Genomic DNA, 57,671 nt, shown 5'->3' with positions numbered 1-57,671 from the left:
ATCGAGATCGACGCGCACTGGACCCAGCTCTTCCTCGCCGACCTCAGCGGCGAGGTCGTGGCCCGCCACCGGGTCGACCTGGACGTGGGATGGGAGCCCGCCGAGCGGCTGGCCGCGGTCCGGGCGGCGGTCCGGATCTGCCTGGCCGAGGCCGAGGTGGAACGCTCATCGCTGTGGGCCGTCGGCGCGGGCACCCCGGGCGTGATCGACCCGGACGGCACGGTGGCGCTGTGCACGGTCGTGCCGGGCTGGCACGGCCTGAACCTGGCCCGCGAGCTGGGCCGTTCGTTCCCCTGCAAGGTCCACGTGGAGAACGACGCGAACCTGGCCGCCATGGCCGAGCGGTGGCGCGGCGCGGCCCAGGCCGTCGACGACGTGGTGGCCGTCCAGGCGGGTCTGCACACCGGCGCCGGCGTGATCGTCGGCGGGCGGCTGCACCGCGGCCGGTGGGGCGCCGCGGGCGAGGTCGGCATGCTGCCCGAACTCGGCTGGATCGACACCACGGCGCGGCTGATCGGCGGCGGCCGGCCCGCGCTGGGCTCCGGCCGCGCCGCCGAACGCGTGCTCGTCGCGGCGGGCCAAGGCGACCCGGACGCCGTCGAGATGGTCGACCGGCTGGCCGAGGGCATGTCCAAGGGCGTGGCCGCCATGGTGCTCGCGCTGGACCCGGAGATGGTGGTGGTCGGCGGGGCGCTGGCCGGTGAACGGCTGGTCGCCGAGCTGAGCCGGCACGTCCGGCCGCTCTGCTTCAGCCCGACCCGCATCGAGATGTCCTCGCTCGGGGACGCGGCGGTCGGCCTCGGCGCCGTACGGCTCGCCCTTGACCGAATCGACGAGCGCCTCTTCCACGTCGAGTGAGACATCCGCGAGTGAACATCGGCGGGCGAACATCGACGGGTTGAACGCCCCTCGGGTGAGACATCCGACGTTCGATATTGACGGGGTGGCGGAGCGCGTTTAGCGTCCCAGGCGTAACCCGCGTGCTGATCGGGGGCAGCTCGCCTGTTGAGGAGGCGCCACCCCCCAATGCCCTCTCGCTCCCGTTCTCTTATCGCCTTTCTCGTCTCCATCCTGGTCGTCATGGCATTCCTGCCGGGAAAGGCGACGGCCACCTCTCCCAAAAGCCCCAAGGCTCCCCGGCGAGCCGTTGTGGCGCCGAGCGATCCGTACACCTATCTCGACGATCCGCAGATGGTGTCGGAGGGCCAGGAACCGCCGCACGCGATGCTGCGCCCCCGCGAGCAGGCGTGGTCGCGGCCGCTGGACGGGGACTGGCGGCTCAAGGTCGTCGAACGGCCGGACCAGGTGCCCGCGGGCTTCTACCAGCAGGGCTACGACGTCTCGAAGTGGCCGAGCGCCAAGGTCCCGCACACCTGGCAGAGCGACCGGCTCGACCATCCGGTGTTCCGCAACATTCCGACCGAGGTGTGGCCGGACGACCCGCCCAAGACGCCGCGCGACATCAATCCGACGGGCGCCTATGTCAAGCGGCTCGATGTGCCGAAGGACTGGGGCGGGCGTCGTACGTTCCTGCGGTTTGAAGGCGTGACGAGCGCCTACTTCGTATGGGTGAACGGGAAGTACGCCGGATATGACCAGGGCGGTTACAGTCCGGCCGAGTTCGACATCTCCGATGACGTTCACACCGGCGCCAATACGGTCGCGGTCCAGGTGCACCGGTGGAGCTCGGGTTCGTATCTCGAGGACTATGACCAGTGGCGTTACAGCGGCATCTTCCGTTCGGTATGGGCCTACTCCACGCCCAAGGCCTACGTGCGCGACGCCTACTTCACCACTGATCTGGACGGCTCGTACCGCGACGCCACCCTGAACGCCACGCTGACCGTGGGCAATAAGGGCGGAGCCCAGGGCACCTACACGGCCAAGGCGACGCTGATCGATCCGCGCGGCAGGCCGGTCCAGACGTTCGAGAACAAGGCCGAGGTGAACGGCGAGAGCACACCGGTCACGCTGTCGGCCGCCGTCAGCGACCCCCTGAAATGGTCGGACGAGACGCCGAACCTCTACACGGTGGCGCTGGACCTGGTCGATCCGGGCGGGCACGTCGTGCACCGGACGTCGGAGACCATCGGCTTCCGCAAGATCGAGATCAGGGACAAGCAGCTCCTCGTCAACGGCAAGCGCATCCTGATCAAGGGGGTGAACCGGCCCGAGACCGACCCCGACACCGGCCGCCACCAGACCCGTGAGCGGCAGGAGTCCGACGTCGCGCTGATGAAGAAGCTCAACATCAACGCACTGCGTACCGCGCATTACCCGTCCGACCCCTACCTGTACGACCTGGCGGACCGGAAGGGGCTGTGGATCGACGACGAGGTCGACATCGAGACCCACAACCACCAGGACTGCACCCAGCCGCCCGGCCCGACCGACTGCCCGGCCGACCGTCCCGAATACCAGAAGGCGTTCGCGGACCGCTTCGCCGCGATGATCGCGCGCGACAAGAACCACCCGAGCGTGCTGATGTGGGACACCGGCAACGAGGCGGGCCTGGGCGCGGCGCACTACAAGATGGCCGACTACGCCAAGGCCAACGAGCCCACGCGGCCGCTCTACCACCAGTCCAACACCCCGAACGGCGACGCCCCGTACGCCAACGTCTACGGGCCGCGCTACCCGACACCGCAGCAGCTGGACGCGATGGCGGCCACCACGACGCGGCCGCTCATCATGGGCGAGTACGCGCACGCCATGGGCAACAGCCTCGGCAACTTCCGGGAGTTCTGGGAGGCCGTCCGCAAGCATCCGCAACTGCAGGGAGGCTTCATCTGGGACTGGGCCGAGGCCAACCTTCGCCAGCCGCTCACGACCACGCCCGACGGCTCGTCCAACCACATCAAGAGCTGGTTGCAGGGCCTTCCCAAGAGGGCCGACGGTCATCGAGGGAAGGGCCTCTACTTTTCAGGGCTCGACGACTTCGTTGAGGTCTATCGGGATCGCAAGCTGGACCTCACCGGCAACCAGGTGAGCCTGGACGCGTGGGTGAAGCCCGCGCAGCCCTGGACCGGCGATTTCACCATCGTCACCAAGGGCAACCACCAGTACGGCCTGAAGATGCACGATCAGAACACCCTGGAGTTCTTCATCTACAGCGCCGGCAAGTGGCGGACCGCATGGGCGCCCGTTCCGGCCGACTGGTACGACACCTGGCACCGCGTGACCGGTGCCTACGACGGCTCGGCCCTGGTGGTCTACGTGGACGGCAAGGAGGCCGGGCGGGTCGCCTACTCGGGCAACATCGACTGGTCGTCGTGGGACGTCAACGTGGGCCGCAACTCCGAATCCATGCAGGACGCCCTCAAGGGCCGCATGGCGCACGGGTCCGTCGACGACGTACGGATCTACGGGCGGGCGCTGACGCCGACCGAGATGGCCGCGGGCGCAGACCCGAAGAAGGACGCCCTGCTGGCCCTGAACTTCGACAAGTTCACGACCAAGGGCACGTTCCTGTCCAACGGCGAGAGCTGGTCCGGCGACGACGGGCTCGTGGGCTCGGACCGCTACGAGCAGCCCGAACTGGCGCAGCTGGCGTGGGTGCACTCGCCGATCCGCGTCGACCGCGACGGCGGGCAGGTCACCGTCTCCAGCGAGCGTGCGTTCGCCGGAACCGGCGACCTGGAGCTGCGCTGGCGCTACACCGAGGGCGGCCGGACGCTGCGGTCGGGCACCCTGCCGCTGAACGTGGCGCCGGGCGGCAGCGTGAACCCGGCGGTCCCGGCGCCGCCCGCCAACCCGCACGGCGCCGAACGCTGGCTGAGCGTGGACGCGGTCCAGAAGTCCTCCGGGCACGTCGTCGGCTTCGGCCAGTTCTCCGTCGGCGGGACCGACGTGCCGGGCGTCCGATGGCCGGCCACCGGAACGGTGAGGACCGAGCAGGGCGACAAGGACGTGGTCGTGTCCGGCCAGGACTTCCGCTACGTCTTCGACAAGGCCAAGGGCACGCTGACCTCGATGCGCTACAAGGGCACCGAGCTGGTGAAGACCGGACCCGAGCTGGACGTGTGGCGCCCGCCGACCAGCAACGAGACCTACACGTGGGGGAGGGCCGAGGGTGAGGACTGGCGTAAGGCCGGGCTCGACCGGCTGGTCACCACCCCCGGCGCGATCACGGTGACGCCGGGCGGCGACGGCAAGGTGTCGATCTCGATTCCGAGCAAGGTCTCCGCGCCCGGCTACGCGTCCGCGTGGTTCGACCAGACGGCGACGTACGTGGTGGACGGCTCGGGACAGATCGAGCTCAGCCACAAGGTCAGCCCGCAGGGCGGCGTCCGCACCCTGCCCTACCTCGCGCGTGTCGGCTTCACGATCAAGATGCCCGACGCGTTCACGAAGCTCGCCTGGTACGGGCGCGGACCGGTCGGCAACTACGTCGATCGCAAGGACGGCGTGAAGATGGGCGTCTGGTCGTCGGCGGTCGACGATCTCTACGAGTCGTACTACCGGCCGCAGGATCACGCCAACCACGACGACGTCCGATGGGCGACGCTCACCGACGGAAAGGTCGGACTTCTGGTGAGCGGCGACCTGGAGGTCTCGGCCACCCCGTACGACGATCTGGACCGGGCGCTGTACCCGTTCGCACGCGTCCGCAACCCGGGCTGGAACACCCTGCACGTCGACCACGCGGTCACCGGCATGGGCGACACACCCAACCCTGTGCAGCCGCAATACCAAGTCCACCCGGATCAGGACTACGCGTACTCGGTGCTGATCAGGCCCGTCACCGGCTCAGGAACGATTCCGTGATTCGGAGATGACATAGGTCTTCCTCTCGCGCTCCTGGTACTGGCGAGTCACCTGACGTTCTATGAGGTCAGAGCCGGTATCGGGGGCACGAGAGGAGTCACTGTGCCCGACCCGCTTTCCCGACGGACCCTGCTGCTCGGCGCCGCCGCCGCAGGCATGACCGGAACGGTCTCGGCCTCCGCGGCCTCGATGGACGCCCTGGCCGTCCCGCTCGGCGCGCTCGCCGATCCCGCCGGGCCGCCGCTGCCGCACCCCATGGCCGAGCCGATGCGGGAGCTGGTCGGAACGAGCTTCCCGCCGGGCTTCGTCTTCGGGACGGCCACCGCCGCGTACCAGATCGAGGGCGCGGTGCACGCCGACGGCCGGGGCAAGACCATCTGGGACACCTTCAGCCACCAGCGCGGACGGATCCTGCACGGCGACACCGGCGACGTCGCCGACGACCACTACCACCGGATGAAGGCCGACCTGGACCTGATGAAGTGGCTCGGGCTGCGCGGCTACCGGTTCTCGATCGCCTGGTCGCGGATCCAGCCCACCGGGAAGGGCGCCGTCAACCACAAGGGGATGGACTTCTACAAGCGGCTCGTCGACGGGCTGCGCGCCCGCGGCATCAAGCCCATGGCCACGCTCTTCCACTGGGACCTGCCGCAGGCGCTGCAGAACCACGGCGGCTGGGAGTCGCGCGACACGGCCAAGCGGTTCGCCGACTACGCGCAACTGATGTTCGAGGCGCTCGGCGACCAGGTCGACACCTGGATGACGCTGAACGAGCCGAAGACCTTCGTGCAGAACGGCTACCGCTGGAACGTCCACGCGCCCGGCGTCAAGAGCGACGCCCGCGCCTTCGTCGTCCTGCATCACCTCATGCTCGGGCACGGCATGGCCGTCCAGGCGCACCGTGCCAGCGGCGCGGGCGGGAAGATCGGGATCGCGCTCAACATGTCGCCGGTCTACCCGTCCGACCGTTCATCCGGGGCGAAGAAGGCCGCCAACTGGTTCGACGACTTCTCCAACCGGCTCTATCTGGAGCCGGTCCTGCACGGCCACTACCCCTCCGGGCCCTACAACTGGATCGCCAAGCACAGCCCGATGCCCAAGAAGATCCGTTCGGGCGACATGGCCATCATCGGGTCGCCCATCGACGTCCTGGGCGTGCAGTACTACTCGCCCGCCTACCGGGACCGGCACAACAACGCCGTCGTCAAACATCCGCGTTCGGCCGCCAGCTGGCAGCAGATCTACCCGCAGGGGCTGGAAGACCTGCTCGTGCGCCTGCACCGCGACTACCCGAGGACGCCTCTGGTGGTGACCGAGAACGGGATCGCCACCAAGGAGTACCTGGGCAAGCACAAGCGCATCGAGGACAAGCAGCGCGTGAAGTTCATGCACGACCACCTTGCGGCCGCGCACCGCGCGATGGCCAAGGGCGTGCCGCTCCAGGGTTACTTCGCCTGGTCGCTCATGGACAACTTCGAGTGGAACCAGGGCTACTCGATGCGCTTCGGCATCGTCTACGTCGACTACAAGACGCAGCGCCGCGTGCCCAAGCGCAGCGCGCTCTGGTACCGCGACGTCATCCGGCGAGGCGGCTTCTGACCGCCCCGCCGGAGCGCTCTGCGGCCTAGTTGCCGTCGATCAGGTGAACGGCCAGGTCGGGGCTGAACTGCCCGGCCGGGACGTTCGGGCCGATGCCGCAGGGACCGTCGGAGTCGCCGGGGACCTTGACCCACAGCTCCAGCTCGGCACCACCGGTGCCGGGCTGGGGCGCGGCGCCGAGCTTGCGGCCCGCCGGGTTGCACCACTCGCCGTTGGAACCGTTGCCGTTGCGGCTGGTGTCGATCACGTACTTCTTGGCGGTGCCGAGGGCGTTGTTCACGTCGTTGGCGTAGGCGTCGGACTCGGCGGTCGTGTAGTAGTTCGACACGTTCACCGAGAAGCCGCGGGCGTTGGTGATGCCCGCGTCCTTGAGGCGCTGGGCCATCGTCGCGGCGGCGATCCACTTGGCGTTGCCGCCGTCCAGGTAGGTCCAGGCGTTCGACGCCTTGGCCTTGAGCTGGTCGACCGCGTACTTCATCAGGTCCAGGCGCAGCTGCCGCTCGCCCTCGGGGATGCAGTCGAGCTGGGCGACGGCGTCGGGCTCGACGACCACGATCGCGGGCCGGTCGCCGATGCCGCCGGCGAACTTGTCGATCCACGTACGGTAGGCCGCGGCGTCACCGGCACCGCCGTCGGAGTGGCCGTTGCAGTCGCGGCCGGGCACGTTGTAGGCGACGAGGACGGGGGTCTTCCCGGCTGTCTGGGCCGCGCCCACGTAGCCGGAGACGGCGCCCGCGATGTCGTTGTCCCAGTCGCCGAACCAGCGGGCGATCGGCTTGTCGGCGATGGCCGCCTTGATGCGCGCGGCGCGGCCGTCACCGGCGTTGTCGCGCGCCCAGCGCGCCGGGTTGGAGTCCGGGTCCACGTAGAGGTCGGTCGCCGCCTGGCTGTTGGCGGCGCCCTTCTCGGCGCCCTTCTCGGCGCTCGTGGCGGCGACGCGTCCGGCCGAGTGGTCGGTGGACGAGCAGGCGCCGGTCAGAGCGACGGCGGCGGTGAGAGTCAGGAGAGGGATGAACCGGCGGGAAATCGGCACGGGGGAGCTCCTTCGCCGATGCGGGAAAGATCGACTGGTGGCCCGGGAGCCTAGCAGCCATGATCATCTCGGTAGAGCACAATGCGCCCGCCGTCCGGGACGGCGGGCGCATCGGCGCTGGGTCAGGAGACGATCAGGAGCGGCTTCTCCAGGAGCTCGGCCAGCCGGGCCAGGAACTTGGCGCCGGTCGCGCCGTCAATGGCGCGGTGGTCGAACGAGGCCGTCACCGACATGCGCTTGCCGGGCACGATCTCGCCGTCCTTGACGACCGGCTCGTCCCGCACCGCGCCGACGGCCAGGATCGCCGACTCCGGCGGGTTGATGACCGCCGAGAAGGTGTCGATGCCGAACATGCCCAGGTTGCTGACGCTGAACGTGCCGCCGCTCATCTCGTTCGGGCCGAGCTTGCCGTCGCGGGCCTTGGCGGCCAGCGCGCGGGTCTCGGCGCCGATCTCGGCGACGCCCTTGCGGTCGGCGTCGCGGATGACCGGCACCAGCAGGCCGTCCTCGACCGCGACCGCCACACCCACGTTGATCTTCTTGTGGACGAGCAGGTTGTCCTCGGTGAACGAGACGTTGATCTCGGGGTGCTCGCGCAGCGCGGTCGCGCAGGCCTTGACGATCAGGTCGTTCACGCTGATCTTGGCGGGGGCGAGCGCCTCGTTCATGGTCGCCCGGAAGGCCACCAGGGCCTCGGCGTCCACGTCCCGGGTGAGGTAGAAGTGCGGCGCGTTCCGCTTGCTCTCGGTGAGGCGGCGCGCGGCCACCTTCCGGAACCGGTTGAGCGGCACGACCTCCACGTCGTCCCCGACCGGCTGCTGCGGAGCGGGCGCAGAGACCGGAGGGGCCGTCGCCGGAGCCGGTGCGGCCGTGGGTTCGGAACGGATCGCGGCCTCGATGTCGGCGCGGACGATCCGTCCGCCCGGACCGGTGCCGGTGATCGTCGCCAGGTCCAGACCGTGGTCGCGGGCCAGGCGGCGCGCCAGCGGAGACGACGGCGGGCGCGACGCGGGACGGCCCGACCCGTTCGACGCCGGAACGGCTGCCACCGGAGCAGGCGCGGGAGCGGGCTTCTCGGCGACCGTGACCGGCTCGGGCGCCGGGGCAGGAGCAGGGGCCGGAGCGGGCTCGGGCTCAGGCTTGGGCTGCGCGGGCGCGGGCGCGGCCGCCGGGGCGGCGGCCGCGGCACCCTTGGGGGCGATGACGGCGATGGGGGCGCCGATGGCGGCCGTCTCGCCGTCGCCGACCAGGATCTTCTCCAGCACGCCGGCCTCGTAGGCCTCGTACTCCATGACGGCCTTGTCGGTCTCGATGTCGACCAGGACGTCGCCGACGGCGATCTCGTCGCCCGGCTGCTTCTGCCACGCGCTGACGACGCCCTCCTCCATCGTGTCGGAGAGGCGGGGCATGAGGATCTCGGTCATGGGGTCTCCTGGCCTGGACTGAGGAGCGGAGGGAGCGCAGCGACTGGAGCGACGAGGGAAGGCCAGGAGTTGATGCCCCATGACCCGCCGTGCCGGAGGCGCGGCATTGAACACGTCATCGGACGGTCTCCAGGCGGCGGCCGCGCGCGGCCAGGGTCTCGCGCACGGCGGTGATCAGTGAGTCGGCGGAGGGCAGCGCGGCCAGCTCCAGCGGCTTGGCGTAGGGCAGCGGCACCTCCGCCATCGCCACCCGGCGCACCGGCGCGTCCAGCCAGTCGAACGCGCCCTCCTGGATGCTGGCGGCGATCTCGGCGCCGATGCCGTACGTCAGCCAGTCGTCCTCGGCGACGACCGCGCAGCCGGTCTTGCGGACCGAGTCGACGACGGTCTGCCGGTCCAGCGGGCGCAGGCTGCGCAGGTCCACGACCTCGGCGGAGATGCCGCCCGCGGTCAGGGTCTCGGCGACCTCGGCGGCGACGTGCGCCATCCGCGAGTAGGCGACGATCGTGATGTCGGTGCCGGGACGGGTCACGGCGGCCTTGCCGATCTCGGTCGGCTGGACGTCGGCGGGCTCGACCGGCATCTCACCCTTGGTGTTGTAGAGGGCGAGGTTCTCCAGGAACAGGACCGGGTCGTCGTCGCGGATCGCGGCCTTCAGCATCGCCGACGCCTCGGCCGGCGTGCTCGGCGCGAGCACCTTCAGGCCGGGGATGAACGAGTAGAACAGCTCCACGTTCTGCGAGTGGGTGGCGCCGAGCTGCTGGCCGCCGCCGCCCGGCGTGCGGATGACCATCGGCACGCTGGCCTGGCCGCCGAACATGCCGTAGATCTTGGCGGCGTGGTTGACGATCTGGTCGAGAGCCAGCAGCGAGAAGTTGATCGTCATGATCTCGACGACCGGGCGGAGGCCGAGCATGGCGGCGCCGATCGCGGCGCCGACGAAGCCCTCCTCGGCGATCGGGGTGTCGCGCACGCGGCGCGGGCCGAACTCCTTCAGCAGCCCTTCGGTGATCTTGTACGAGCCCTCGAAGACGCCGATCTCCTCGCCCATGAGGAAGACGTTCTCGTCGCGGAGCATCTCGGCGCGCAGGGTGTCCCGGAGGGCCTGGCGGTAGGTCATGAGTGCCATGGGTCTCCTCCTCAGACCTGCGGGAACACGGCGTCGGCGGGCAGCCGGCGCTGCTCGGTCGCGACCGGGGTCGCGTAGGTGTAGTCGAACAGCGTCGACACGTCGGGGTGCGGGCTCTCGTCGGCGAACGCGGCGGCGGCCTCGACCTCGGCGGTGATCTCGGCGTCGATCCTGTCGCGGTCGTCGTGCGACAGGATGCCGGTCTCCTCCAGCTCCAGCGCGAAGCGGGCGAGCGGGTCGGCGGCCTTCAGCGCGTCCTTCTCCTCCTTGGAGCGGTAGCGCGCGGGGTCGACGACCGAGTGGCCCTTCAGCCGGGGGCTGGTGGTCTCCAGCAGGTACGGCTTGCTCTCGGCGCGGGCGCGGTCCACGGCGATCTTCGCGGCCTTCTGGACCGCGACGACGTCCGTGCCGTCCACGCGGGCGCTCTCCATCCGGTACGCGGCGCCGCGGCGCCACAGCTCGGGCTCGGCGGCGGAGTTCTCGATCGTGGTGCCCATGCCCAGGCCGTTGTTGACCACGACGAACACGACCGGCAGGTCCCAGAGGGCGGCCATGTTGAGCGACTCGTGGAAGGCGCCGATGGCGGTCGTTCCGTCGCCCATGTGGCACATCACGACCTCGTCGCCGCCCTTGTAGTTCACGGCGAGCGCGGCGCCGGTGGCGAGCGGGAGCTGCCCGCCGACGATGCCGTAGCCGCCGAGCAGGCGCGCCTTGGCGTCGAACATGTGCATCGACCCGCCCCACCCCTTGGAGACGCCGGTCGAACGGCCGTACAGCTCGGCCATCACACGCGGGGCCTCGATGCCCTTGGCCAGCGCGTAACCGTGCTCGCGGTAGTTGGTGAAGAGGTAGTCGCTGGGACGCAGCGCGGCCATCAGGCCGACGACGGTCGCCTCCTCGCCCAGGTTCAGGTGGCAGTAACCACCGATCTTGGCCTCGGTGTAGGCCCGTCCCGCGCGTTCCTCGAAGCGGCGGACCAGCAGCATCTGCCGGTAGTAGGCGACGAGGGTCTCCGCGTCGGCGCCCGGCTGCGCGGGCGCGGCCGCGGGTGCCTTCGTGGTCGCCTTGGCGGCGGCCGACGTGCGGGGGGCCCGCTTGGCGGTGCTCTTCGTCCCGGTCGCGGAGGTCGTGCGAGCCGTACGGGAGCTGGCCGGCCTGGCCTTGGTGGTCTCAGCCATCGGTTCTTCTTCCGTGCGTGGGGCGCGTGTCCACGGGATCCGCCGCAGATCACTCATCGATCATCATTGATCAATGATCGATCATATGCCGAAACCCCAGCGTGTCAAGGGTCACTTACGGTGCCTACCTCTACGATGTCCATCGTGAACGCGACCGACGACGCTCCGCTGCTGCGCACCGGGCTGGCCCATCAGATCCGCGAGTTCATCGTGGAGGGGATCACCACGGGCCGCTTCGGGCCGGGGGAGCGGATCGTCGAGCGCCGGATCGCCACCGAGCTCGGGGTGAGCCAGGGCCCCGTACGGGAGGCGCTGCGTCAGCTGGAGGCGCTCCGCCTGATCGAGTCGCTGCCGAACCGCGGCGCCCGCGTCCGCGCGTTCACCGAGCAGGACATGGTCGAGATCTTCCCGGTCCGGGCGGGCCTGGAGCGCACCGCGGTGGAGCTGGCGCTGCCGCGCCTGGGTGACCGGCTGGACGCCCTGGAGGCCCAGAACCGGCGGCTCGCCGACGCCGCCGAGACCGGCGACCTGGCCGCCCAGATGCGGCTGTCGATCGACTTCCACCGCGAGATCGTCGAGGCGGCCGGCAACCGGCTGCTGATCTCGGTCTGGGAGTCGCTCGGCATCGAGCTGTGGACCACGCTGTCGCTGCGGCTCCACAAGACCGAGATCTACTCCAAGTCCGCCGAGCACGCCCAGCTGATCGAGGCGTTCCGCCGCGCCGACCCGGCCGCGCCGCGCATGCTGCACGACCACGTCATGAACTACGCTCCGTGAGCGCGGCGGCTCACCCGGAGGCGGCAGTGAGCTGGGCCTCGGCGTTGTCCAGATAGTCGCGCAGCTCGCGTTCGGCGGCCTCGATGTCGCCGGCCTGGATGAGATCGGCCAGGCGGCGGTTGCGGGTCAGGTAGGGCCCGTGGAATGCGCCCGGCGACCCCATGTGGTGGAACGCCAGCCGCAGCTCGGCCAGCAGCAGGCCCATCATCTCGTTCAGGCGCGGGCTGCCGCACAGGCCGACCACGGCCTGGTGGAAGTGCAGGTCGGCGGTGCCGACGTCGGGGAAGCGCTCCTCGGCCGTGGCCTGTTCGCCCTCCCTGACCGCGGCCTCCACGTGGGCGAGGTCGGCGGCGGTGGCGGCGGACGCGTTCCGTACGCCCTCGATCTCCAGGATCCGCCGGGCCCGGTAGATGTCGCCGATGTCGGCGGCCGAGAGCGTGCGGACGAAGACGCCCCGGTTGAACTCGTGCACCAGCAGCCGTTCCTGCACCAGCAGCCGGAACGCCTCGCGCAGCGTGTTGCGGGACACGTCGGCGGCCTCGGCGAGCTCCTTCTCGGGGAGCTGCGTGCCGGGGACCAGGCGGCCGGTGATGATCTGCTGCCGGAGCAGCACGGCGACCTTGGCCGCGGTGCTGGAGCGGTCGAGTTCGTGGCGCGACGCCTTGATGTCACCGAGCCACGACGGTGACTCGGGTGCGGCGGTCATTCCGCCAGCGTAGACCCGGCGCCACCGACTTCGCATCAAAGAGGGTATTGCTGGATTGTTGAACAATCCTTACTCTGCTGGAAAGGTCCGCACCTCTCTTCATGAGGGAGCCCCCCATGACGGACGGCATCACGCAGGAGAAGGTCAAGCCCGCACCGGCCCGATCGCATCGCGCCGCGCTCCTCGGAGCCATGTTCCTGATGGCGACCAGCGCCATCGGCCCTGGGTTCATCACCCAGACCACCGTCTTCACCGCCAAGCTCGGCGCCGCGATGGCGTTCGCGATCCTGGTGTCGGTCCTGATCGACATCGCGATCCAGATGAACGTCTGGAGGGTGGTCGGCGTCTCGGGACGCCGCGCCCAAGATCTCGGCAACCGGGTCGTGCCGGGCGCCGGCTACCTGCTGGCCGCGCTGGACCTGTTCGGCGGGCTGATCTTCAACATCGGCAACGTGGCGGGCTGCGCGCTCGGCATGAACGCCATGTTCGACCTGGATGTCAAGATCGGCGGCATCGTCTCCGCCGCCATCGCGATCGGCATCTTCCTGATCCGCAAGGCCGGCGTGGCGATGGACCGGATCGTCATCGTGCTCGGCCTGGTCATGATCCTTATGACCCTCTACGTGGTCGTGGTCTCCGGGCCGCCGGTCGGGGACGCGCTCAAGCAGTCGGTGTTCCCCGACGACGTCGACTTCCTGGTCATCACCACCCTCATCGGCGGCACGGTCGGCGGCTACATCGTCTACGCGGGCGCGCACCGCATGATCGAGTCCGGGGTCACCGGCGCCGAGAACGCCGGGCAGATCACCCGCAGCTCGATCAGCGGCATCCTCATCACCGCCGTCATGCGGATCCTGCTGTTCCTGGCGGTGCTGGGCGTGGTCGCGGGCGGTGTCACGCTGAACGCCAAGAACCCCGCGCCGTCGGCGTTCCAGCACGCCGCGGGCGAGGCCGGGCTGCGCGTCTTCGGCCTCATCATGTGGTCGGCCGCGATCACCTCGGTGATCGGCGCCTCCTACACCTCGATCTCGTTCCTGGTCTCGTTCTCGGGCTGGATCGAGCGGCAACGCAACTGGCTGGTGGTCGCGTTCATCGCCGTGTCCACGGTCATCTACCTGTGGATCGGCAAGGCCCCGGTCAACCTGCTGATCTTGGCGGGCGCGCTGAACGGGCTGATCCTGCCGGTCGGGCTCGGGCTGCTGCTGTGGGTCGCCGGGCGCCGCCGCGACCTGCTCGGCGGCTATCGCTATCCGGCCTGGCTCCTCGCGCTCGGCGTCATAGCCTGGGCGGTATCGCTGTACGTCAGCTACCGCGCGCTGACCGACATCCCCAAGCTCTGGCACTGACGAGAACCGGACCCGAAAGGAGAATCGTGCGCATCGATCTGAACAGCGACCTCGGGGAAGGCTTCGGTCGCTGGGAACTCGGCGACGACGACGCCCTGCTGTCCGTGGTCACCAGCGCCAACGTCGCGTGCGGCTTCCACGCGGGCGACCCGACCGTGCTCCGCCGCACCTGCGCCGAGGCGGCGCGGCGGGGCGTGGCCATCGGCGCGCACACCGGCTACCGCGACCTGGCGGGGTTCGGCCGCCGCTTCGTCGACGTGCCGCGCGCCGAGCTGACCAACGACGTGCTCTACCAGCTCGGCGCGATCCGCCAGTTCGCCGAGCTGGCCGGGTCGCGGGTGGCCTACATCAAGCCGCACGGCGCGCTCTACAACGCCATCGTTCACCACGAGGAGCAGGCGCGGGCCGTGGTCGACGCCGTCACGGCGTTCGACCCCGGCCTGCCGGTGCTGGGCCTGCCGGGGTCGGCCTGGCTGAGGCTGGCCGAGGAGGCGGGCCTGCCGGTGGTCCACGAGGTGTTCGCCGACCGCGCCTACACGCCCGAGGGCACCCTCGTGCCGCGCCGCGACCCCGGCGCCGTGCTGCACGACCCGCGCGAGGTCGCCGAACGCTGCGTGCGGATGGCGACCAAGGGCGAGATCGTCGCCATCGACGGCAGCGTCATCACGGTGAAGGCGGCGTCGATCTGCGTGCACGGCGACACCCCCGGGGCGGTGAAGATCGCCCGGACCGTCCGCGACGCGCTCGAAGAGGCGGGCGTCGCGCTCGCCCCCTTCACCGCGACGACGGTGTGACGATGCGCGTCCTGCCGAACGGTGACGCGGCCGTTCTCGTCGAACTGTCAGACCTCGATGAGATGCTCGCGCTCTACGCGACGCTGGAGGCCGATCCGCCCCCCGGCGTCGCGGACATGATCCCGGCGGCCCGCACGGTGACCCTCGTGCTGGAGCCGGGATCGGATCCCGCCGTGGTGACGATCGCCGTTCACGGCGCGGCCGAACAGGCCCGAGGACGTCCCCCGGGGGCGGCGTCCTCGGGGCCCGAGGCCGTGGAGATCCCCGTCGTCTACGACGGGGCCGACCTCGACGAGGTGGCCAAGCTGACCGGTCTCACTGCGGGCGAGGTGGTGGCGGCCCACACCGGCACGCCCTGGCGAGTGGCCTTCGTCGGGTTCGCGCCCGGTTTCGGCTACCTGGTCGGCGGCGACCCGCGGCTGCGCGTGCCGCGCCGGCAGGTGCCGCGCGTACGGGTGCCCGCGGGCTCGGTGGCGCTGGCCGACGAGTTCAGCGGCCTCTATCCGGTGAGCTCGCCCGGCGGCTGGCAGCTCATCGGCCGCACCGACATGCCCCTGTGGGATCTCGAACGCGACCCGCCCGCCGTGCTGCGCCCCGGCGTGCACGTGCTCTTCCGCGCTACCTCCGGACTCTGGTGAGGTCGATCGCCGAGTGAGGAGGTGGCTTGAGGTGGTGGAGACCGGGTTCTTCGCCACCGTTCAGGATCTCGGGCGGCCCGGCCGGGCCTCGCTCGGCGTCGGAACGTCGGGCGCGGCCGACCGCGACGCGCTGCGGCTGGGCAACCGCGTGCTCGGGAACGCCGAGGGCATGGCCGGAATCGAGGCGACCCTGGGCGGGCTCGTGCTGCGCTTTCACGGCGGCGCGTTCGCGGCGGTGACCGGCGCGCCCGCGCCCATCAGCGTCGATGACCGGGCCGAGGCGCCCTACTCGGTCTTCCATGTGCCGGACGGTGCGGTGGTGCGGCTCGGCGCTCCGCCCACGGGGCTCCGCAGCTACCTGACCGTACGCGGCGGGATCGACGTGGAGCCCGTGCTCGGCTCGCGTTCCACCGACACGCTCGCGGGGCTCGGCCCCGGCACGCTCAAGCCCGGTGCCGTCCTGCCGATCGGCAGGTCCGAGGGGCGGATCATGGTGGACGCATTGCCGGTCGCGCCGCCGCCCGGAGGAGAGGTGGAGTTGAGGGTCCTGCCGGGCCCGCGCGACGACTGGTTCAGCGAGGCCGCGATGCGGACGCTGCTGTCCGAGCCGTACGAGGTGACCAGCGAGATCGACCGGGTCGGCATGCGCCTGACGGGCCCCGTGCTGGAGCGGGTCCGCACGGGCGAGCTGGCCAGCGAGGGCATGGTCACCGGCGCGCTGCAGGTCCCGCCGTCGGGCATGCCCGTGCTGTTCCTCGCCGACCACCCGCTGACCGGCGGCTACCCGGTGATCGCGGTGGTGCGGTCGGCGGACGTCGGGCGGGCCGCGCAGGCCCGCCCGGGTCAGTTGCTCCGGTTCCGCTTGAGGTAGTTCTGGCGGTGCAGGTCGTGGATCTGCTCCTCCAGCTCCGGTGCCGGTCCCTCGACCGTGATGCCGGGGGCGACCTCCTGGACGGGGATCGGCCGTACGGGCGAGGGCCCGGCGCCGAGCTCGTCCAGCCACGCGGTGAGCTGGGCGGAGGAGGCCACGTAGACCACGCGCCCCACCCCGCACCAGCCCTGGGCCGCCGAGCACATCGGGCAGTGCTCGCCCGAGGTGTAGAGGGTCGCCCCCGCGCGCTCGGCGGCCGGCAGGTTGAGCGCGGCCCAGCGGGCCAGCTCGAACTCCGGGTGCGCGGTCGGGTCGCCCGAGGTGGTCTCCCGGTTGCGGCCCTCGGCCAGCGAGGCGCCGTCCGCCGAGGCCAGCACCGACCCGAACGGGTCGTCGCCGTCGGCGAGGGCCTCGCCGGCCAGTTCCACGCAGCGCCGGAGGTGGTTCAGGTCGGTCTCGGAGATCATGATCCCCAGATTACGGCTACTTCGGCTTGGCGCCGCCGTCCGGGGGCACCGGCTTCACCCCGGCCTTGTCCGGGTACTGGTGCGGCGGCGGAGCCTGGGTGTCGCAGTCGAGCTTGCCGCTCGCCGGGACGATCCGTTCGACCGAGCCCGGGTTGCCGCCCGTCACCGCGAGCTGCTCCTTGTTGAGGTAGCCGATGAACAGCTGCTTTCCGGGCGGCAGGGCCGAGCGCTTGAAGACCAGGACGACGTCCTTGCCGCCGCCCGCCTGCTCACCGTCCATGACCGCCTTCACCCCGGGGCCCTGACCGGCCGGGCTGAGGGTCGCGTCGTCCCCGGGTCCCTTGCAGAACGTGCCGACCTTGACGAGGACCGGGAAGCCCGCCTTGCGCAGCGCCGCCTCCAGACCGGCGGGGTCCTTGAAGTAGGCCTGCTTGGTCCACTTCACCTGCACGTTGCCGTTGGCCAGGCTGTCCAGCGTGAAGCCCGCCGTACGGATGTGGATCGAGCCCGTTGTGGTGTTGAGGGTGGAGTCGTCGCCGGGTGGGGCGGTGGCCGGGTTGATGAGGGTGAGGGCGGGCACGCCGAGCGCCAGCCCGGCCGTGGCCACCCCGGCCGTCGCGACGATGCGGCGGCGGGCGCGGCGCCTGCGCGCCGTGGCGACGATCTCCTCGACCGGGGTCGCCATGGTGACGCCGTCCATCGAGCTCTTCAGGGCGTCCAGTACGTCTGATTCGTTCACGATCCCTGCTCCAATACGAGGTGGTCGCGCAGTGTGCTCACCGCGCGGGACAGATGGGCGGTGACGGTCCCCGGCGCGATGCCGAGGACCTCGGCCGTGGTCTTGGTGTCGAGATCCAGGAAGACCCGGAACGCGATCACCTCCCGCTGCCGCTCCGGCAGCCGCCGCAGCAGCGCGAGCAGCGCGGGGTCCAGGCCGGTGCCGGACACGGACTCGGCGGCCGGGGCGTCCGGCGTCTGGTCGCCGTCCTCCAGCGCCACCTCGCGGCGGCGCCGGCGCCACCACGAGACCCGGGTGTTGAGCGCCGTCCGCACGATCCACGCGGGCGGTGCCGGATGGCGGCGCACGGTGGGCCACGACGTCCAGGCCCGGGTGAACGCCTCGGCGACCAGATCCTCGGCCAGCTGCCGGTCGCCCACGGCGGCGAGGACCGCGCGCAGGCAGGCGTCCCGGCTGGCCGCGTAGAACTCCTGGAACTCCAGCTGATTCACACCTCGTACACGCTCCGGGCGAGGGTTTCGCTTACCCGTATAACGAGCGCGTTGTGCCGCAGGTCATACCGGTCTAGAGTCGAAGCGCTTCGACGGTCCAGAATGATCGCGAGCCGTCATGCGAGAGGGGCCGGGATGCTCGTCGCCGGGGTCGATTCCTCCACCCAGTCCACCAAGGTCGTGCTGTGCCAGGCTGAGGACGGCGCCGTGGTCGCGCGGGCCTCCGCCGCCCATCCGGACGGGACCGAGATCGACCCGCGGCACTGGTGGTCGGCACTCGGCCCGGCCCGCGAACTGCTCGGACGCGCCGACGCCGTCGCGGTCGCCGCGCAGCAGCACGGCATGGTCGCGCTGGACGAGGCGGGCGAGGTCGTGCGCCGCGCGCTGCTGTGGAACGACGTCCGTTCGGCACCGCAGGCGCGAGCGCTGGTCAAGGAGCTCGGCGGCCCGCAGGAGTGGGCCGCGCGGACCGGGAGCGTGCCCCTCGCCTCGTTCACCGTCACCAAGCTGCGCTGGATGGCCGAGCACGAGCCGGAGAACGCGCGCCGCACCGCCGCCGTGCTGCTCCCGCACGACTGGCTGACCTGGAAACTCGGCGCCGACGCGATGGTCACCGACCGCGGTGACGCCTCGGGCACGGGCTACTGGTCGCCGCGCGAGGGACGCTACCTGCCCGAGATCGCGGCAATGGCGCTCGGTCACGAGCTCGACTTCCCGCGCGTCGCCGCGCCCGCCGAGGCCGTGGGGGAGACCGGCTGGGGCGCGCGGCTCGCGCCCGGGACCGGCGACAACATGGGCGCCGCGCTCGGCCTCGGGCTGCGCGAGGGCGACGTCGTGGTGTCGATCGGGACCTCCGGGACGGCGTTCGCGGTGGCGGGCGAGCCCGCCGCCGACGCGTCCGGGCTGGTGGCCGGGTTCGCCGACGCGACCGGCCGCTTCCTGCCGCTGGTCTGCACGCTGAACGCCGCGCGGGTGCTGGAGTCGGCCGCGCGCATGACCGGCGCGAGCCTGGACGAGCTGTCGGAGCTGGCGCTCGCCGCCGAACCTGGCGCGGGCGGGATCACGCTGCTGCCCTATCTGGACGGCGAGCGCACCCCGGACCGGCCGGACGCCACCGGCGTGCTGACCGGGATCACGACCGCCAACTCGACCCGCGAGAACCTCGCGCGCGCGGCGGTCGAGGGACTGCTGTGCTCGCTCGCCGACGCCGTCGACCACCTCGCGGCCCAGGGCGTGCGGCCGCGGCGGACGCTGCTGGTCGGCGGCGGCGCGCGTTCGGCGGCCGTACGGGCGCTGGCACCGGCGATCCTCGGCACGCCGGTGACCGTCCCCGAACCCGAGGAGTACGTCGCGCTCGGCGCCGCGCGCCAGGCCGCCTGGGTCCTGGCGGGGACGCCGGAGCCGCCCGCGTGGCCCGCCCCGCCCGCGACCGAGCACACCGTGGCCGGCGACGACGCCGCCCCCCGATCCGGTGTCCGGGCCCGCTACGCGGAGCTGCGCGACGCCACCGCAGGCTGGACCGCCAAGGAGGAGACATGAGCGACCTCACCCCGAGGCCCGAGGACCGGTTCTCGTTCGGGATCTGGACCGTGGGCTGGCAGGGCGTGGACGTCTTCGGGCCCGCGACCCGGGCCCCGATGCCCGCCGAACGGGCCGTGCACAAGCTGGCCGAACTCGGCGCGTACGGGGTCAACTTCCACGACAACGACGTGTTCGCGTTCGAGGCGACGGCCGCCGAACGCGACGAACGGATCGGCGCGTTCCGCAAGGCGCTGGAGGAGACCGGGCTGGCGGTCACCACGGCCACCACCAACCTGTTCTCGCACCCGATCTTCAAGGACGGCGCGTTCACCTCCAACGACCGCGACGTGCGGCGCTTCGCGCTGCGCAAGGTGATGGACAACATCGACCTCGCCGCCGAGCTGGGCGCCAAGGTCTACGTCTGCTGGGGCGGGCGGGAGGGCGCCGAGTCGGGCGGGTCCAAGGACATCCGGGTCGCTTTGGATCGTTACAAGGAGGGGTTCGACGTCCTCGGGCAGTACGTCGCCGACCAGGGCTACGACCTGCGGTTCGCGATCGAGCCCAAGCCGAACGAGCCGCGCGGCGACATCCTGCTGCCGACGGTCGGGCACGCGCTGGCGTTCATCGAGACGCTGGAACGGCCCGAGACGGTCGGCGTCAACCCCGAGGTCGGGCACGAGGAGATGGCGGGCCTCAACTACGCGCACGGGCTGGCGCAGGCGCTATGGCAGGGCAAGCTCTTCCACATCGACCTGAACGGGCAGCACGGCCCCCGCTACGACCAGGACCTGCGGTTCGGCGCGGGCAACGCGCGCGGCGCGTTCTGGGTGGTCGACCTGATCGACGGCAGCGACTACGACGGCCCGGTGCACTTCGACTTCAAGCCGCCGCGCACCGAGGACGACGAGGGCGTGTGGGAGTCGGCGGCCGCCTGCATGCGCAACTGGCTGATCCTGCGGGCCAAGGTCCGTGCGTTCCGCGCCGACCCGGAGGTGGCCGAGGCGCTACGCGCAGCGCGCGTGGACGAGCTGGCCGTCCCGACGCTCGGCGAGGGCGAGGACTGGCGAGCCGTCCGCGACTTCACGCCGGACGTCGAGGCGCTGGCGACGCGCGGCGCGGCGTTCGAGCGGCTCGACCAGCTCGCCCTCGAGCACCTCTACGGGGTGCGCTGACCGAAGGCGGCCGACGCGATCCCGAGGCCGGCGTCCTGGAGGACGAACAGGGCGCCGGCCAGCGGGTCGTCGGGCGGCGCTCCCGTCCTGGCGGTCGTGACGTAAAGGTCGCGCAGACCCGGGCCGCCGAACGCGCAGGCGGTGGTCTGCGGCGTCGGAACCTCGATGATCCGGTCGAGGTCACCGGCGGGGGAGTAGCGCAGCACCCGGCCGCCGCTCCACACCGCGACCCAGACGAAGCCGCCCGCGTCCACGGTCAGCCCGTCCGGCAGGCCGGGGACCGCGGTGAACGCGCGGCGCCCGGTCGCGCCGTGCTCGGCGTCGAAGTCGAAGACGTCGATGCGCCGCGTCGGGGTGTCCACGTAGTACATGAGGCGCCCCGGCGGGTCCCAGCCGATGCCGTTGCTGACCGTCACGTCGTCGAGAAGGACCGAGACCGTGCCGTCCGGCCCGACGCGCCGCAGCTCGCCGCCACCGGGCGCCTCGTCGTAGCGCATCGTTCCCGCCCACAGCGCGCCGTCGGGCCCGACCGCCGCGTCGTTGCCGCGCACGCCCTCCAGCGGCGTCCGCGCGAGCCAGCCGAACGAGCCGTCCGCCTCGTACAGTCCGACGCCGTCGCGGAGGTTGACCACCAGCCCGCCGCCCGCGCACGGCTTGGCGGCGCCGACGTGCTGCCCGGTCGGCAGAACGGTGTCGGCGCCGGTCGCCGGGTCGTACCGGTGCACCTCGGAGCCGAGGATGTCGACCCAGATCAGCTCGCCGGTCGCGGTGTCCCAGGTCGGTCCCTCCCCGAGCGCGGCGCGCGCGGGGAGGGCGACCTCGATGCCGGTCATCGCAGCAGCGGGGTGCCGGCGCGCCGCTTGGTCCAGACGTCGAACGCGACGGCGGCGAGCAGGACCAGGCCCTTGACGAGCATCACCCGTTCGCTGGGCGCGCCCATCAGGGACATGCCGTTGTTGATCACACCCATGATGAGGCCGCCGGTGATCGCGCCGACGACCTTGCCGACGCCGCCCTGCACCGCCGCCCCGCCGATGAACGCGGCGGCGATCGCGTCCAGCTCGAAGGTGTTGCCCGCGGTCGGCCCCGCCTGGTTGAGCCGGCCCGCGAAGATGACCCCCGCCAGCGCCGACAGCACGCCCATGTTGACGAACAGCCAGAACACCACCGACTTGGCCTTGACGCCCGACAGCACCGCGGCCTGCAGGTTGCCGCCGACCGCGTAGATGTGCCGGCCGAACACCGCCCGCCGGGTCAGCAGCGAGTAGCCGAGCGCCAGCGCGGCCAGCAGCACCAGCACCCACGGCAGGTTGTGGAACCGCGCGAGCTGCACGGTCACCGCCATGATCAGCGCGCCGGTGAGGACGAACTTGGCGACGAACACCGGCATCGGGTCGACGGTCTGCTGGTAGCCGATCCGCGCCGCCCGCGAACGCCACTGCGCGACGCCCAGCGCGACCACCGACGCGACGCCGGCCAGCAGGCTGAACAGGTCCGCGCCGCCCAGCATGCCGAGCCCGATGTTGCCGAGGTAGCCCTCGGTGAACCCGTTCGACAGCGTGCGGACCTGGTCGGGGAACGGACCGAGCCCCTGGTTGCCCAGGACCGTCATCGTGAGCGCGCGGAACAGCAGCATCCCGGCGAGCGTGACGATGAACGACGGGATGCCGAAGTAGGCGATCCAGTAGCCCTGCCACGCCCCGATCACCCCGCCGGCGATCAGCGTGAGGACCAGCGCCAGCGGCCAGAAGACGTTGTGCTCGACCATCAGCCAGGCCGCGATCGCGCCGCTGACCCCGACCAGCGAGCCGACCGACAGGTCGATGTGCCCGGAGATGATGATCAGGATCATCCCGATCGCCAGGATCAGGATGTAGGAGTTCTGCACGATGATGTTGGAGATGTTCTGCGGCTGCAGCAGGTCGCCGCCCGTCAGCAGCGTGAACAGCACCACGATCAGCGCGAACGCGACGTAGATGCCGCTCTGCCTGATGTTGAACGTCAGCCGGGTGCGCGACCGGCCGTCCCGGGGCGGTGGACCGGCCTCGGCCGTGGCGTCGCCGGCCTTCGCGGGCGCGGTGTGACTCATGCGACCTGCCCCCTTTCCTGTGTCATGAAGTACATGAGGCGCTCCTGGGTGGCCTCGGCGCGGGGCACCTCACCGGTGATCCGCCCGGCGGCCATCGTGTAGATCCGGTCGCACATGCCGAGCAGCTCGGGCAGCTCGGAGGAGATGAGCAGGATCGCCTTGCCCTCGGCCGCGAGCCGCCCGACGATCGAATAGATCTCGTACTTGGCGCCCACGTCGATGCCGCGGGTCGGCTCGTCGAGGATCAGCACGTCCGGATCGGTGAAGATCCATTTGGACAGCACGACCTTCTGCTGGTTGCCGCCGCTCAGCTGCCCGGTGAGGCTCAGCACGCTGGGCGCCTTGATGTTCATGCTCTTCCGGTATTCCTCGGCGACCCGGTACTCCTCGTTGTCGTTCACCCAGCCGCGGCGCGCCAGCTTGCCCAGCCGGGCGGCCGACACGTTGCGCTTGATGTCCTGGATGAGGTTCAGCCCGTAGCGCTTGCGGTCCTCGGTGGCGTACGCGAGGCCGTGCTTGATGGCCTCGCCCACCGAACGCGCCTGGATCGGCTCGCCGTCCTTGAAGAGGCGCCCGGAGATGCCGGTCCCGTACGAGCGGCCGAAGACGCTCATGGCGAGCTCGGTCCGGCCCGCGCCCATGAGGCCCGCGAGGCCGACGATCTCGCCCCGGCGCAGGTTCAGGTTCGCGCCCGACACGACGGCCCGGTCCGGCTGGGCCGTACTGTGCACCGTCCAGTCCTCGATGCGCAGCACCTCCTCGCCGATGTCAGGCTCGCGCGGCGGGAAGCGATGCTCCAGGTCGCGGCCGACCATCCCGGAGATGATCCGGTCCTCGGTCACCTCCCCGGCGGCGGGGTCCAGCGTCTCGATCATCCGGCCGTCGCGCAGGATGCTGACCCGGTCGGCGATCGACAGCACCTCGTTCAGCTTGTGCGAGATGATCACGCAGGTGATGCCGTCGTCGCGCAGCCCGCGCACCAGGTCCAGCAGGTGCGCGGAGTCCTCGTCGTTCAGCGCGGCGGTCGGCTCGTCCAGGATCAGCAGCCGCACCCGCTTGGACAGCGCCTTGGCGATCTCGACGAGCTGCTGCTTGCCGACGCCGAGCTCGGCGATCGGGGTCACCGGGTTCTCCGGCAGCCCGACCCGTTCCAGCAGCCGGCCCGCCTCGTGGTTGGTGCGGTTCCAGTCCACCAGCCCGCGCGGCGCCTGCTCGTTGCCGAGGAAGATGTTCTCGGCGATGGACAGCTGCGGGCAGAGCGCCAGCTCCTGGTGGATGATGACGATCCCGCAGGACTCGCTGTCGCGGATGCCGCCGAACCGGCACGGCTCGCCGGCGAAGAGGATCTCCCCGTCGTACGAGCCGTGCGGGTAGACGCCCGACAGCACCTTCATCAGCGTCGACTTCCCGGCGCCGTTCTCGCCGCAGACCGCGTGGATCTCGCCGCCCGCGACGGTGAGGTCGACGTCCTGCAGCGCCTTCACGCCGGGGAACGACTTGGTGATGTTCTGCATGCGCAGAATCGCGTCGTCGGCCATGGTCAGCCCAGCTGCGCCTGCGTGTAGTAGCCGCTGGCGACCAGTGACGTCTGGATGTTGGACTTCTCGACGATGACCGGCTGCAGCATCTGCGTCGGCACGACCTTGTCGCCGTTGTCGTAGTCCTTGGTGTTGTTCACCTGCGGCTTGCCGCCCTTGAGGACGGTGTCGGCCATCTTGGCGGCCTCGGTGGCCAGCAGCCGGGTGTCCTTGAAGATGGTGGAGTACTGCTCACCGGCCATGATCGACTTGACCGAGGCGACCTCGGCGTCCTGCCCGGTGACGACCGGGTAGGGCTGGCTGCCGGTGCCGTAGCCGTTGCTCTTCAGCGCCGACAGGATGCCGATGGACAGCCCGTCGTAGGGCGACAGCACGCCGTCCACCTTCGCGCCGCTGCGGTAGGTCTTGGTCAGCAGGTCCTCCATCCGCTTCTGCGCGACCTCGGGCTTCCAGCGCAGGATGGCGACGGTCTTGAAGTCGGTCTGGCCGCTCTTGACCTTGATGGTCCCCTTGTCGATGTAGGGCTTCAGGACGGACATGGCGCCGTTGAAGAAGAAGGGCGCGTTGTTGTCGTCCGGCGAGCCCGCGAACAGCTCGACGTTGAACGGGCCCTTGGCGCTGCCGTCCGAGCCGTCGGCGTTCTTCAGCTTCAGGCCGATGAGCAGCGACGTCGCCTGCTGCACGCCGACCTTGAAGTTGTCGAACGTGGCGTAGTAGTCGACGTTCGGGCTGCGCAGGATCAGCCGGTCGTAGGAGATGACCGGGATGTGGGCGTCCCCGGCCTGCTGCAGCTGGCTGGTCAGCGCCTTGCCGTCGATCGAGGCGATGATGAGCGCCTTGGCGCCCTTGGTGATCTGGTTCTCGACCTGGCTGACCTGCGTCGGGATGTCGTCCTCGGCGTACTGCAGGTCCACCTTGTAGCCGAGCTTCTCCAGGGTGGACCGCAGGGCGTTGCCGTCGCGGATCCAGCGTTCGGACGACTTGGTCGGCATGGTCACGCCGATCAGCGCGCCCTTGGCGGCGCCGGGCTTCGGCGCCTTGTCGATGTTCTTCTCCGACGAGCCGCACGCCGACATGGTGAGGGTCAGGGCGAGGGCGGACGCGGCGGACACGACGGTGGTGAAACGCCCGAGTCTCATGACGTTCTCCTTCAGGGGTGGGTGGTGATCGGAGACATCCCGCCGTCCGCCCCGAGCCGGGCGAGGGTGTCCAGAACGAGCCGGCCGCGCCGTACCCGCTCCCGGCCGCTGTCGACGGCGGCGGAGGCGAGGTGGCGGCCGACGGGGTAGATGCCGGGCGCGTTGCGGAGCCCGAACTTGAGATAGATGGGCGCGCCGCAGCGGATCAGCTCCGCGGCGTCGTACATCCGGACGAAGCCGCCGAGGTCGTCGGGGGCCTCGACGTAGAAGTCCATCGGCGTCTCGCTCACCGCGCGGATCTCGGCGAGCTGGGCGATGGTGAGGTCACTGGGCACGTTGATGGAGTCGGCGCCGAGCCGTTCCCAGACGCCGTACGAGGCGGGGTTGACCGGGCCGACCAGCGCGGACACCTTGAACGCGGTCTCGGCGGGCAGGCGGCCCGCCTCGCGCAGGCTGTCCAGGGTCCACAGCACGCCCTCGTCGGCGACCAGCAGGCAGCGCACGCCGAGCTCGACGGCGCGTTCGGCGTCCTCGACGCACTGGGCGAGCTGGTCGCGGCCGCGGGCGCGCGGACCGGACGAGGGGTAGTCGCGGCCGCCCGCTCCGGGTTCCCAGCTGCCGCGCGGGCCGAGGAACAGGCACAGCTCGATGCCGTGCTCGGCGCAGCCCTTGACCATCTCGGAGATCTCGGCGTCGGTGAGCATCCAGACGCCGCTGCCCTGGCTGATGCGGTGGAGCGGGACCTCCAGGCGCTCGCTCTCGGCCAGCACGGCCTCAAGAACCGCCGGTCCCTCGCAGGAGGGCAGCTCGGTGCGCCACAGGCCTCCGTCGGGGAACGCCGCGGACGAGGTCGGCGCCGGGGCCGGACGCTCGGGGAAGCCCAGTTCGCGCAGGGCGTGCTCGCCGGGCCGGCGGGGGGTGCCGTTCATCGTTCTCCTAGTCCAGGTCGGGGCGGAGCAGGACCTTGCCCGCACCGGGCGAGGCGCTGAGGGCCAGGGCCTTCTCGAATTCGGTCAGCGGGAGCTCGTGGGTGATCAGGGCGGCGGGGCGCAGCACGCCGCTGTCGAACGCGCGGACCGCGTACGCCCAGTCGGCGGGGCCCGCGCCGAAGACGGTGTGCAGGGTGAGGGCGCGGGTGACCAGGAGCGAGGTCGGCACGGTGTCGGAGGCGTCGCCGGGGATGCCGGTGAGGACCACACGGCCGCCGCGCCGCGCCAGCGCGACAGCCGTGTGCGCGGTGCGCAGGGCGCCCGCCGTCTCGACCACCACGTCGAAGGCCGCCTCGGTGACCTCGTCGGGGTGCAGGAACGTGGTGGCTCCGGCCGCGATCGCCGTCTCCGCGCGTTCCGGGCGCAGGTCGATCGCGGCGAGTGCGGCGGGGGAGGCGGCGGCGAGCAGTTGCAGGGCCAGGACGCCGAGCGTGCCCGCGCCGACCACCGCCGCCGTGTCCCCGGGGCGCAGCCCCGCGTGGCGGACCGCCGAGGCGACCACCGCGGCCGGTTCCAGGAGCGCGGCGGCCCTCAGGTCGGCGCCGGGGTGCAGCACGTGCAGCAGCCGGGTGGGCAGGACGAGCTGGTCGGCGAACGCGCCGGGCCGGGTGAACCCCGTCTCGTCGTAGCCGTTCAGGCACAGGTTGGGGGAGCCGTTGCGGCACGGCGCGCACGCCATGCAGCCGCGGAAGCCCTCGCCCACCACCTGCGCGCCGAGCAGCGCGGGGTCGGCCTGCTCGCCGAGTGCGGTGACCGTTCCGGACCACTCGTGGCCCGGCGTGATCGGGTAGGCGACGAAGCCCGCCGGGCGGGTGCCGTCGAACAGCTCCCGGTCGCTGCCGCACAGGCCCGCCGCGGTGACCCGGACCAGCGCCTCGCCCGGTCCGGGCGCGGGCGGCTCGGCCTCGTCCAGGTGCGAGCGGCCGGGCCGGTCGACCACCACCGATCGGCTCACCGGCTCTTCCCCCTGCGCAGGTGCCAGTCCTCTTCGAACAGGTCGAAGTCGGCGTCCTGGCGCGGAAACTCGGCCACCGCGTCCAGGTCGAGCTCCACGCCGAGCCCGGCCGCCGTGGGCATGGCGAAGTGGCCGTCGACGACCTCGGGGAGGCCGCGCGCGACGCTCTTGACGGGGGCGTCGGCGAAGTCGTTGAAGTGCTCCAGGATCTTGAAGTTGGGCACACAGACGCCCAGCTGGAGTGTCGCGGCGGTGAGCACGGGGCCGCCGACGTTGTGCGGGGCGACCAGCACGTAGTGCGCCTCGGCGGCGGCCGCGAGCTTGCGGACCTCGCCGATGCCGCCCAGGTGCCCAACGTCGGGCTGGATGATGTCGGCGGCCTGCAGTTCCAGCAGCTCGCGGAACTCGAACCGGTCGTGGATGCGCTCGCCGGTCGCGATGGGCAGGCCGGTGTGCGCGGAGACCTTGGCCAGGGCCTTCAGGTTCTCGGGCGGGCAGGGCTCCTCGAGCCAGCTCGGCGCGTACGGCTCCAGCAGCCCGGCCAGCCGGATCGCGGTGGCGGGGGAGAAGCGGCCGTGCATCTCCACCAGCAGCTCGCGGTCGGGGCCGATGGCGTCGCGTACCGCCTCCACCAGGCCGATCGAGCGCATCGTCTCGTCGTGGTCCAGCTCCAGCCGTCCCGCGCCGAACGGGTCGAGCTTCAGCGCGTGGTAGCCGCGGTCGACGACGCGCTTGGCGGCCTCGTGGAACTCCTCGGGCGTCCGGTCGACGGTGTACCAGCCGTTGGCGTAGGCCTTCACGCGGTCGCGGACCCGGCCGCCCATGAGGCGCCAGACCGGCTGGCCGAGCGCCTTGCCGACGATGTCCCAGCAGGCCATCTCGACGCAGGCGATGCCGGACATGACGATCTCGCCGGCGCGGCCGTAGTCGCCGTACTTCATCCGCTGGACGAGGTCCTCGATGTCGAACGGGTCGGTGCCGCGCACGTGCCGCCGCTCGGCCTCGGCGAGGTAGCCGAGCAGGGCGTCGGTGTGCCCGAGCATCCGGGCCTCGCCGACGCCGGTGAGGCCCTCGTCGGTGTGGACGGTCACGAGCGTGAGGTTCCGCCAGGGGGTCCCCACGACATGGGTGCCGATCTTGGTGATGCGCACGGCGGGCCTCCTCCGATGGGGTCCGGTGGGTGAGTGATAGCTAGCGATTGCTTGTGTTAGCGCTAACATCGAGGCGCGTTCACGGGGCTCCTGGTGGGGTGGGCGGGTCAGCGGGCTCGGGCCGCGGTGCTCTCGCGGACGACCAGTTCGGGCTCGACGGTGCGGCGCGGCCGGTTGGCGGCGGCCAGGGACTCGGGGTCGGCGATGCGGTCCAGCAGCAGGCCGAACGCGTGCCGCCCGACCTCGCCGAACGGCTGCCGGACGCTGGTCAGCGGGGGTGCGAAGTAGGGGGCCTCGGGGACGTCGTCGAAGCCCACCACGCTCACCTCCCCGGGGACGCTCCGGCCGGCCTCGCGCAGCGCGCGCATCAGGCCGAGCGCCATCGGGTCGTTGGCGGCGAACACCGCGGTCACCTCGGGGTCGGCGGCCAGCAGCTTGCCCTGCTCGTAGCCCGAACGGGCGCTCCAGTCGCCGGTCAGCGGCGGCGGCACGGGCCGCCCCGCCGCCTCCAGCGCCGCGCGCCAGCCCTCGACGCGTTCGCTCGCGTCGATCCAGTCCGACGGCCCGGCGATGTGGTGCACGGTCTCGTGGCCGAGGCTGAGCAGGTGGCGGGTGACCCGTTCGCCGCCGGCGCGGTTGTCCACGGCGGCCACCGGGACGGGCAGGTCGTCGCCGACGCCGACCACCGCGACCGGGAAGGCGGGCGGCAGCCCGCGCAGCCCGTCGGCGGCCGACCGGTGCGGCGCGATGATGATGACGCCGTCCACGGCCTGGGCGCGCAGCCGTTCCACGCCGTCCTCGATCGCGGACCTGGTCAGACCGCCCAGGCTCACGATGCTGACGGTGTAGCCCTCGTCGCGCGCCGCCTGCTCGATGCCGTAGAGCGTGGAGGCGGGGCCGTACAGCGTGGTGTCGAAGCTGACCACGCCGAGCACCCCGGACCGGCCGGTGACCAGCATCCGCGCCGCCGAGTTGGGGCGGTAGTCCAGTTCGCGCACCGCCGCCAGCACCCGGGTGCGCGTCGCGGCCGCCACCTTCTCCGGGGTGTTCAGCACGCGCGACACGGTCATCGCCGAGACGCCCGCGAGCGTCGCGACGTCGTCCATGGTCGCCGCGCGGGACGGAGGTGTGGCCGCGGTCACGTGACCCCCTTCACATCTGGATGCTGATCCGAATGTTTGCGCTAACTCTTCACGGTGTCAATGCCTCAGATCGGACATGTGGTAGCGCGAACATTTCGAGAGGACGATCAGAAGTGACCTCCCGCGGACAGGTCGCCGTCCGAGCGGACCGAGTAGGCGTCCTGGCGCGGATCGTGGCCCGCACCCCGGTTGTACTGGGCGGCCAGGGTGTACGAGCCCGGCCGGATCGTCCTCCCGGGCAGCAGCGTCCAGCGGTAGATGACCTCGCTCGCGGTCGTGTCGGTGGAGATGCGGAAATCGCTCGCGGGCAACGACAGCCACGAGGCGGTGGCGGCCACGTTCGCGGTGCGAGCGACGCGGATCGTCACGGCGAGGCCGGTGAGCTTGTGCTTCACCTTCAGGACCAGGGTGTTCTGTGCCCAGTAGGCGTTGCTGTTCGGGTCGACGGACGCCGTGACCGCCCAGGAGCGATTCACCGGAGCGCGTGGCGGTGCGCTTGCCGGCGAGGACGGGGTCGACGTCGAGGTCGATGCCGGAGCGGCCGGTGGCGCCTCGTTCCGTCCGGTCAGCTGCCAGGCCACCCCGCTCGCCAGGACCATCACCGCCACCGTTGCGAGCGCGGCCATCGCCATGCGCGGCCAGGCTCGCGTCCGGCTCTGCGGCGCGGGGACGGTCTCCGCCATGCCCGCCTCGATGCGGGCCCAGATGCGGTCCCGGTCGGGACGACCTTCGCCTGCCACAGAACGCAGCTGTTCGCGGATCTCATGACGTTCCATCAGTTCCGCACCTCCGGCATCAGGACGGACCCGCCGAGTAGCTGTTCGAGCTGCGCCATGCCCTTGGAGGTCTGGCTCTTCACCGTGCCGACCGACACCCCGAGCACCTCGGCCGTCTCCTGCTCGGACAGGTCGAAGGCGAAGCGGAGCACGACGCAGGCGCGCTTGCGCGTCGGCAGGCATCGCAGGGCGGCCCGTACGTCGACCACGGCGGGCACGTCGGGACCGTCGGTGTGGGGCTCGAACGTCGTCGCCAGGATCGCGAGCTTGCCGCGTTCGCGCACCAGCGTGCGGATCCGGCTGCTGCACAGGTTCATCAGCACGCGCCGCACGTAGGCCAGCGGCTGGTCGGCGGCACGGACGCGGTCCCACTGGCGCCAGGCGGCGACGAGGGCGTCGGCGGTCAGGTCGTCGGCGGCGTCGGGATCCCCGAGCATCAGGTACGCCAGCCGCGCCAGCTCGCGGTGATGCCGTTCGAAGAACCGGCGGAACTCGGCCCGGTCAGACGGGGTGGACGGGTCGGCGTTGGCGTCGGCGTCGGCCGCGTCGGAGTGTGGCCCGGTCGGCATTGGGAGCGCTCCCAAGAAGTACGCCCAGGTAAGCGGGCTGATCGCGTTTTGGGGTGGACGACCCTATTGTGTCCCATCTCACCCGGGGCTTACGATCCCGGCAATCGAAGCGCTTCGACTGCCCGCTTCGACCCCACCCCGGGAGGAAACCATGATGAGAGCGCGCAGAAGCGGGGTCGGGCTCGCCGTGCTCGCCGCGGCGTCTCTGGCGCTCGCCGCCTGCGGCGGTGGCGACGACGGCGGCTCGTCGGGAGCCAAGGAGCTGCGGCTCTGGCACTACGAAGGCCCTGACAGCGCCATGGCCGTCGCCTGGAACCAGGCGATCAAGGAGTTCGAGTCCACCCATCCCGGCGTGAAGGTGAAGTTCGAGGAGAAGGGCTTCGAGCAGATCCAGAAGACCGCGCCGATGGTCCTCAACTCCAAGGACGCGCCCGACGTCATGGAGTACAACAAGGGCAACGCCACCACCGGCCTGCTGTCCAAGCAGGGCCTGCTCACCGACCTGTCCTCCGAGGTGACCAAGCGCGGCTGGGACAAGCTCATCAGCCCCAACGTGCAGGTCACCGCCAAGTACGACGCCAAGGGCATCATGGGCGGCGACAAATGGTTCGGCGTCCCCAACTACGCCGAATACCTGCAGGTCTACTACAACAAGGACCTGTTCAAAAAGAACGGTGTCAAGGTCCCCACGAACTTCGCCGAACTGACCGCCGCGATGGACGCGTTCGTGAAGAAGGGCGTCACGCCGCTGACCAACGCGGGCGCCGAATACATGGCGCACCAGTTCCTCTACCAGCTCGCCCTCGACAAGGCCGACGCCACCTGGGTGAACGCCTTCCAGCGCTACACCGCCAAGGCCAACTTCAACGACCCGGCCTGGATGTACGGCGCGAGCACCTTCTCCGACTGGGTGAAGAAGGGCTACATCGCCAAGAACTCGGTGAGTCTCAAGGCCGAGGACGCGGGCGTGGCGTTCATCAGCGGCAAATTCCCGATGATGTTCTCGGGCAGCTGGTGGTTCGGCCGCGTCGCCAAGAACGCCAAGTTCGACTGGGAGACCTCGGTGTGGCCCGGCGCAAAGCTGACCCCCGGTTCGGGCGGCAACCACTGGGTGGTCCCCAAGGGCTCCAAGCACAAGGACCTCGCCTACGACTTCATCGACATCACCATGAAGAAGGGCGTGCAGAACACCCTCGGCAACGCCGGCGGCATTCCGGTCGCGGCGGATCCGGCGGCCATCACCGACGCCAAGGCCAAGAAGCTCATCGCCGACTTCAACGGCCTCACGCAGGGCAACGCCCTGGCCTACTACCCCGACTGGCCGGTGCCGGGCTTCTATGACACGTGGGTGTCGGAGACCCAGAAGCTCATGAACGGCAACGGCTCCCCGGACAAGGTCATGGGCGACGTCCAGAAGGCCTACGACGGTGGTCTGCCCAAGTGAAGCGGCTTCCCTACCTGCCCTATCTGCTCCCGGGGCTGGTGCTGTTCATCGGGGTCATCGGCGTCCCGTTCGTGATGAACATCGGCACCAGCCTCACGGAGTGGTCGGGTACGGGCAGCCCCACCTGGGTCGGCCTGGACAACTACCGGGAGCTGGCCAAGGACGGCGAGTTCTGGGCCTCGTTCCGGCACAACGGCCTGGTGATCGTCGGGATGGCGATCGTGCCGACCGTGATCGGGCTGGTGCTGGCGGCGCTGCTCACCGACCTGATCGACCGGCACTTCGGCTCGCGCACCGCCAGCACGTTGCGCGCCTGCATCTACATGCCCCAAGTACTGCCGATCGTCATCGCCGGAGTCGTCTGGAGCTGGCTGCTCGCCCCTGAGAACGGCGCGGTCAACAAACTGCTCACCGCACTCGGACTCGGCTCACTCGCCCACGACTGGCTGGGCGACCCGAGCACGGCGCTCTGGAGCGTCCTCGGCGTCATGGTCTGGATCCAGATCGGCTTCCCTCTCGTGGTCTTCATGTCGGGCCTGCAACGCGTGGACCCGTCCCTCTACGAGGCGGCCGAGATCGACGGCGCCTCGTGGGCGCGGCGCTTCTGGCACGTCACCGTGCCGCAGATCCGGCCGGAGATCTTCGTCGTCCTGCTGTGGACCACGATCGCCGCGCTCAAGGCGTTCGCCCCCATCTACGTGCTCACCAAGGGCGGCCCAGGCGGCGCGACCAACGTCCCGTCGTACTACTCGTACCAGAACTTCTTCGAGAAGACCGACGTCGGCTACGGCTCGGCGATCGCGACCGTGCTGACGCTCATCATCGTCGCGCTGACCGTCGTGTTCCTCCGCGTTCAGGGCAGCGACCTGGGTGAGGAACGATGACCGTGACCCTCACCAAGTCCACGTCCGCAGCCAAGCCGGCCTCCCGAACGGGCAAGGCGCCCAAACGACACCGCCGCCGCGGCCCCTCCGCCTACGTCGTCCTCGTAGCGCTGATCGCACTCGCCGGCGTCATGCTGATCCCGTTCGGCGTCGTGCTGCTCAACGCGTTCAAGACCCCGCAGGAGTACACCGACCACGGCCCGCTGTCGGCGCCCGGAGGCCTTCACCTGGAGGGCATCCAGGACTTCTGGGACCGGGTGAACTTCGGCCGGGTCCTGTTCAACAGCGCCCTCATCAGCGGCTCGGTCGCGGTGCTGGCCGTGCTGCTGTCGATCCTGAACGCCTACGCCCTGGGCATCGGCCGCATCAAGGGCCGCATGTGGGTGCTGGCGGTGCTGCTTTTGGCCAACACGCTGCCGCAGGAGTCCCTGGTCTACCCGCTGTACTTCATGGCCAAGAAGGTCGGCCTGTACGACACCAGGCTCAGCGTGATCATCGTCTACACCGTCATCCAGAGCGCGTTCGGCACCTACCTGCTGTCGTCGGTGCTCAGCACGTTCCCCCGCCCCCTCCTCGAAGCGGCACGGATCGACGGCGCGAACCGCTGGCAGGTCCTGTGGCGGGTCGTCGTCCCGGTGGTGCGGCCGACGCTGTCGATCCTGCTGGTCTTCTTCTTCATCTGGACCTGGAACGAGTTCCTCATCCCGCTGGTCTTCCTGATCTCCCAGGACAACCAGACGGTCTCGGTGGCACTCGGCGTCCTGCAGGGCCAGCGCATGATGGACGCCACCATGTCCAGCGCCGCCGCGCTGCTCGGGCTCGTGCCAACCGTCCTGTTCTTCCTCGTCTTCCAGCGCACGCTGTCCCGCGGCCTCACGGCAGGAGCAATCAAGTAAGCCATCTACCCGGCTTCAAAAACCGGGCTTGCAGCTCGTGACAGTCCCTGACGAGAGGACGGTGACACGGCCAGATGGGGCGCGTTGGCAAGCACCCACGCCGTTCGTGCACGTCTAGCGACGTTCACGGCGGCGATGTGATCGGCCGGGCCGGCGAGCCCGCACACGACACAGCAGAAGTGGTCTCTGGTCCGCCGGTTGCGGCGGGAGACATGCCCGCACCGCGGGCAGCGTTGGGAGGTGTAGTGCGCGTCCACCGTCAGGAACGGGACCCCGGCTCGCTCGGCCTTGTAGGCGATGTGGCGTTCGAGTTGGTGGAACGGCCAGGAGGAGTGGGTGGCCCGCTGGTGCCGTGGAACCCTTGTCCGGTCGCGGATGCCTTGGAGGTCTTCCAGGGCGATTCCGCGTCCGGTGCGTTCGGCATCGGCCACCACGCTCTTGGCGATGGTGTGGTTGATGTGGGTGGCGTGCCGGGCTTCCCGGCCGGCCCGCCTTTTCAGCTTGCGTTTGGCGGACTTGGTGCCCTTGGCCTGCAACTCCGCCCGAACCCGCGCCATTCGGAGCCGATAGCGCTCCAGCCCCCGGCCCTGATGATTCACCCCGTCGGAGGTGGTGGCCAGGTTGGCGATGCCCCGATCCACCCCGACCCAATCCCGCGGCTCATACCTTTGGGGAATAGGGATGTCGGCCAGGCTCTTCAGCTGGCCCGGGTGCCCTGTGTAGGCCAGGTTCCTCATCCGGCCGTGGACCGTCCAGATCGACACCGTCCGCGCGTCGTACTGCCACGACAGGTTTCGGTCGTCGAACGGGTGCGCACCATCCGGCCGGAACACGATCGGTTCGGACTCGGCCAGCACCCGGCCACGGGAGCCTTCGACCCCGAGCCGCCCAGCTTTGATCAGACCACGCAGGGTGGCGTAGGCGTCCACGACCCGTTGGATCACCCGGACGGCGCCCTGCGAGCCCAGGCCTCGGTCTCGCAGGTCTCGGTACACCACACGGTGCAACGGCACCTGCCGCGCTTTCACGGCGAACCGGTCGTACGCCACGGCCGAGTCGTAGTTCGCCGCCCGGTTGACCGCATCAAGGGTCGCTGTGAGAGCCACCGCCTGTTCGGCGGTCGGCAACAGCTTCACCTGGACAACGACCTTCACGGTCGTGACCGTACCGCTACCCACCGACACAACTGCTCGCCGTCACTGCAAGGTGACGGACAGAGTCTCCACCGAGGTGCAGATGAAGTTCAGTGACGGCTATTGGTTGATGCGCGAGGGCGTGCGCGCCGCCTATCCGGTGGAGGCCCTCGACTGCACGGCCGGAGCGGGCTCCCTCGTGGTGCACGCGCCGGCCGAGCGGATCCGGCACCGCGGTGACCTGCTCAAGGGGCCGGTGGTCACGCTGGAGTACGCCTCGCCCATGGCGGACGTCATCGGGGTGACCATCACGCACTTCGCGGGGCAGCGGCACCGCGGTCCCGACTTCGAGGTGGCGGCGGATCCCGCGACCGACGTGACCGTGGACGTGGGTGAGGACGCGGCGACGCTCACTTCGGGCGCGCTGTCGGTACGGGTGCGGCGGGGCGAGGGGTGGGGCGTCGACTTCTTCGCCGAGGGGCGCCGGCTGACGGGTGGGGGCGCGAAGGCGACGGCGATCATCGAGACGGATGACGGCGGGCACTATGTGCGCGAGCAGCTCGATCTGGGCGTGGACCATTGCGTCTACGGGCTGGGGGAACGGTTCGGGCCGCTTGTCAAGAACGGCCAGGCCGTGGACATCTGGAACGCCGACGGCGGCACGAACAGTGACCAGGCTTATAAGAATGTTCCTTTCTTTCTGACCAACGGGGGCTATGGGGTCTTCGTCGACCATCCGGGGCGGGTCTCGTTCGAGGTGGCGTCGGAGGTGGTGACGCGGACGCAGTTCAGTGTGGAGGGGCAGTCGCTGCGTTATTTCCTTATCTATGGGCCGACGCCTAAGGAGATCTTGCGCAAGTACACGGCGCTGACCGGGCGGCCTGCGCGGCTGCCGGACTGGTCGTACGGGCTGTGGCTGTCTACCTCGTTCACCACGTCTTATGACGAGGAGACGGTCGGGTCGTTCATCGATGGGATGGCCGAGCGGGACCTGCCGCTGAGCGTCTTTCATTTCGACTGCTTCTGGATGCGCGAGTTCAACTGGTGTGACTTCGAGTGGGATCCGCGGGTCTTTCCTGATCCGCCGGGGATGCTGCGCAGGCTCAAGGAGCGCGGGCTGAAGATCTGCCTGTGGATCAACCCGTACATCGCGCAGCGGTCACCTCTTTTTGGTGAGGGCAAGGCGCGGGGTTACCTGCTCACGCGGCCGAACGGGGACGTGTGGCAGTGGGACAAGTGGCAGCCGGGTCTTGCTGTCGTCGACTTCACCAATCCCGAGGCGCGGGAGTGGTACGCGGGCAAGCTTGATGCTCTGCTTGATATGGGTGTTGATTGCTTCAAGACCGATTTCGGGGAGCGCATCCCTACTGATGTCGTCTACTTCGACGGCTCGGATCCGGAGCGGGCGCACAACTACTACACGTATCTGTTCAACCGGACGGTGTTCGAGCTGCTCACCAAGCGGCGGGGTGAGGCGGAGGCGGTGGTCTTCGCTCGGTCGGCGACGGTGGGCAGCCAGCGCTTTCCGGTGCACTGGGGCGGCGACTGCGAGTCGACGTTCGAGGCGATGGGCGAGAGCCTGCGCGGCGGACTGTCGCTCGGGCTGTCGGGCTTCGGCTACTGGAGTCACGACATCGGCGGCTTCGAGGGCACGCCCGATCCGGCGCTGTTCAAGCGGTGGATCGCGTTCGGGCTGCTGTCCTCGCACAGCCGCCTGCACGGCAGCCACTCCTACCGGGTGCCGTGGCTCTTCGACGAGGAGTCGGTAGACGTGCTGCGCAGCTTCACTCGGCTGAAGATGCGGCTCATGCCCTACCTGGCGGGGGCCGCGCGGCAGGCGCACGAGGACGGCCTGCCGATGATGCGCGCGATGGTCCTGGAATTCCCTGAAGACCCGGCCTGCACGCATCTGGAACGCCAGTACATGCTGGGCGACGATCTTCTCGTGGCTCCCGTCTTCTCGGCCGGCGAAGAGGTCTCGTACTACGTGCCCGAGGGCGTGTGGACGCACTACCTCACGGGCGAGCGGGTCCAGGGCGGCCGGTGGGTGCGGGAGCGGCACGGTTTCGACAGCGTGCCCCTGCTCGTACGGCCCGGCGCGGTCATCCCGGAGGGCGCGGTCGCGGACCGGCCCGACTACGACCACGCGCGCGGCGTGACACTGCGGCTGTACGAGCCGGCCGACGGTGCCCGCGTCACGACCGAGATCGGCGACGCGTCGTTCGTCACCTCCCGGGAGGGGGCGGCGATCCGTGTCGCAGCGAACCGGGACGACGGCGATTGGAACGTTCTGCTGGTCGGTGCCCGGCCGGTCGCCGAGGTGACGGGCGGCCGCACCGAACGGCACGAGCAGGGAACCCTGATCCGGGCCGGCGAGTCGGAGGTTCTGATCACTTTGGGGGAGGAACATTGATGGGTTTTCTCTGGGGAACGGCCACGGCCGCGTACCAGATCGAGGGTGCCGCCAGTGAGGACGGCCGGGCGCCGTCGATCTGGGACACGTTCAGCCACACGCCCGGCAAGACGCTGAACGGCGACACCGGCGACGTGGCGTGCGACCACTACCACCGGTGGCGCGAGGACGTCGCCGCCATGGCCGAGCTGGGCATCGACGCCTACCGGTTCTCGATCTCCTGGTCGCGCGTCCTGCCGGGCGGCGAGCTCAACCGCAAGGGCGTCGACTTCTACTCGCGCCTCGTCGACGAGCTGCTGGAGAGCGGGATCGCGCCGGTCGCCACGCTCTACCACTGGGACCTGCCGCAGGCGCTGGAGGACGCGGGCGGCTGGCCGGAGCGCGACATCGCGTTCCGGTTCGCCGACTACGCCGCCGCGATCGGCGCGGAGCTCGGCGACCGCGTGCACACCTGGACCACGCTGAACGAGCCGTGGTGCGCGGCGTTCCTCGGCTACGGCTCCGGCGTGCACGCGCCGGGCCGCACCGACCGCGCCGACTCGCTGGCCGCCGCCCACCATCTGAACCTCGGGCACGGCCTGGCGGTGCGCGCGCTGCGCGAGGTCGTGGCGCCGTCCGCGCAGATGTCGGTCACGCTCAACCTGCACCACCTGCGCGGTGAGCCCGAGGCCGTACGGCGCGTGGACGCGGTCGCCAACCGGATCTTCCTCGGGCCGATGCTCGGCGGCGGCTACCCCGCGGACCTGTTCGCCGACACCGCCGCCATCACCGGCTGGTCGTTCGTCCGGGAGGGCGACGAGGACCTCATCGCCGCGCCGATCGACTTCCTCGGGGTGAACTACTACCAGCCGAGCCTGGTGGTGCCGGGCGACGGAACGCCGGGCGCGGACGGGCACGCGGCGGGCGAGGGCTCGTCGTTCCCCGGCTGCGAGGACATCGCGTTCCTTCCGCAGGAGGGCGAGCACACGGCGATGGGCTGGGTCGTCGACGCGTCCGGGCTCGAGGAACTGCTGCTGCGGCTCCACCGGGAGTACCCCGGGACGCCGCTGATGGTGACCGAGAACGGCGCCGCGTTCGATGACGAGCTGGTGGGCGGCCGGGTCGCCGACGAACGCCGGATCGCCTACCTGCAAGAGCACACCGCCGCCGCGGCGCGCGCCGCGGCGGCGGGCGCGGACCTGCGCGGCTACTTCGTCTGGTCGCTCCTGGACAACTTCGAATGGTCGTACGGTTACTCCAGGCGGTTCGGGGTGATCCATGTCGACTATGCGACGGGGCGGCGGACGTGGAAGGACAGCGCCGCCTGGTACCGGGACTTCTTGAGGACGGTTCGTGGTCAAGATCAGTGACGTGGCGCGCCACGCCGGGGTGTCTCCGAGCACGGTCTCCTATGTGCTGAGCGGCAAGCGCTCGATCTCCGAGGAGACCCGCCGCCGGGTGCAGGACAGCATCAGCGAGCTCGGCTACCGGCCGCACGCCGGCGCCCGCGCGCTGGCGAGCAGCCGGTCCAACGTCCTCGCGCTGGTCGTGCCGCTGCGCACGGGCATCCACGTGCCGGTCGTCATGCAGTTCGCGGTGTCGGTCGTCACGACCGCGCGCCGGCACGACCACGACGTGCTGCTGCTCACCCAGGAGGAGGGCGACGAGGGGCTGCGGCGGGTGGCCGACAGTGCCCTGGTGGACGCGCTGATCGTGATGGACGTTCAGCTGCGCGACGAGCGGCTGCCGATGCTGCGTACGCTGGACCGGCCGTCGGTTCTGATCGGGTTCCCGGCCGAGACCGAGGGCTTGACCTGTATCGACCTTGACTTCCGTGCGGCGGGCGAGGCGTGCCTGGGGCACCTGGCCGGGCTCGGGCATCGCGTGGTGGGGCTGATCGGCTCACCGCCCGAGGTGTACGAGCGCGGGACCGGGTTCGCCGAGCGTACGACCGAGGGCTTCCTGGCCGCGGCGGGTGAGCACGGGGTGGACGCGTCCGTGCATCCGTGCGAGGCGACCGCTGATGCTGCCCGCGCGTTGGTGGAACGGCTGCTGGACGAGCATCCGGACCTCACTGGCGTGGTCGTCCACAACGAGCCCGTTCTGGATGCGGTCGTGAAGGCGTTCCAGGCGGCCGGTCGGCGGGTTCCCGAGGACCTGTCGGTGGTCGCCATCTGCCCGGACGAACTGGCCGAGCATGCCGAGCTTCCGCTGACGTCGGTCGCGATACCAGCCGAAGAGGTCGGCCGCGGTGCCGTTGAACTGCTCATGGACAAGCTCGATGGCAAGGACGTTCCCGCCGCCACGCTGCTGCCGCCCCGGCTGACCGCACGCGCGAGCACCGCGCCCGCCGCGGCCGGCTGATCCCTGCGAAGAGAGAGGAGGCAGGGCCTCCCAGGGGCTGAATCGAAGCGCTTCGACTCATCGGGGATACGACCAGAGGAGAGAATCGTTGTGGCTCGCACTCGCTCACCCGGCCGGTTCCGCCGGCCGCTGATTCCCGTCCTGTCCCTCGCACTCGCCGCCTCGCTCGGCGTGGCCGTCCCGGTCACCGCGGCCGCCGCCCGTGCGACCTACCCGTTCCAGAATCCGGGCCTGTCGGTCGACGCGCGCGTCAGCGACCTGCTCGGACGGCTGACGCTCGACGAGAAGATCTCGCTGCTGCACCAGTACCAGCCCGCCGTCCCGCGGCTCGGGCTCAAGGCGTTCAAGACCGGGACCGAGGCCGTGCACGGCGTCGCCTGGACCAGCTACGGCGACCAGCAGATCATCGCGGACAAGGGCACGGTCTTCCCGCAGGGTGTCGGGCTCGCCAGCACCTGGGACCCCGACCTGATCCGGCAGGTCGGGCACGTCACCGGCACCGAGGCGCGCGGCTACCACTCCACCAACGACGAGCGCATGGTCTGGGGCCTCAACCTCTGGGCCCCGGTCACCAACCTCCTCCGCGACCCGCGCTGGGGACGCAACGAGGAGGGCTATTCGGAGGACACCACCCTCACCGCCGCCATCGCCAGTGCGTACGGCAAGGGCATGCAGGGCGACAACGCCAAGTACCTGCTGACCGCGCCGACCCTCAAGCACTACCTGGCCAACAACAACGAGACCAACCGTTCGACCACCGACGTGCAACTGCCGCAGCGGGTGCTGAACGAGTACGACCGCCAGGCGTTCAAGCCGATCATCGCCGCCGGCGGCGCGACCGGCGTCATGTCGGCCTACAACATGGTCAACGGGCGGCCGAACGGAGTGAACCCCGACCTCGCCGGGGTCGTCCGGTCGTGGACCAAGAAGGACCTGTTCAACGTGACCGACGCCGGGCTGGCCGACAGCCTCTCCGGCTCCGGCACCGACCCGCGCTGGAACACCAACTACTACCCCGACTTCACCCAGGGCGACGCGGCGATCCTCAAGGCGGGCAACGACAGCTTCACCGCCGACAACCTCAACGCCTCCATCACGGTCAACGCCATCAAGGACGCGCTGGCCAAGGGGCTGATCAAGGCCGCCGACATCGACACCGCCGTGGGGCACGCGCTGTCGCTGCGGGTCCGGCTCGGCGAGTTCGACCCGGACGGCGGCCCGTACGGGAAGATCGACGCCTCGGTGCTCAACACCGACGCGAACAAGCGGCTCAACCGGCGCACCGCCGCCGAGGCGATGGTGCTGCTCAAGAACGACCGGCGGGCGCTGCCGCTCGCCAAAGCCTCAGCGAAGAAGGTCGCGGTCGTCGGGCCGCTCGCCGACGTCGTCTACACCGACTGGTACTCCGGCAAGTCGCCGTACAAGGTCACGCCCGTCGACGGCATCCGCGCCAAGCTCGGGGCGGGCGCGAGCGTCACCGCCGAACGCGGCGACGACCGGATCGCGCTCAAGGACGTCAAGACCGGCAAGTACGTCACGGGCGGGAGCGGCGACGCGGGCGCCGCACTGTCGGTGAGCGACACCGCGCCCGCCGCCGCCTCGCAGTTCGACGTCACCGACTGGGGCGACGGCATCGTCACGTTGCGGAACGCCGCGAACGGCAAGTACGTCGGCTGGAACTGGTCGAACTTCGTCAACGACCAGGCGGAGCCGAGCGGCTGGTTCGTTCAGCAGCAGTTCGCGCTGGAGAAGCAGCCCGACGGCAACGTCAAGCTGCGGTACGCGGGCTACGAGACCCACGAGACCTGGTTCAGCTCGGGCAATTACGTACGCGTCGGCGACGACGGCAAGCTCACCCTCGGCAGGAAGGAAGACGCCTCCGTCTTCGCCCAGGACACCCTGGTCGACGGAGCGGCGGCCGTCGCCAAGGCGGTGAAGGGCGCCGACCAGGTCGTGGTCATGGCGGGCAGCAACCCCTCGGTGAACGGACGCGAAGCCTACGACCGGCCGTCCACCGACCTGCCCGCCGGGCAGCGCGCGATCGTCCGGGCCGCGCTCAAGAACAACCCGAAGACGACCCTGGTCCTGGAGAACAGCTACCCGACCGCGATCACCTGGGAGCAGGAGCACGTCCCGGCGATCCTGTGGACCTCGCACGCGGGCGCCGAGACCGGCAACGCCCTCGCCGACGTGCTGTTCGGCGACGTGAACCCGTCCGGCCACCTGACCCAGACCTGGTACCGGTCCGACTCCGAACTGCCGAGCATCTTCGACTACGACATCATCAAGTCGAACCGCACCTACCTCTACTACCAGGGCAAGCCGCTCTACCCGTTCGGGCACGGCCTGTCGTACACGAGCTTCCGCTACGGCGTGCCGAAGGTCTCCAGCGCGGGCGGAACGATCACCGCGAGCGTCGCGGTCACCAACACAGGCAAGAGCGCGGGCTCGGACGTCGTCCAGCTCTACACCCACCAGCGCACCTCCCGGGACAAGCAGCCGCTGAAGCAGTTGCGCGCCTTCGAGAAGGTCAGCCTGGGCGCCGGTCAGACCCGAACGGTGCGGCTCACGTTCAAGACCGCCGACCTGGCGCACTGGGACGTCACACGCGGCAAGTCCGTCGTCGAGTCGTCCACGTACGACCTGCTCGTCGGCGCCTCGTCCGCTGACATCCGCCAGCGGACGTCGGTACCGGTACGCGGCGAGACGATCCCCGCCCGCGACCTGACGGCGACCACCCGCGCGGAAAGCTTCGACGACTACTCCGGTGTGAAGCTGGTCGACGAGTCGAAGGTGAGCGGCACGGCGGTCGGCGGCGCTGCCGGTGCCTGGGTGAAGTACGCGGGCGCGCAGCTCGGCTCCGGCCTCACGGGAGTCAAGGCCCGAGTGGCCAGGGCGGGCGGCGGCGACACCACGATCCAGGTCCGCCTCGGCGGCCCGACCGGACGGCTGGTCGGCACGGTGACCGTTCCGTCCACCGGCGACAAGTACGCCTACCAGGACGTCACCGCAGCACTCTCCGGCGCCACCGGGCGGCAGGACGTCTACCTCGTGTTCGGCGGCGACGCGCGGCTGGCCTCGTTCTCCTTCACTAGCGGGCGGTGAGCATGAGACGCCGTTCCCGCACGATGCTCGCGCTCGCGGCGGCGCTGGCGCTGATCTCCACAGCCCTCCACGCCCCGCCCGCCAAGGCGTCCAATCAGCTCCATCAAGTCCATCAGCTCCATCAAGTCCATCAGGTCCATCAGGTCACCTACGACAAGTATTCGTTGAAGATCGACGGCAAGCGGGTGCTGCTGCGGGCGGGAGAGTTCCACTACTTCCGGCTGCCTAGCCCCGGCCTCTGGCGGGACGTGCTGGAGAAGTACAAGGCCGAGGGCTTCAACGCCGTCTCGATCTACTTCCACTGGGGCTACCACTCGCCCAAGCCGGGCGTGTACGACTTCACCGGCGTGCGCGACGTGGACCGGCTGCTGCGGACCGCCGAGGAGGTGGGCCTGTACGTCATCGCGCGGCCGGGCCCGTACATCAACGCCGAGACGACCGGTGGGGGACTGCCCGCCTGGCTGAAGAACGTGCCGGGACGTGCCCGTTCCAGCGACCCCGGCTACACCGCCGCCTACCAGGACTGGCTCGGGCACATCGACCCCTACCTCGCCGAGCATCAGGTGACGCGGGGCGGGTCGGTCGTCCTCTACAACGCCGAGAACGAGTACGCCGCCAACACCGACCGGCAGTACATGGCCGACCTCCAGGCCAAGGCCCGGGCGGACGGCATCGACGTGCCCATCACCCACAACCAGTGCTGCGATGCCGCGTCGTGGACGACCGACTGGTCCACCGGCCTGGGCGCCGTGGACATCGCCGGTGTCGACGACTACCCGCAGAGCTTCGAATGCCGCGAGCCCGACACTCCCTGGGGCCCCTGGGGCGAGGGCGTCACCGAGCGGCTGAGCGACAAGTCTCCGGTCTTCGCCGCCGAATACCAGGCCGGGTCCATCGACGCGCAGGGCGTCGGCTTCGACAAGTGCCGGCAGCTCACCGGCGTGAAGTACATGAAGTACTTCTACAAGAACAACCTGATCCAGAGCGGCGCGACGCTGTTCAGTTATTACATGGGCTTCGGCGGAACGAACTGGGGCTGGCTGCCGCAGCCCAACGACGTCGGCACCTCCTACGACTACGGCTCGCAGATCACCGAGAACCGGCAGCTCACCGACAAGTACGACGAATTCAAGCGCCAGAACTACTTCCTGGGAGCGGCGGCCGGTCCCCTCACCGAAACCGACCCGGCCACCGCGCCCGCGCACGACAACTCCGCGCTTCAGACGGTCGCGCGCGCCAACCCCTCAAGCGGCACGCAGTTCGTGCTGCTCCGGCACACCGACCGGGCCGCGACCACCGACGACTCCACAACGCTGGACTGGACGACGCGTGACGGCCGCTACACGCTGCCCGTCCGGCTGAACGGCCGCGACGCCAAGGTGCTCGTGGGCGGCTACGACATGGGAGGCCAACGACTCGCCGTCTCCAGTTCGGAGATCATGACGCATGCCGAGATCGGTGGCCGCGACGTCGCGCTGCTGTACGGGCGGGACGGCGAGGCGGGCCGCACCGTGCTCCGCTACAGCGGCGCACCGACCGTCAAGGTCCTGCCCGGCGACGGCGGTGTGCGCGCCTCATACGCGAACGGAGACCTCACGCTCGACTACACCCATCGCGGCCTGGCCCGCGTGCAGATCAGCGGCGGCGGGCGGCGCCCGCTGCTGCTCCTGCTCGGCACGGACGAGGAGGCGGCCAAGTTCTGGCGGGCCGACACCTCGGCCGGGCCCGTGCTCGTCCGTGGCACGTCTCTCCTCAGGTCCGCCCAAATGCGCGGCGGCACCCTCGACCTGCGGGCCGACACGGCCGCAGCCGGAGACATCGAGGTCTTCGGCCCCGGCCGGAAGGTCGCCGTCAACGACACCGCGATCCCGGTCCACGGCACCGCGAGCGGCTCGCTTGCCGGCCGCGTACCGGGACCACGGCCCGCGACGGTCCCCGCCCTCACCGGCTGGCGCACCCACTCGGAGGCGCCCGAGGCCGCCACGGCCTTCGACGACTCCTCGTGGACCGTCGCCGACCACACCACCCACGCCGACGACTACGGCTTCCACAACGGCCATGTCTGGTACCGGGGCCGCTTCACCGCCACCGGGGCCGAGACCACGGTGAAGACGAACGCGATCACCGGCAAGAACGGCATCTACCAGGTCTGGCTGAACGGCCGTTACCTCGGCTCGGCAGCGGGCGGTGTCCAGGCCGACGCGGGCGAGGGCACCACCACGCCGCCCAACCCCGATCCCGGCCCAGGGAGCTTCTCGATCCCGTCCGGACTGCTGAAGAAGGGAGAGCCCGCAGTCCTGTCCGTTCTCGTGGAGAACATGGGCCACAACGACGACTGGACCGCCGAGGAGATCCGGCACAAACAGCCGCGGGGCCTGGTCGGCGCGTCCATCACAGGCTCGGCGGGCCAGATCTCCTGGCGGATCCAGGGGGCCAAGGGCGGCGAGGACCTCACCGACAAGGCGCGCGGCCCGTTCAACAACGGCGGCCTCTACGGCGAGCGCACCGGCTGGCACCTGCCGGGCTTCGGTGACGGCGGCTGGAAAGCGAGCGCACCGGGATCGGTCACGCCCGGCGTGAACTGGTACCGGACCGCGTTCGGCCTGAATCTGCCCAAGAAACAGGACGTCCCCCTGACGCTCCACTTCGCCAAGGGCGACGGCAAGTACCGCGTCCTGCTCTTCGTGAACGGCTGGAACCTCGGCCAGTACATCAACGGTGAAGTCCAGCAGGACTTCGCGCTACCGGCCGGACTCCTGAAGGAGCGCGGCCGCAACACCCTTGCCCTCGCGGTCGTAGCCGAGAACGACGCCAAGCTCAGTCCGCCGAGCCTGCGGATCGTCGCCAATCACCTGGGCGGCGTCAGTCCTTAGAGCCGAAAGGCCGGGCGGAGTCTCCTCCGCCCGGCCATGCGGCTGTGCGGGTTACTCGTTGAAGAGGCGGCCGTAGTCGGCCATGGCCAGGGCGACGTCGGCCTGAGCCCAGAAGCGGTGGTAAGTGAACACCGGCGCCGTGCTGCTGGTGCCGTTGGCGTAGGCCATCACGCGGTCATAGTCGGGGTCCTTCTGCAGGAAGGACCGGATGGACATGAAGGTGGAGGAGGAGTTGATCGGGTCGCCGTTCGGCATCTTGCCGGTCCAGCCGGACGGGACGTAGACGGCGTCCTTGACGCGCTTGTAGTCGGCCCTGGTCTCCGGGATCGCGACGCCCTTGGTGTCCTGGTGCTTCCAGAGCGCGTCGAGGAGGTTCTTGGCGGCCGACTTGGCCTTGGTGTCGCCGGACTTGGCGGCGTAGTAGGTGAGGGTCTTGGCGAGCGCCGCGGTGACGCCCACGTCGTCGGTGTAGTCGGCGACGGTGACGTGCAGGCCGGTGTTGGCCGCGGGCATGCCGCTCGCGGCGGACCAGTCGGCGTCGGGCTGGCCGGTCCAGGTCAGCGTGGACGGGATCTTGATGGTGCCGGTCGAGGGATCGGCGGTGGTCTGCGCGAGCGCCCAGGCGACCCACTTGTCGAGGATGGCCTTGGCGTCGGCGTTGCCGGTGACCTGGTAGTACTCGGCCACGCGTTCCATCGACCACGCCTGGAACCCGAACCACTGGTTGCTCGGCGGGTCGTGGTAGACCGGCTGCCAGTCGTAGGCCATCCCGAAGAACTTGGTCAGGCCCGAGGGCGGCGTGCTGTAGCTGCCCTCCCAGCTGTTGGTCGCGCCGCCTGCGATGCCGCCCTCGGCGGACTGCAGCCACTTGTAGAACTGCAGTTGCCGGGTGAGGCTGGTCTGCCAGTCGGTCTTGGCGGTCGCGCCCTTGGGCGACAGCGCGGTGTCGTTGACCATCGCGTACGCGGCGAGCGGGTTCTGGTAGCCGGCGTGCGCGGCGCCGTCGCCGATGCGCCAGGACCAGCCCGCGCTGCTGTCGGTGGCGCCGCCCCAGGCGTAGTACCAGGACAGCAGGTAGTGCTCGCTGTCCTTGCCCGAGCCGGCCGGGCAGGACGAGGCCGGGTAGCAGTTGCCGATCTTCTTGAAGTACTTGTCGAAGAACGAGTAGCGCAGGTAGTCGCCCATCTTCCCGGCTTTGGCGACCGTGGCGGAGACGTCGCTCGACTTGCTCTGCTCGCCCGCCCAGACGCTCGCCCAATAGGCGGCCTGGACGGCCCGCGCGTCGGCGTCGGGTGCGTCGGTGTACTTCCACTGCTTGGCGTAGCTGGAGTCCTTGATGAACAGGTCCAGATAGCCGTTGGTGCCGCCGTAGGCGAACTTGTCACAGGTCGGCTGGGGGATGGTCTCGAAGACCGACTCCTGGGAGCCGCGCTGGTAGGAGTTGATGTACGAGGGGCCCTTGGCGGTCGGGCCGTTCTCGCAGCCGCCGCCGGGGGTGTTGCCGTAGCCGTAGACGTTGTCGACGTCCTCCAGCCAGTGCATGCCGTAGATGTCGTCGGTCCCGTACGCGGACTTCAGCTCGCCCGCGATCGGGTCCTGGCCCGCCGGAACGCTCGGGTCGATCTGTGAGGGGTAGTCGCTCGGCAGCGGGTGCTCGGCCGCGTAGGTGGCGGGCTTGGAGGCGTTGTAGAACGAGTTGGTGGGCTGGTCGGCGTGGGTCGGGATCATGTACTTCTCGAGCAGCGCCCACGAGGCGTTGAACGGTGCCCAGTCCTTGGTGACCTTGCCGTACATGGCCTCCAGCCACACCAGGTAGCTGTAGGCCTCCGAGGTCGTCTCGTGGCCGTGGTCGGGCGCCTCGACCATGAAGGTCTCGACCGAGTGGTAGGGGATGCCCTCGGGGCTGAAGTACCCGTTCGCCGGGTCCTTGATCTTGTTGTACTGGTCGAGGAAGCGCTGCTCGTAGACGCTCGACCCGGTCGCGACCTCGTTCACGGTCACGGCGGCCGAGGTGTAGCCGGTCGCCGCGGAGGTGAAGGTGGCGCTGCCGGTCCCGGCCTTGTCGGCGGTGACCTCGACGTTCTGCGCGGTCGACCAGTTCGACGGGGTGAAGGTGAGCGAGCCGCCGCCGGTGATCGAGAGGCCGGTGTTGCCGGACGTGCGCGTGGTCGTCACGGTCACGTTCGCGGCCGGGGCCTCCGACAGCTTGATCCCGTACGTGGCCTTGGCACCCTGCGCGACGGTGAGGGCCGTCGGGCCCGCGACGACGCTCGCGCCCGCCACGACCGTGATGCCGACGGGCGCGGACTCGGCGGTCGAGCCCATGCTGTCGGTCACCTTGGCGTACAGGGAGTACGAGCCGGCCTTGGTCGGCGACCAGTTCAGGCTGTAGGGCGCGGTGGTGTCACCGGCGGCCAGCAGCCCGTCCTGGTCATAGAACTCGACCTTGCTGACGGTCGCGCCCGAGCCTGCGGCGGCCGTCGCGGCCAGCGGCACGGTCCCGCCCACCGAAGAGGTGGAGCCCGCCGCCGGGCTGGTCAGAGCGACGGTCGGCGGGGAGGTGCTCTGGTTGCAGCGGACGCCGTTGACGGTGAACGCGGTCGGGTCGGTGTTGGTGCCGCTGTAGGTGAACTGGCCGCCGATGTTGACCGTGGCTCCCGCCGCCACGTTCCCGTTCCAGGACTCGTTGGTGACGGTGACGTCCTGGCCGGACTGCGACCACTTGCCGCTCCAGCCGTTCACCAGCTTCTGGTTCCCGGCGTAGGAGTACTTCAGCGTCCAGCCGGTCACCGGCTCGGACAGGATCGTCAGGTCGATGCTCGTGGTGAAGCCGGAGCCCCAGTCGTTCTTGGTGTAGGCGACCTTGCACCCGATCGCGGCCTGGGCGGGGGCCGCGACGGCGGCCAGGCCGCCGCAGAGCAGGGTCAGCGTCGTGCTCACCGCGGTGAGCGCGCGCCATCGATGGCGTCTTCGCACGGGGTCCTTCCCTTCTGATGGACTTACCAGGGGTCAGGCGGAGTCGCGGACGATCAACTTGGTCTTGAGGACCACGCCGCGGTCTGTGATCGGGCGGCCCGCGATGAGGGCGCGCAGCTCGCGGATCAGCCGGGCGCCGAAGTCCTCGACGGGCTGCCGCACGGTGGTGAGCCGGGGGCGCACCCGCTGGGCGATCGGGGCGTCGTCGAAGCCGATCACCGCGACGTCGTCGGGCACCCGGCGGCCCGCCCTGCGCAGGGCCTCCAGGGCGCCGAGCGCCATCGGGTCGGAGGCGGCGAGCACCGCGTCCAGGTCCGGCCGCCGCGCGAGCAGCCGGGCCATCGCGTGCTCGCCCGACGGGCGGCCGAAGTCGCCGTGCGCGATCAGGCCCGTGACGTTCAGGCCCGCCTCGGCGGCGGCCAGGCGGTAGCCCGCCAGCCGGTCGACGCCCGCGCCGAGGTCGGCGGGGCCCGCGATGGTGGCGATGGTGCGGCGCCCGGCGGCGAACAGGTGGCGGACGGCGGCCTGCGCGCCGCCGCGGTTGTCGACGTCGACGTACGGCAGCGGCACGTCGGTCAGCGGGCGGCCCGCCAGCAACACGGGAACGCCGGCGGCGGCGTGCACCAGCGCGGTCGGGTCGTCCTGGCGCGCGCCGACCAGCAGCACGCCGGCCAGGTGCTCTCCGCGCAGGTAGTCGGCGGCCACCCGCCACTCGCGGTGCTTGCCGACCATGAGGATCACCAGCTGGGCGCCGCCGTCGAGCTCGCGCCGCATGCCCCACAGCAGGGCCGCGTAGAACGGGTCGGCGAAGACCCGCGTGCTGTCCGCGCAGAGCACCGCCGCGATCGCGCCCGTGGAGGCGCTCGTGCGCGTGGCCGACCCGCGCCGCACGTAGCCGAGGCGTTCGACCGCCTCCTCGACCTGGAGCCGCGCGGCGCGGCTGACCCGGGCGGAGCCGCTCAGCACGCGGGATGCGGTCGCGGGGGAGACCCCGGCGAGCTTGGCGACGTGGGCGAGGGTCGGTGCGCGGTTGGCGGGGTTCGGGGTGCCTGCGGCGGCGGTGAGGATCGTCACGCTTCCACTCCTTCGGGAGACCCGGCCGTGGGGTGTCCGGCCGGGCGGGGCGGGGCGTAGTGGGAGCGCTCCCAAGGATCTGTTCGGGGGGAGTTGAGTGTCAAGAGGCGGATGAAAGCCGTGAAAACACCGTGGAAGAACCCTTTCTTCGCCCGGCTTTCGCGTTTTACCGTCAACCTCGCCTCGAGTAATGGGAGCGCTCCCAAGGTGAGTCGCAGGAGGTCCAATGAGATCGCTGTCCCCCCGTACCGCAGCGGCCGTCGCCGTGACCGGCACCCTCACCGGCGCGCTCTGCCTGGTGGGGTCGGTCGCCACCGGGACCGGGGCCGGAAACCTCGGCACCGGCGTCGCCCGCGCCGCGGTCGGCTGCAAGGTCGCCTACACCAAGAACGACTGGGGCACGGGCTTCACCGCCTCGGTCACCATCACCAACCAGGGCGACCCGCTGAACGGCTGGAAGCTCGCCTACTCCTACACCGGAAACCAGCGGCTGAGCAGCGGCTGGAACGGGAAGTGGGCGCAGTCCGGCACGGCCGTGACGGTCACCAACGAGAGCTGGAACGGCTCGCTGGCGACCGGCGCCGCCGTCCAGATCGGCGCCAACTTCACCTACAGCGGCAAGAACGACGACCCCACCGCGTTCAGCGTCAACGGCGTCGCCTGCAACGGCGGCGGCGGTCCGACCGACCCGCCGACCGGGCCCGCACCGGCGCTCAAGGTGTCGGGCAACAAGCTCGTCGACGCGGGCGGCAAGACCGTGACCTTGCGCGGCGTGAATCGGTCAGGCGGCGAATTCGCCTGCGTCCAGGGGAACGGTTTCTGGGACGGCCCGATGGACGCCGCCTCCATCACGGCCATCAAGAGCTGGAAGGTCAATGCCGTTCGGGTCCCGCTGAATTCCGACTGCTGGCTCGGCCTGTCCAACGTTCCCGCCGCCTACCGGGGAACGGCCTACCAGAACGCCGTCAGGGCGTACGTCGGCCTGCTGCTGGACAACGGTCTCACGCCGATCCTGGACCTGCACTGGACGCACGGCCTGTGGACCGGCAACGACAGCCACTGCCAGACCGCCGACGCCGAGTGCCAGAAGCCGATGCCCGACGCCCAGTACACGCCCGAGTTCTGGAAGCAGGTCGCCACCGCGTTCAAGGGCGACACGGGCGTGGTGTTCGATCTGTTCAACGAGCCCTACCCCAACAACCTGCAGGTCATGGACTACAACCAGTCCTGGAAGTGCTGGCGGGACGGCGGCGCGGACTGCACCGGCCTCACCTACGAGGCGGCCGGGATGCAGGACATGCTCGACGCCGTCCGCGGCACCGGCGCCGCCAACGTGGTCATCGCGGGCGGCAACAGCTACAGCAACGACCTCAGCCAGTGGCTCGCGAACAAGCCGTCCGACCCGACCGGGAATCTGGCCGCGGCCTGGCACTCCTACAACTTCAACTACTGCAAGGACTCCGGCTGCTGGGACCAGCAACTCGCCCCGGTCGCCGCGCAGGTTCCGCTGGTCGCGGGCGAGATCGGCGAGAACTCCTGCGGCCACTCCTACACCGACACGCTGATGGCCTGGCTCGACGCGCACGGCGCCTCGTACCTGGGCTGGACCTGGAACACCTGGGACTGCTCCAGCGGGCCCTCGCTGATCAGCTCGTACGACGGCACGCCCACCGCGTACGGTGCCGGGCTCCGTGCCCACCTCCTCGGCAGTTGATCGGCCCCCCTCGGTGGCCGGCTCCGATCGGCGGTCACCGGGTGCGCGGGGGCAGCACCCGTGGCCCGCCCGGCAGGGCGCCGGGCGGGCCACCGGCCAGCGTGTTCCGGGACCTTGCGGCTCCCACTACGTCAGCCCCGGCTTTCTGACCTGTGCTCTGTAGTCGCCCCACCCACCCCGAAAGGTTGCCCCCTGATGAGATTCAATTCCGCACGCCGTGGCGCGGCCGCCGGTGCCGCCGCGGCCCTGCTCGCCGGCGGCCTGGTCGCCTTGGTAGGCAGCCAGGCCAGCGCCGCCGCCGGCTGCAAGGTCACCTACTCCGTCAACCAATGGAACACCGGCTTCACCGCCAACCTGTCGGTCACCAACCTCGGTGACACGCTGAACGGCTGGACCCTGGAATGGGACTTCGCGGGCAACCAGCAGGTCACCCAGGGCTGGAGCGGCGAGTTCAGCCAGTCCGGCAAGCACGTGACCGTGAAGAACCCCTCGTGGGGCGGCACCCTCGCCACCGGCGCGACCGCGACCCCGGGCTTCAACGCCTCCTACTCCGGGACCAACACCGCGCCGACCGAGTTCAAGCTGAACGGCACGCTGTGCACCGGGTCCACGGGCCCGACCGACCCGACCCCGCCCACCAGCCCGCCTCCCGGTAACCGCGTGGACAACCCGTACGCGGGGGTCAAGGCGTACGTGAACCCGGAGTGGTCGGCCAAGGCGGCGGCCGAGCCGGGCGGCGGCGCCGTCTCCAACCAGCCGACCGGCGTGTGGCTCGACCGCATCGCGGCCATCGCGGGCACGGGCGGCGCGATGGGCCTGCGCGCCCACCTGGACAAGGCGCTCGCCCAGGGCGCCGGGGTGATCCAGCTCGTCGTCTACGACCTGCCCGGCCGTGACTGTGCCGCGCTGGCCTCCAACGGTGAGCTCGGCGCGACCGACCTCGACAAGTACAAGACCAGCTTCATCGACCCGATCGCCGCGATCCTCGCGGACTCCAAGTACGCCTCGCTGCGGATCGTGACGGTCGACGAGATCGACTCGCTGCCCAACCTGGTGACCAACGTGGACCCGCGGCCGACCGCGACGCCCAACTGCAACACGATGAAGGCCAACGGCAACTACCAGAAGGGCATCGCCTACGCGCTGAACAAGCTCGGTGCGATCCCGAACGTCTACAACTACCTCGACGTCGGGCACCACGGCTGGCTCGGCTGGGACGACAACCTCGGCGCGTCCGCCGACCTGCTCGCCCAGGTGGCCAAGGACTCCGGCTCGATGGCGAACGTGCACGGCTTCATCACCAACACCGCCAACTACGGCGCGACCAAGGAGCCGTACTTCACGATCGACGACACGGTGAACGGCACCTCGGTGCGCCAGTCCAAGTGGGTCGACTGGAACCGCTACGTCGACGAGACCTCGTACGCGCTCGGCATGCGGCAGCGCCTCATTCAGGCCGGCTTCGACTCCGGCATCGGCATGCTGATCGACACCAGCCGCAACGGCTGGGGCGGCGCCGGCCGCCCGACCGGTCCCGGCGCGAAGACCGACGTGGACACCTACGTCGACGGCGGCCGCACCGACCGCCGCATCCACCTCGGCAACTGGTGCAACCAGGCCGGTGCCGGGCTCGGCGAGCGCCCGAAGGCCGCGCCCCAGGCGGGCATCGACGCCTACGTCTGGATCAAGCCTCCGGGCGAGTCCGACGGCTCCAGCACCGAGATCCCGAACGACGAGGGCAAGGGCTTCGACCGGATGTGCGACCCCACGTACACCGGCAACCCGCGTAACAACAACCACATGAGCGGCGCTCTGCCCAACGCGCCGCTGTCGGGTCACTGGTTCTCCGCGCAGTTCCAGGAGCTGCTCAAGAACGCCAACCCGCCCGCGTAACGAGCAAGACATGACCGATGGCCGGGCGGGGTTCGTGGAGTCCACGAACTTCGCCCGGCCGATGCGTGTCGCCCTAGAGCTGGATCCCCGAGTACTCGAACCAGTCGAAGTCGGCGACGCTCATGCTCGGCCGGCCGAGGGAACTGGCGTACATGCCGATACAGGCGCCGGTGAACCCGCCCGCGACCTCGGGGCTGAGCAGCCGGCCGTCGACGGGGTCGCCCAGCCGCTGCCAGCGGCCTGGCTGGACCGCGAAGCGCATCTCGTACGACTGGCCGCGCGCCTCGACGCCCAGATACAGCGGTCCCGGCGGAACGGGGTGTTCGGCGAGGGTCGTGTCGGTGCCGCCCTCGCGGCGGACGAGCCGGAGACCGCCGGTGGTGAGCACGAACAGGACGTGGAAGCCCGGGTTCTGGATCAGCGCCAGCCCCGCGCACTCGTTCTCGCCGCCCGGAGTGAAGTCGAGGGCGGTGAAGGCGGCGAAGTCCCGGTGCTGCTGGCGGCGCGCCACGAACGAGGGGTTCCCGTCGCCCGCCAGGCTCTCCGGCCGTACCCGCAGCCGCAGGTGGCCCGGGCGGTCGGTGAGGCTCCACCAGCGCTCGCGCGGGGTGCGCAGCACGTTCCAGTACGGGCCGAGCTCGGCCGCGTCGAAGTGGTCGCAGGCGGGCTCGGCGGGCCAGGGATGCTCCGGCAGCCGGGGAGCGGCGGCGGACGGCTCGACCGGCCCGGCGACCGGCCAGCCGTCCTCCCAGCGGACCGGGACCAGGAACGTCTCGCGCCCCAGATTGCTGAAGTATCCGCCGTACGGGCGCATGGCCAGCAGCGTCATCCACCAGTCACCGCCGGGCGTCCGCACGAGGTCGGCGTGCCCGACCGCGGTGATCGGGTGGTCGAGACCGAGGTGGCGGTGGGTCAGCACGGGGTTGCGGGGGCATCCCTCGTACGGTCCGGTGACCCGGTCGGCGCGGGCCGACACGACCGCGTGGTCGTGCGCCGTGCCTCCCTCGGCGGTGATCAGGTGATACCTCCCGTCGATCTTGTAGAGGTGCGGTCCCTCGGGCCAGACGGCGCCCTTGACGGCCCCGTCCCAGATCACGTGCTCCGGGCCGGTGAGCCGCAGTTTCGCGGGGTCGAACTCGCGCAGCCAGACCTCGGTCGCGCCCTCGTGCCGGCCGGACACCTGCCGGGTCGCGGTCAGCCAGGCGCGCCCGTCGTCGTCGAAGAACAGCGACGGATCGATGTCCCCGCCCTCCAGCGGGTGCGGCTCCGACCAGGGGCCGGCGGGATCGGTGGCGGTGACCACGAAGTGCCCCGACCAGCTCGTGCCGTCCACCAGCGTGCACACCACGTAGAACGTGCCGTCGTGGAAGCGGATCGTCGGCGCGTAGAGCCCCTTCGACGCCTTCACACCGTCCAGCGGCAGCTGCGAGGGATGGTCCAGGACATGGCCTAGCGGCCGCCAGTGCACAAGGTCCCGGCTGTGGAAGATCGGGAGGCCGGGGAACCATTCGAACGACGATGTCACCAGGTAGTAGTCGTCCTCCACGCGGCAGATCGACGGGTCCGGGTGGAAGCCAGAAAGGATCGGATTGCGGAAGGCCGGGAGGTTCGGATCGCGGACGGTCGTCATCACAGCTCGCTGACGTGGACGGGGACGGTGAGGACCCGGTTCGCGCCCGGCTCGCGCACCGGGCCTTCGAGGGTGAACGAGCCGCGCAGGGGCAGATCCCCGTCCGCGCTGGAGGCGCCGACCGCCACCTCGATCACCCCGGGCTCCACGATGCGGCGCAGCCCCGGACCGGTGAACGAGACGCAGTCGGCGTGCACGGTGAACTCGACCCTGGCCGATCCGCCCGGCCCGAGCGTCACCCGTGCCCAGCCCGCGAGCCGGCGTGCGGGCCGTACGACCGAGGCCACCGGATCGGACAGGTAGAGCTGCACCACTTCGGTGCCCGCCCGTTCACCGGTGTTGGTGACGGTCGCGGCGACGTGGACGGCGCCGTCGGTCGGCGCGGCGGGGTCCACGTGGAGGCCGGCGTAGGAGAAGCGGGTCCAGGTCAGGCCGTGCCCGAACGGGTAGAGCGGCGTCGAGTCCACCGTGCTCCACTCGTGCGGGCCGTCCAGGCGGGAGCGCAGGTGCCCGCCGGGCGGATCGTCCGCGCCGCGTGGCACGTCGACCGGGAGCCGTCCGGACGGGTCGACACGGCCGGACAGGACGCCGGCGATCGCGGCGCCGCCCTCCTGCCCGGGGAAGAACGCCTGGACGACGGCCGCCGCCCGTTCCGCGAGGCCGCCGAGCGCGTACGGGCGGCCGGACACCACCACGATCACGGTGGGCGTGCCGGTGCCGAGCACCGCCTCGGCGAGTTCCCGCTGGCGCCCGGGCAACGCGAGGGACGCGACGTCGCAGCCCTCCCCGGAGGTGCCCCGGCCGAACAGGCCCGCGCGGTCGCCCAGGGCGAGCACGCAGATCTCGGAGCGGCGCGCGGCCGCGACGGCCGCGGCGATGTCGGAGTCCCGCGTCACCGGCACGTCGGCGGGCGCGACCTCGATCGAGGCCGACGGCAGCTCGGTGCGGAGGGCGTCGGCCAGCGAGGCGATGGCCACGCCGGGCGGCACGTCCGGGTGCTGCGCGCCCACGTGGTTGGGGAACGAGTAGCAGCCCGTCATGCCCAGCGGATCGTCGGCCAGCGGCCCGGCAAGGGCGATCCGAGCGGCCTGGCCGGTCGCCAGGGGAAGGGTCCCGACGTTGGCGAGCAGGACGATCGACTCCTCCGCCAGGCGGCGCGCGAGATCGCGGTGCTCGGGCGGGTCGAGGAGCGCCGGTACGGCCTCCGCCTCGTCCAGTTCCTTGCGCCAGTCCTCGTCGAGAAGTCCGAGCTCGGCCTTCAGCGTGAGGACCCGGGCGGCCGAACGGTCGATGAGCTCCTCGGGCACCGCGCCGTCCCGGACCTGGGTGACGAGCGGTTCGCCGTAGCAGCGAGCGGTGGGGAGTTCGACGTCCAGTCCGGCGTGCAGAGCCGCCGCGGCCGCCTCGCCGCGCGAGCCGGCGACGCGGTGCCGCGTCTCCAGGAAGGAGATGCCGTAGTAGTCGGCGACGACCAGCCCGGTGAAGCCCAGCTCCTCCCGGAGCAGGCCGGTGAGCAGCCGCTCGTCGGCGGCGGCGGGTATTCCGTCGGTGTCGGTGTAGGAGTGCATGACGGCCCGGGCGTGGCCCTCGCGCAGCGCCAGCACGAACGGCTCCACGATGATGTCGGCGAACTCCCGGGGGCCCACCGCCGCTGGCGCCATGTTGCGGGCGTTCCGCGAGGAGGAGTAGCCCGCAAAGTGCTTGAGGGTGGCCACGATGCCCGCGCCCTCCAGCCCGCGTGCGTAGGCCGTGCCGAGCACCCCGACCAGGCAGGGGTCCGCGCCGATGCACTCCTCCGTACGTCCCCAGCGCGGATCCCGGACGACGTCGAGCACCGGCGCCAGTCCCTGGTGAACGCCGAGCCGCCGCATGCTCGCGCCGACGGCCGCCGCCATCTCCTCGACCAGGCCCTCGTCGAACGACGCGCCCCAGGCCAAGGGGGTAGGGAAGACGGTCGCCTGCCAGGCCATCAGGCCGGTCAGGCACTCCTCGTGCGCGATCGCGGGCAGCCCGAACCGTCCCGCGCCCGCGACCCGCTCCTGAAGGTCGCGCAGCCGGGCGACGCCGTCGGCGGGGGAGAGGGGGACCGTGCCGAACACGCGGGTGAGCTGGCCCAGGCCGTGCTTGGCGAGCTCGTCCAGGCCGGGTGGTTCCTCGCCGGTGTCCTCGTCCGACGGCGCGACCGGCGCGTTCGGGCCCTCGGGCACCGCCCAGAACGACGCGAGCTGCCCCGCCTTCTCCTCCAGGGTCATCCGGGCCAGCAGATCGGCGACACGGTCCTCCACCGGCAGGC

43 protein-coding genes (2 of these 43 running past the window's edge) are annotated in these 57,671 nt (G+C 70.6%); 20 read left to right on the top strand and 23 right to left on the bottom strand.

The genetic code is table 11. The features are described 5' to 3' along the window. The 3 genes from J4573_RS17380 to J4573_RS17370 all read left to right on the top strand — a co-directional run. Window positions 1-858, top strand: the 3' portion of a protein-coding gene (locus tag J4573_RS17380) for an ROK family transcriptional regulator (protein ID WP_307796670.1). The gene continues 282 nt to the left of window position 1, outside the view; only the last 858 of its 1,140 coding nucleotides appear in the window; its start codon lies off the left edge, out of view; the stop codon is at window positions 856-858. 222 nt (window positions 859-1,080) lie between these two features. Then, a complete protein-coding gene (locus J4573_RS17375) occupies window positions 1,081-4,767 on the top strand; it encodes a glycoside hydrolase family 2 TIM barrel-domain containing protein (RefSeq protein ID WP_208256537.1) in 3,687 nt (1,228 codons plus the stop codon). Between the two features lie 102 nt (window positions 4,768-4,869). Next, window positions 4,870-6,366 (top strand): GH1 family beta-glucosidase, encoded by a 1,497-nt coding sequence (locus J4573_RS17370; RefSeq protein ID WP_307796669.1) that lies wholly within the window; start codon window positions 4,870-4,872, stop codon window positions 6,364-6,366. A 25-nt stretch (window positions 6,367-6,391) separates the two neighbouring features. Here the strand turns inward: J4573_RS17370 and J4573_RS17365 are convergent, their stop codons facing one another. The 4 genes from J4573_RS17365 to pdhA form a co-directional block, all read right to left on the bottom strand. Beyond that, window positions 6,392-7,399 (bottom strand): glycoside hydrolase family 6 protein, encoded by a 1,008-nt coding sequence (locus J4573_RS17365; protein WP_307796668.1) that lies wholly within the window; start codon window positions 7,397-7,399, stop codon window positions 6,392-6,394. Window positions 7,400-7,521: 122 nt separating this feature from the next. Next, entirely contained in the window at window positions 7,522-8,823 is a 1,302-nt protein-coding gene (locus J4573_RS17360) for a dihydrolipoamide acetyltransferase family protein (protein ID WP_208256535.1), read from the bottom strand. Window positions 8,824-8,938: 115 nt separating this feature from the next. Then, window positions 8,939-9,952, bottom strand: a complete 1,014-nt coding sequence (locus J4573_RS17355) for an alpha-ketoacid dehydrogenase subunit beta (RefSeq protein WP_208256532.1) — start codon at window positions 9,950-9,952, stop codon at window positions 8,939-8,941. Between the two features lie 11 nt (window positions 9,953-9,963). After that, entirely contained in the window at window positions 9,964-11,130 is a 1,167-nt protein-coding gene (pdhA, locus tag J4573_RS17350; RefSeq protein ID WP_208256530.1) for a pyruvate dehydrogenase (acetyl-transferring) E1 component subunit alpha, read from the bottom strand. Window positions 11,131-11,274: 144 nt separating this feature from the next. Between pdhA and J4573_RS17345 the strand changes: the two genes are divergently transcribed. Beyond that, window positions 11,275-11,907 (top strand): GntR family transcriptional regulator, encoded by a 633-nt coding sequence (locus tag J4573_RS17345; protein ID WP_307796667.1) that lies wholly within the window; start codon window positions 11,275-11,277, stop codon window positions 11,905-11,907. 10 nt (window positions 11,908-11,917) lie between these two features. Here the strand turns inward: J4573_RS17345 and J4573_RS17340 are convergent, their stop codons facing one another. After that, window positions 11,918-12,613, bottom strand: coding sequence for a GntR family transcriptional regulator (locus tag J4573_RS17340; RefSeq protein ID WP_208256527.1), 696 nt, complete (start codon window positions 12,611-12,613; stop codon window positions 11,918-11,920). Window positions 12,614-12,729: 116 nt separating this feature from the next. Between J4573_RS17340 and J4573_RS17335 the strand changes: the two genes are divergently transcribed. The 4 genes from J4573_RS17335 to J4573_RS17320 are packed head-to-tail and all read left to right on the top strand — an operon-like array spanning window position 12,730 to window position 16,262. After that, window positions 12,730-13,959, top strand: a complete 1,230-nt coding sequence (locus tag J4573_RS17335) for an NRAMP family divalent metal transporter (protein WP_208256526.1) — start codon at window positions 12,730-12,732, stop codon at window positions 13,957-13,959. A gap of 26 nt (window positions 13,960-13,985) precedes the next feature. Then, entirely contained in the window at window positions 13,986-14,753 is a 768-nt protein-coding gene (locus J4573_RS17330; protein ID WP_208256525.1) for a LamB/YcsF family protein, read from the top strand. Between the two features lie 2 nt (window positions 14,754-14,755). Then, window positions 14,756-15,391: a 5-oxoprolinase subunit B family protein gene (locus tag J4573_RS17325; RefSeq protein WP_208256524.1), complete on the top strand. Its 636-nt coding sequence runs from the start codon at window positions 14,756-14,758 to the stop codon at window positions 15,389-15,391. Window positions 15,392-15,404: 13 nt separating this feature from the next. Next, on the top strand, window positions 15,405-16,262 hold the full coding sequence (locus tag J4573_RS17320; RefSeq protein WP_208256523.1) for a 5-oxoprolinase subunit C family protein: 858 nt from the start codon (window positions 15,405-15,407) through the stop codon (window positions 16,260-16,262). Here J4573_RS17320 and J4573_RS17315 read toward each other — a convergent pair. The 3 genes from J4573_RS17315 to J4573_RS17305 are packed head-to-tail and all read right to left on the bottom strand — an operon-like array spanning window position 16,235 to window position 17,959. Then, window positions 16,235-16,729, bottom strand: a complete 495-nt coding sequence (locus J4573_RS17315) for a nucleoside deaminase (RefSeq protein WP_208256522.1) — start codon at window positions 16,727-16,729, stop codon at window positions 16,235-16,237. The genes J4573_RS17320 and J4573_RS17315 overlap by 28 nt on opposite strands. 16 nt (window positions 16,730-16,745) lie before the next feature. Then, window positions 16,746-17,468, bottom strand: coding sequence for a hypothetical protein (locus J4573_RS17310; protein WP_208256521.1), 723 nt, complete (start codon window positions 17,466-17,468; stop codon window positions 16,746-16,748). Further along, window positions 17,465-17,959: a sigma-70 family RNA polymerase sigma factor gene (locus tag J4573_RS17305; protein WP_208256519.1), complete on the bottom strand. Its 495-nt coding sequence runs from the start codon at window positions 17,957-17,959 to the stop codon at window positions 17,465-17,467. Before J4573_RS17305 ends, J4573_RS17310 begins: the two co-directional genes overlap by 4 nt. A 135-nt stretch (window positions 17,960-18,094) precedes the next feature. Here J4573_RS17305 and xylB point away from each other — a divergent pair, with 135 nt between their 5' ends. Together xylB and xylA are read left to right on the top strand one after the other, a co-directional pair. Further along, window positions 18,095-19,498 carry a xylulokinase gene (gene xylB / locus J4573_RS17300; protein WP_208256517.1) on the top strand — a complete coding sequence of 468 codons (1,404 nt, stop codon included), beginning with the start codon at window positions 18,095-18,097 and terminating at the stop codon, window positions 19,496-19,498. Then, complete coding sequence (gene xylA, locus J4573_RS17295; protein ID WP_208256516.1) at window positions 19,495-20,652, top strand: xylose isomerase; 1,158 nt, start codon at window positions 19,495-19,497, stop codon at window positions 20,650-20,652. Before xylB ends, xylA begins: the two co-directional genes overlap by 4 nt. Here the strand turns inward: xylA and J4573_RS17290 are convergent. From J4573_RS17290 to J4573_RS17245, 10 genes are all read right to left on the bottom strand, one after another. Next, a complete protein-coding gene (locus J4573_RS17290; protein WP_208256514.1) occupies window positions 20,637-21,485 on the bottom strand; it encodes an SMP-30/gluconolactonase/LRE family protein in 849 nt (282 codons plus the stop codon). The genes xylA and J4573_RS17290 overlap by 16 nt on opposite strands. Then, window positions 21,482-22,741 (bottom strand): multiple monosaccharide ABC transporter permease, encoded by a 1,260-nt coding sequence (mmsB, locus tag J4573_RS17285; RefSeq protein WP_208256512.1) that lies wholly within the window; start codon window positions 22,739-22,741, stop codon window positions 21,482-21,484. Before mmsB ends, J4573_RS17290 begins: the two co-directional genes overlap by 4 nt. Beyond that, window positions 22,738-24,279, bottom strand: a complete 1,542-nt coding sequence (mmsA, locus tag J4573_RS17280; RefSeq protein WP_208256511.1) for a multiple monosaccharide ABC transporter ATP-binding protein — start codon at window positions 24,277-24,279, stop codon at window positions 22,738-22,740. Before mmsA ends, mmsB begins: the two co-directional genes overlap by 4 nt. 2 nt (window positions 24,280-24,281) lie before the next feature. Further along, on the bottom strand, window positions 24,282-25,418 hold the full coding sequence (gene chvE, locus J4573_RS17275; RefSeq protein ID WP_208256510.1) for a multiple monosaccharide ABC transporter substrate-binding protein: 1,137 nt from the start codon (window positions 25,416-25,418) through the stop codon (window positions 24,282-24,284). Between the two features lie 11 nt (window positions 25,419-25,429). Then, window positions 25,430-26,347, bottom strand: a complete 918-nt coding sequence (locus J4573_RS17270; RefSeq protein WP_208256509.1) for a hypothetical protein — start codon at window positions 26,345-26,347, stop codon at window positions 25,430-25,432. 7 nt (window positions 26,348-26,354) lie between these two features. Beyond that, window positions 26,355-27,362, bottom strand: a complete 1,008-nt coding sequence (locus J4573_RS17265) for a zinc-dependent alcohol dehydrogenase (RefSeq protein WP_208256508.1) — start codon at window positions 27,360-27,362, stop codon at window positions 26,355-26,357. Then, entirely contained in the window at window positions 27,359-28,513 is a 1,155-nt protein-coding gene (locus J4573_RS17260) for a mandelate racemase/muconate lactonizing enzyme family protein (RefSeq protein WP_208256507.1), read from the bottom strand. Before J4573_RS17260 ends, J4573_RS17265 begins: the two co-directional genes overlap by 4 nt. Window positions 28,514-28,620: 107 nt before the next feature. Then, a complete protein-coding gene (locus J4573_RS17255) occupies window positions 28,621-29,655 on the bottom strand; it encodes a LacI family DNA-binding transcriptional regulator (protein WP_307796666.1) in 1,035 nt (344 codons plus the stop codon). 107 nt (window positions 29,656-29,762) lie between these two features. Next, a complete protein-coding gene (locus tag J4573_RS17250) occupies window positions 29,763-30,431 on the bottom strand; it encodes a hypothetical protein (protein WP_208256506.1) in 669 nt (222 codons plus the stop codon). Continuing rightward, complete coding sequence (locus tag J4573_RS17245) at window positions 30,431-31,000, bottom strand: SigE family RNA polymerase sigma factor (protein ID WP_208256505.1); 570 nt, start codon at window positions 30,998-31,000, stop codon at window positions 30,431-30,433. The genes J4573_RS17250 and J4573_RS17245 overlap by 1 nt, the downstream gene beginning before the upstream one ends. A gap of 154 nt (window positions 31,001-31,154) precedes the next feature. Here J4573_RS17245 and J4573_RS17240 point away from each other — a divergent pair, with 154 nt between their 5' ends. From J4573_RS17240 to J4573_RS17230, 3 genes are read left to right on the top strand one after another with little or no spacing between them, the layout of a single operon-like run. Beyond that, entirely contained in the window at window positions 31,155-32,444 is a 1,290-nt protein-coding gene (locus J4573_RS17240; protein ID WP_243773111.1) for an extracellular solute-binding protein, read from the top strand. Continuing rightward, on the top strand, window positions 32,441-33,328 hold the full coding sequence (locus tag J4573_RS17235) for a carbohydrate ABC transporter permease (protein WP_307796665.1): 888 nt from the start codon (window positions 32,441-32,443) through the stop codon (window positions 33,326-33,328). Before J4573_RS17240 ends, J4573_RS17235 begins: the two co-directional genes overlap by 4 nt. Next, window positions 33,325-34,224, top strand: coding sequence for a carbohydrate ABC transporter permease (locus J4573_RS17230; protein WP_208256503.1), 900 nt, complete (start codon window positions 33,325-33,327; stop codon window positions 34,222-34,224). The genes J4573_RS17235 and J4573_RS17230 overlap by 4 nt, the downstream gene beginning before the upstream one ends. Window positions 34,225-34,229: 5 nt before the next feature. On the opposite strand, the gene J4573_RS17225 is transcribed toward J4573_RS17230, so the two are convergent. Beyond that, window positions 34,230-35,378 carry an RNA-guided endonuclease InsQ/TnpB family protein gene (locus J4573_RS17225; RefSeq protein ID WP_208256502.1) on the bottom strand — a complete coding sequence of 383 codons (1,149 nt, stop codon included), beginning with the start codon at window positions 35,376-35,378 and terminating at the stop codon, window positions 34,230-34,232. A gap of 82 nt (window positions 35,379-35,460) precedes the next feature. Between J4573_RS17225 and yicI the strand changes: the two genes are divergently transcribed. From yicI to J4573_RS17200, 5 genes are all read left to right on the top strand, one after another. After that, the gene (yicI, locus tag J4573_RS17220) at window positions 35,461-37,770 is read left to right on the top strand and encodes an alpha-xylosidase (RefSeq protein WP_208256501.1); all 2,310 of its coding nucleotides are present in this window, start codon (window positions 35,461-35,463) and stop codon (window positions 37,768-37,770) included. Beyond that, a complete protein-coding gene (locus tag J4573_RS17215) occupies window positions 37,770-39,119 on the top strand; it encodes a GH1 family beta-glucosidase (protein ID WP_208256500.1) in 1,350 nt (449 codons plus the stop codon). The genes yicI and J4573_RS17215 overlap by 1 nt, the downstream gene beginning before the upstream one ends. Next, entirely contained in the window at window positions 39,103-40,113 is a 1,011-nt protein-coding gene (locus tag J4573_RS17210; RefSeq protein WP_208256499.1) for a LacI family DNA-binding transcriptional regulator, read from the top strand. The genes J4573_RS17215 and J4573_RS17210 overlap by 17 nt, the downstream gene beginning before the upstream one ends. A gap of 90 nt (window positions 40,114-40,203) precedes the next feature. Next, window positions 40,204-43,218: a glycoside hydrolase family 3 protein gene (locus J4573_RS17205; RefSeq protein ID WP_208256498.1), complete on the top strand. Its 3,015-nt coding sequence runs from the start codon at window positions 40,204-40,206 to the stop codon at window positions 43,216-43,218. A gap of 2 nt (window positions 43,219-43,220) precedes the next feature. After that, window positions 43,221-46,091, top strand: a complete 2,871-nt coding sequence (locus J4573_RS17200; protein ID WP_208256497.1) for a beta-galactosidase — start codon at window positions 43,221-43,223, stop codon at window positions 46,089-46,091. A gap of 51 nt (window positions 46,092-46,142) precedes the next feature. Here the strand turns inward: J4573_RS17200 and J4573_RS17195 are convergent, their stop codons facing one another. Continuing rightward, the gene (locus J4573_RS17195; protein WP_307796664.1) at window positions 46,143-49,067 is read right to left on the bottom strand and encodes a glycoside hydrolase family 48 protein; all 2,925 of its coding nucleotides are present in this window, start codon (window positions 49,065-49,067) and stop codon (window positions 46,143-46,145) included. A gap of 33 nt (window positions 49,068-49,100) precedes the next feature. Continuing rightward, entirely contained in the window at window positions 49,101-50,141 is a 1,041-nt protein-coding gene (locus tag J4573_RS17190) for a LacI family DNA-binding transcriptional regulator (RefSeq protein ID WP_307796663.1), read from the bottom strand. Between the two features lie 226 nt (window positions 50,142-50,367). Between J4573_RS17190 and J4573_RS17185 the strand changes: the two genes are divergently transcribed. Beyond that, window positions 50,368-51,855, top strand: coding sequence for a cellulase family glycosylhydrolase (locus J4573_RS17185; RefSeq protein ID WP_208256496.1), 1,488 nt, complete (start codon window positions 50,368-50,370; stop codon window positions 51,853-51,855). Between the two features lie 195 nt (window positions 51,856-52,050). Next, a complete protein-coding gene (locus J4573_RS17180) occupies window positions 52,051-53,748 on the top strand; it encodes a glycoside hydrolase family 6 protein (RefSeq protein WP_208256495.1) in 1,698 nt (565 codons plus the stop codon). Window positions 53,749-53,821: 73 nt separating this feature from the next. Here the strand turns inward: J4573_RS17180 and J4573_RS17175 are convergent, their stop codons facing one another. Together J4573_RS17175 and J4573_RS17170 are read right to left on the bottom strand one after the other, a co-directional pair. Beyond that, window positions 53,822-55,378, bottom strand: a complete 1,557-nt coding sequence (locus J4573_RS17175; RefSeq protein ID WP_208256494.1) for a glycoside hydrolase family 43 protein — start codon at window positions 55,376-55,378, stop codon at window positions 53,822-53,824. Then, window positions 55,378-57,671, bottom strand: the 3' portion of a protein-coding gene (locus tag J4573_RS17170) for a glycoside hydrolase family 3 N-terminal domain-containing protein (RefSeq protein ID WP_208256493.1). The gene runs 25 nt beyond the window's last position; only the last 2,294 of its 2,319 coding nucleotides appear in the window; the start codon falls outside the window, past its right edge — the gene reads right to left on this strand; the stop codon is at window positions 55,378-55,380. The genes J4573_RS17175 and J4573_RS17170 overlap by 1 nt, the downstream gene beginning before the upstream one ends.

This window comes from Actinomadura barringtoniae (assembly GCF_017573505.1).
Taxonomy (GTDB): Bacteria; Actinomycetota; Actinomycetes; order Streptosporangiales; family Streptosporangiaceae; genus Spirillospora; species Spirillospora barringtoniae.
Note: the sequence above shows the minus strand (reverse complement) of the source record. Positions and strands in the feature narration are given on the sequence as shown.

What these genes read in the sequence shown, in the direction of transcription:
- J4573_RS17240 (WP_243773111.1), top strand. Translation starts at nt 31,155, where the DNA reads ATGAGAGCGCGCAGAAGCGGGGTCGGGCTCGCCGTGCTCGCCGCGGCG.
- J4573_RS17340 (WP_208256527.1), bottom strand. Translation starts at nt 12,613, where the DNA reads ATGACCGCCGCACCCGAGTCACCGTCGTGGCTCGGTGACATCAAGGCG.
- J4573_RS17245 (WP_208256505.1), bottom strand. Translation starts at nt 31,000, where the DNA reads ATGCCGACCGGGCCACACTCCGACGCGGCCGACGCCGACGCCAACGCC.
- J4573_RS17360 (WP_208256535.1), bottom strand. Translation starts at nt 8,823, where the DNA reads ATGACCGAGATCCTCATGCCCCGCCTCTCCGACACGATGGAGGAGGGC.
- J4573_RS17270 (WP_208256509.1), bottom strand. Translation starts at nt 26,347, where the DNA reads ATGAACGGCACCCCCCGCCGGCCCGGCGAGCACGCCCTGCGCGAACTG.
- xylB (WP_208256517.1), top strand. Translation starts at nt 18,095, where the DNA reads ATGCTCGTCGCCGGGGTCGATTCCTCCACCCAGTCCACCAAGGTCGTG.
- J4573_RS17325 (WP_208256524.1), top strand. Translation starts at nt 14,756, where the DNA reads ATGCGCGTCCTGCCGAACGGTGACGCGGCCGTTCTCGTCGAACTGTCA.
- J4573_RS17230 (WP_208256503.1), top strand. Translation starts at nt 33,325, where the DNA reads ATGACCGTGACCCTCACCAAGTCCACGTCCGCAGCCAAGCCGGCCTCC.
- mmsB (WP_208256512.1), bottom strand. Translation starts at nt 22,741, where the DNA reads ATGAGTCACACCGCGCCCGCGAAGGCCGGCGACGCCACGGCCGAGGCC.
- J4573_RS17290 (WP_208256514.1), bottom strand. Translation starts at nt 21,485, where the DNA reads ATGACCGGCATCGAGGTCGCCCTCCCCGCGCGCGCCGCGCTCGGGGAG.
- J4573_RS17175 (WP_208256494.1), bottom strand. Translation starts at nt 55,378, where the DNA reads ATGACGACCGTCCGCGATCCGAACCTCCCGGCCTTCCGCAATCCGATC.
- J4573_RS17200 (WP_208256497.1), top strand. Translation starts at nt 43,221, where the DNA reads ATGAGACGCCGTTCCCGCACGATGCTCGCGCTCGCGGCGGCGCTGGCG.
- mmsA (WP_208256511.1), bottom strand. Translation starts at nt 24,279, where the DNA reads ATGGCCGACGACGCGATTCTGCGCATGCAGAACATCACCAAGTCGTTC.
- pdhA (WP_208256530.1), bottom strand. Translation starts at nt 11,130, where the DNA reads ATGGCTGAGACCACCAAGGCCAGGCCGGCCAGCTCCCGTACGGCTCGC.
- J4573_RS17180 (WP_208256495.1), top strand. Translation starts at nt 52,051, where the DNA reads ATGAGATTCAATTCCGCACGCCGTGGCGCGGCCGCCGGTGCCGCCGCG.
- J4573_RS17355 (WP_208256532.1), bottom strand. Translation starts at nt 9,952, where the DNA reads ATGGCACTCATGACCTACCGCCAGGCCCTCCGGGACACCCTGCGCGCC.
- J4573_RS17315 (WP_208256522.1), bottom strand. Translation starts at nt 16,729, where the DNA reads ATGATCTCCGAGACCGACCTGAACCACCTCCGGCGCTGCGTGGAACTG.
- chvE (WP_208256510.1), bottom strand. Translation starts at nt 25,418, where the DNA reads ATGAGACTCGGGCGTTTCACCACCGTCGTGTCCGCCGCGTCCGCCCTC.
- yicI (WP_208256501.1), top strand. Translation starts at nt 35,461, where the DNA reads ATGAAGTTCAGTGACGGCTATTGGTTGATGCGCGAGGGCGTGCGCGCC.
- J4573_RS17215 (WP_208256500.1), top strand. Translation starts at nt 37,770, where the DNA reads ATGGGTTTTCTCTGGGGAACGGCCACGGCCGCGTACCAGATCGAGGGT.
- J4573_RS17250 (WP_208256506.1), bottom strand. Translation starts at nt 30,431, where the DNA reads ATGGAACGTCATGAGATCCGCGAACAGCTGCGTTCTGTGGCAGGCGAA.
- J4573_RS17185 (WP_208256496.1), top strand. Translation starts at nt 50,368, where the DNA reads ATGAGATCGCTGTCCCCCCGTACCGCAGCGGCCGTCGCCGTGACCGGC.
- J4573_RS17335 (WP_208256526.1), top strand. Translation starts at nt 12,730, where the DNA reads ATGACGGACGGCATCACGCAGGAGAAGGTCAAGCCCGCACCGGCCCGA.
- xylA (WP_208256516.1), top strand. Translation starts at nt 19,495, where the DNA reads ATGAGCGACCTCACCCCGAGGCCCGAGGACCGGTTCTCGTTCGGGATC.
- J4573_RS17375 (WP_208256537.1), top strand. Translation starts at nt 1,081, where the DNA reads ATGGCATTCCTGCCGGGAAAGGCGACGGCCACCTCTCCCAAAAGCCCC.